The organism is Cryobacterium levicorallinum (genome assembly GCF_004402405.1).
Lineage (GTDB): Bacteria > Actinomycetota > Actinomycetes > Actinomycetales > Microbacteriaceae > Cryobacterium > Cryobacterium levicorallinum.
On record NZ_SOFE01000014.1, the window covers coordinates 1 to 57,181 of the forward strand.

General features: G+C 66.3%; 52 protein-coding genes and 1 pseudogene (1 of these 53 cut by a window edge). 27 read left to right on the plus strand and 26 right to left on the minus strand.

The window, feature by feature from the left end:
* Nucleotides 1-595 precede the first annotated feature (595 nt).
* Both E3O11_RS07300 and E3O11_RS07305 read left to right on the plus strand, forming a co-directional pair.
* Nucleotides 596-1,846: a low temperature requirement protein A gene (locus E3O11_RS07300; RefSeq protein WP_158251567.1), complete on the plus strand. Its 1,251-nt coding sequence runs from the start codon at nucleotides 596-598 to the stop codon at nucleotides 1,844-1,846.
* Nucleotides 1,847-2,001: 155 nt separating this feature from the next.
* Nucleotides 2,002-2,421 (plus strand): DUF7882 family protein, encoded by a 420-nt coding sequence (locus E3O11_RS07305; protein ID WP_338419213.1) that lies wholly within the window; start codon nucleotides 2,002-2,004, stop codon nucleotides 2,419-2,421.
* A 105-nt stretch (nucleotides 2,422-2,526) separates the two neighbouring features.
* Here the strand turns inward: E3O11_RS07305 and paaZ are convergent, their stop codons facing one another.
* The 4 genes from paaZ to E3O11_RS07325 all read right to left on the minus strand — a co-directional run bounded on the left by paaZ (nucleotide 2,527) and on the right by E3O11_RS07325 (nucleotide 9,210).
* Nucleotides 2,527-4,584 (minus strand): phenylacetic acid degradation bifunctional protein PaaZ, encoded by a 2,058-nt coding sequence (gene paaZ / locus E3O11_RS07310; protein WP_092448173.1) that lies wholly within the window; start codon nucleotides 4,582-4,584, stop codon nucleotides 2,527-2,529.
* A 131-nt stretch (nucleotides 4,585-4,715) separates the two neighbouring features.
* Nucleotides 4,716-5,609, minus strand: coding sequence for a 3-hydroxyacyl-CoA dehydrogenase family protein (locus tag E3O11_RS07315; protein WP_092447861.1), 894 nt, complete (start codon nucleotides 5,607-5,609; stop codon nucleotides 4,716-4,718).
* Between the two features lie 46 nt (nucleotides 5,610-5,655).
* Nucleotides 5,656-6,840 carry a thiolase family protein gene (locus E3O11_RS07320; RefSeq protein ID WP_092447862.1) on the minus strand — a complete coding sequence of 395 codons (1,185 nt, stop codon included), beginning with the start codon at nucleotides 6,838-6,840 and terminating at the stop codon, nucleotides 5,656-5,658.
* Nucleotides 6,841-7,023: 183 nt separating this feature from the next.
* Nucleotides 7,024-9,210, minus strand: coding sequence for a DEAD/DEAH box helicase (locus tag E3O11_RS07325; protein ID WP_134495466.1), 2,187 nt, complete (start codon nucleotides 9,208-9,210; stop codon nucleotides 7,024-7,026).
* Nucleotides 9,211-9,470: 260 nt separating this feature from the next.
* Between E3O11_RS07325 and E3O11_RS07330 the strand changes: the two genes are divergently transcribed.
* Nucleotides 9,471-9,932: a GNAT family N-acetyltransferase gene (locus E3O11_RS07330; RefSeq protein ID WP_092447864.1), complete on the plus strand. Its 462-nt coding sequence runs from the start codon at nucleotides 9,471-9,473 to the stop codon at nucleotides 9,930-9,932.
* Nucleotide 9,933: 1 nt separating this feature from the next.
* On the opposite strand, the gene E3O11_RS07335 is transcribed toward E3O11_RS07330, so the two are convergent.
* Nucleotides 9,934-11,010 carry a GTP-binding protein gene (locus E3O11_RS07335; protein ID WP_166787523.1) on the minus strand — a complete coding sequence of 359 codons (1,077 nt, stop codon included), beginning with the start codon at nucleotides 11,008-11,010 and terminating at the stop codon, nucleotides 9,934-9,936.
* Nucleotides 11,011-11,059: 49 nt separating this feature from the next.
* Here E3O11_RS07335 and ykgO point away from each other — a divergent pair, with 49 nt between their 5' ends.
* Nucleotides 11,060-11,182 carry a type B 50S ribosomal protein L36 gene (gene ykgO / locus E3O11_RS07340; protein ID WP_035839829.1) on the plus strand — a complete coding sequence of 41 codons (123 nt, stop codon included), beginning with the start codon at nucleotides 11,060-11,062 and terminating at the stop codon, nucleotides 11,180-11,182.
* 126 nt (nucleotides 11,183-11,308) lie between these two features.
* Here the strand turns inward: ykgO and E3O11_RS07345 are convergent, their stop codons facing one another.
* Nucleotides 11,309-12,082 carry an IclR family transcriptional regulator gene (locus E3O11_RS07345; RefSeq protein WP_092447866.1) on the minus strand — a complete coding sequence of 258 codons (774 nt, stop codon included), beginning with the start codon at nucleotides 12,080-12,082 and terminating at the stop codon, nucleotides 11,309-11,311.
* 155 nt (nucleotides 12,083-12,237) lie between these two features.
* Here E3O11_RS07345 and hutH point away from each other — a divergent pair, with 155 nt between their 5' ends.
* From hutH to E3O11_RS07365, 4 genes are all read left to right on the plus strand, one after another.
* The gene (hutH, locus tag E3O11_RS07350) at nucleotides 12,238-13,842 is read left to right on the plus strand and encodes a histidine ammonia-lyase (RefSeq protein WP_092447867.1); all 1,605 of its coding nucleotides are present in this window, start codon (nucleotides 12,238-12,240) and stop codon (nucleotides 13,840-13,842) included.
* 235 nt (nucleotides 13,843-14,077) lie between these two features.
* On the plus strand, nucleotides 14,078-15,613 hold the full coding sequence (locus E3O11_RS07355) for a M23 family metallopeptidase (protein WP_092447868.1): 1,536 nt from the start codon (nucleotides 14,078-14,080) through the stop codon (nucleotides 15,611-15,613).
* 57 nt (nucleotides 15,614-15,670) lie between these two features.
* The gene (gene yczE / locus E3O11_RS07360) at nucleotides 15,671-16,297 is read left to right on the plus strand and encodes a membrane protein YczE (protein WP_092447869.1); all 627 of its coding nucleotides are present in this window, start codon (nucleotides 15,671-15,673) and stop codon (nucleotides 16,295-16,297) included.
* A 55-nt stretch (nucleotides 16,298-16,352) separates the two neighbouring features.
* Nucleotides 16,353-16,811, plus strand: coding sequence for a pyridoxamine 5-phosphate oxidase (locus tag E3O11_RS07365; RefSeq protein ID WP_092447870.1), 459 nt, complete (start codon nucleotides 16,353-16,355; stop codon nucleotides 16,809-16,811).
* Here the strand turns inward: E3O11_RS07365 and E3O11_RS07370 are convergent.
* Nucleotides 16,798-17,958, minus strand: coding sequence for a M20/M25/M40 family metallo-hydrolase (locus E3O11_RS07370; RefSeq protein ID WP_092447871.1), 1,161 nt, complete (start codon nucleotides 17,956-17,958; stop codon nucleotides 16,798-16,800). The two genes, E3O11_RS07365 and E3O11_RS07370, sit on opposite strands and share 14 nt — an antisense overlap.
* Nucleotides 17,959-18,071: 113 nt before the next feature.
* Between E3O11_RS07370 and E3O11_RS07375 the strand changes: the two genes are divergently transcribed.
* The 5 genes from E3O11_RS07375 (at nucleotide 18,072) to E3O11_RS07395 (ending at nucleotide 23,355) form a co-directional block, all read left to right on the plus strand.
* Nucleotides 18,072-18,866, plus strand: coding sequence for a CPBP family intramembrane glutamic endopeptidase (locus E3O11_RS07375; protein ID WP_092447872.1), 795 nt, complete (start codon nucleotides 18,072-18,074; stop codon nucleotides 18,864-18,866).
* An 83-nt stretch (nucleotides 18,867-18,949) separates the two neighbouring features.
* The gene (locus E3O11_RS07380) at nucleotides 18,950-19,873 is read left to right on the plus strand and encodes a DUF4097 family beta strand repeat-containing protein (protein ID WP_092447873.1); all 924 of its coding nucleotides are present in this window, start codon (nucleotides 18,950-18,952) and stop codon (nucleotides 19,871-19,873) included.
* Nucleotides 19,870-20,553 carry a PadR family transcriptional regulator gene (locus E3O11_RS07385; protein WP_092447874.1) on the plus strand — a complete coding sequence of 228 codons (684 nt, stop codon included), beginning with the start codon at nucleotides 19,870-19,872 and terminating at the stop codon, nucleotides 20,551-20,553. Before E3O11_RS07380 ends, E3O11_RS07385 begins: the two co-directional genes overlap by 4 nt.
* A 134-nt stretch (nucleotides 20,554-20,687) precedes the next feature.
* Complete coding sequence (locus E3O11_RS07390; protein ID WP_092447875.1) at nucleotides 20,688-22,823, plus strand: APC family permease; 2,136 nt, start codon at nucleotides 20,688-20,690, stop codon at nucleotides 22,821-22,823.
* Nucleotides 22,824-23,067: 244 nt separating this feature from the next.
* Nucleotides 23,068-23,355 (plus strand): DUF3073 domain-containing protein, encoded by a 288-nt coding sequence (locus tag E3O11_RS07395; RefSeq protein ID WP_092447876.1) that lies wholly within the window; start codon nucleotides 23,068-23,070, stop codon nucleotides 23,353-23,355.
* 216 nt (nucleotides 23,356-23,571) lie between these two features.
* On the opposite strand, the gene purM is transcribed toward E3O11_RS07395, so the two are convergent.
* The 3 genes from purM to E3O11_RS17830 are packed head-to-tail and all read right to left on the minus strand — an operon-like array spanning nucleotide 23,572 to nucleotide 26,699.
* Complete coding sequence (gene purM, locus E3O11_RS07400) at nucleotides 23,572-24,696, minus strand: phosphoribosylformylglycinamidine cyclo-ligase (protein ID WP_092447877.1); 1,125 nt, start codon at nucleotides 24,694-24,696, stop codon at nucleotides 23,572-23,574.
* Nucleotides 24,693-26,282, minus strand: coding sequence for an amidophosphoribosyltransferase (gene purF, locus E3O11_RS07405; RefSeq protein ID WP_092447878.1), 1,590 nt, complete (start codon nucleotides 26,280-26,282; stop codon nucleotides 24,693-24,695). Before purF ends, purM begins: the two co-directional genes overlap by 4 nt.
* A 12-nt stretch (nucleotides 26,283-26,294) precedes the next feature.
* Entirely contained in the window at nucleotides 26,295-26,699 is a 405-nt protein-coding gene (locus E3O11_RS17830; protein ID WP_174775303.1) for a hypothetical protein, read from the minus strand.
* A 38-nt stretch (nucleotides 26,700-26,737) separates the two neighbouring features.
* Here E3O11_RS17830 and E3O11_RS07415 point away from each other — a divergent pair, with 38 nt between their 5' ends.
* Nucleotides 26,738-27,655, plus strand: a complete 918-nt coding sequence (locus tag E3O11_RS07415; protein ID WP_092447879.1) for a ribokinase — start codon at nucleotides 26,738-26,740, stop codon at nucleotides 27,653-27,655.
* 95 nt (nucleotides 27,656-27,750) lie between these two features.
* Here E3O11_RS07415 and E3O11_RS07420 read toward each other — a convergent pair whose 3' ends face one another.
* A complete protein-coding gene (locus E3O11_RS07420; protein ID WP_092448174.1) occupies nucleotides 27,751-28,119 on the minus strand; it encodes a sterol carrier family protein in 369 nt (122 codons plus the stop codon).
* A gap of 265 nt (nucleotides 28,120-28,384) precedes the next feature.
* Here E3O11_RS07420 and purD point away from each other — a divergent pair, with 265 nt between their 5' ends.
* From purD to E3O11_RS07435, 3 genes are all read left to right on the plus strand, one after another.
* Nucleotides 28,385-29,650, plus strand: coding sequence for a phosphoribosylamine--glycine ligase (gene purD / locus E3O11_RS07425; RefSeq protein ID WP_092447880.1), 1,266 nt, complete (start codon nucleotides 28,385-28,387; stop codon nucleotides 29,648-29,650).
* A 135-nt stretch (nucleotides 29,651-29,785) separates the two neighbouring features.
* Nucleotides 29,786-30,763, plus strand: coding sequence for a phosphoribosylaminoimidazolesuccinocarboxamide synthase (locus E3O11_RS07430; RefSeq protein WP_092447881.1), 978 nt, complete (start codon nucleotides 29,786-29,788; stop codon nucleotides 30,761-30,763).
* A gap of 172 nt (nucleotides 30,764-30,935) precedes the next feature.
* Nucleotides 30,936-31,808 carry a VOC family protein gene (locus tag E3O11_RS07435; RefSeq protein ID WP_092448175.1) on the plus strand — a complete coding sequence of 291 codons (873 nt, stop codon included), beginning with the start codon at nucleotides 30,936-30,938 and terminating at the stop codon, nucleotides 31,806-31,808.
* Between the two features lie 37 nt (nucleotides 31,809-31,845).
* On the opposite strand, the gene E3O11_RS07440 is transcribed toward E3O11_RS07435, so the two are convergent.
* Complete coding sequence (locus tag E3O11_RS07440) at nucleotides 31,846-32,559, minus strand: TetR/AcrR family transcriptional regulator (RefSeq protein WP_092447882.1); 714 nt, start codon at nucleotides 32,557-32,559, stop codon at nucleotides 31,846-31,848.
* Between the two features lie 96 nt (nucleotides 32,560-32,655).
* Here E3O11_RS07440 and kynA point away from each other — a divergent pair, with 96 nt between their 5' ends.
* From kynA to purQ, 5 genes are all read left to right on the plus strand, one after another.
* Nucleotides 32,656-33,510, plus strand: coding sequence for a tryptophan 2,3-dioxygenase (kynA, locus tag E3O11_RS07445; protein WP_092447883.1), 855 nt, complete (start codon nucleotides 32,656-32,658; stop codon nucleotides 33,508-33,510).
* On the plus strand, nucleotides 33,507-34,421 hold the full coding sequence (locus E3O11_RS07450) for an amidohydrolase family protein (protein ID WP_092447884.1): 915 nt from the start codon (nucleotides 33,507-33,509) through the stop codon (nucleotides 34,419-34,421). Before kynA ends, E3O11_RS07450 begins: the two co-directional genes overlap by 4 nt.
* Nucleotides 34,418-35,710, plus strand: coding sequence for a kynureninase (locus tag E3O11_RS07455; protein WP_092447885.1), 1,293 nt, complete (start codon nucleotides 34,418-34,420; stop codon nucleotides 35,708-35,710). The genes E3O11_RS07450 and E3O11_RS07455 overlap by 4 nt, the downstream gene beginning before the upstream one ends.
* An 84-nt stretch (nucleotides 35,711-35,794) precedes the next feature.
* Entirely contained in the window at nucleotides 35,795-36,079 is a 285-nt protein-coding gene (locus E3O11_RS07460; RefSeq protein ID WP_092447886.1) for a phosphoribosylformylglycinamidine synthase subunit PurS, read from the plus strand.
* Complete coding sequence (gene purQ, locus E3O11_RS07465) at nucleotides 36,079-36,774, plus strand: phosphoribosylformylglycinamidine synthase subunit PurQ (protein ID WP_092447887.1); 696 nt, start codon at nucleotides 36,079-36,081, stop codon at nucleotides 36,772-36,774. Before E3O11_RS07460 ends, purQ begins: the two co-directional genes overlap by 1 nt.
* Nucleotides 36,775-36,876: 102 nt before the next feature.
* Here the strand turns inward: purQ and E3O11_RS07470 are convergent, their stop codons facing one another.
* The gene (locus E3O11_RS07470; RefSeq protein ID WP_104131800.1) at nucleotides 36,877-37,731 is read right to left on the minus strand and encodes a DMT family transporter; all 855 of its coding nucleotides are present in this window, start codon (nucleotides 37,729-37,731) and stop codon (nucleotides 36,877-36,879) included.
* A 313-nt stretch (nucleotides 37,732-38,044) separates the two neighbouring features.
* On the opposite strand from E3O11_RS07470, the gene E3O11_RS07475 reads away from it, so the two are divergent.
* Entirely contained in the window at nucleotides 38,045-38,506 is a 462-nt protein-coding gene (locus E3O11_RS07475; RefSeq protein ID WP_092447890.1) for a DUF3817 domain-containing protein, read from the plus strand.
* 70 nt (nucleotides 38,507-38,576) lie between these two features.
* Here E3O11_RS07475 and E3O11_RS07480 read toward each other — a convergent pair whose 3' ends face one another.
* From E3O11_RS07480 to E3O11_RS18095, 3 genes are read right to left on the minus strand one after another with little or no spacing between them, the layout of a single operon-like run.
* Nucleotides 38,577-39,815: an alcohol dehydrogenase catalytic domain-containing protein gene (locus tag E3O11_RS07480; RefSeq protein WP_233194994.1), complete on the minus strand. Its 1,239-nt coding sequence runs from the start codon at nucleotides 39,813-39,815 to the stop codon at nucleotides 38,577-38,579.
* A 2-nt stretch (nucleotides 39,816-39,817) separates the two neighbouring features.
* On the minus strand, nucleotides 39,818-40,354 hold the full coding sequence (locus tag E3O11_RS07485) for an HAD family hydrolase (RefSeq protein ID WP_241994670.1): 537 nt from the start codon (nucleotides 40,352-40,354) through the stop codon (nucleotides 39,818-39,820).
* A complete protein-coding gene (locus E3O11_RS18095; protein ID WP_241994671.1) occupies nucleotides 40,318-40,581 on the minus strand; it encodes a hypothetical protein in 264 nt (87 codons plus the stop codon). The genes E3O11_RS07485 and E3O11_RS18095 overlap by 37 nt, the downstream gene beginning before the upstream one ends.
* Nucleotides 40,582-40,912: 331 nt before the next feature.
* Here E3O11_RS18095 and E3O11_RS07490 point away from each other — a divergent pair, with 331 nt between their 5' ends.
* A complete protein-coding gene (locus E3O11_RS07490; protein ID WP_198415571.1) occupies nucleotides 40,913-42,499 on the plus strand; it encodes an AMP-binding protein in 1,587 nt (528 codons plus the stop codon).
* A gap of 122 nt (nucleotides 42,500-42,621) precedes the next feature.
* Here E3O11_RS07490 and E3O11_RS07495 read toward each other — a convergent pair whose 3' ends face one another.
* Nucleotides 42,622-43,989 carry an NAD-dependent succinate-semialdehyde dehydrogenase gene (locus E3O11_RS07495; RefSeq protein ID WP_092447892.1) on the minus strand — a complete coding sequence of 456 codons (1,368 nt, stop codon included), beginning with the start codon at nucleotides 43,987-43,989 and terminating at the stop codon, nucleotides 42,622-42,624.
* A gap of 748 nt (nucleotides 43,990-44,737) precedes the next feature.
* Here E3O11_RS07495 and purL point away from each other — a divergent pair.
* Entirely contained in the window at nucleotides 44,738-47,044 is a 2,307-nt protein-coding gene (gene purL / locus E3O11_RS07500) for a phosphoribosylformylglycinamidine synthase subunit PurL (RefSeq protein ID WP_092447893.1), read from the plus strand.
* Between the two features lie 134 nt (nucleotides 47,045-47,178).
* On the plus strand, nucleotides 47,179-48,090 hold the full coding sequence (locus tag E3O11_RS07505) for a hypothetical protein (RefSeq protein WP_134495468.1): 912 nt from the start codon (nucleotides 47,179-47,181) through the stop codon (nucleotides 48,088-48,090).
* 75 nt (nucleotides 48,091-48,165) lie between these two features.
* On the opposite strand, the gene E3O11_RS07510 is transcribed toward E3O11_RS07505, so the two are convergent.
* The 9 genes and pseudogenes from E3O11_RS07510 to E3O11_RS07550 form a co-directional block, all read right to left on the minus strand.
* Nucleotides 48,166-49,176: an aldo/keto reductase gene (locus tag E3O11_RS07510; RefSeq protein WP_092447895.1), complete on the minus strand. Its 1,011-nt coding sequence runs from the start codon at nucleotides 49,174-49,176 to the stop codon at nucleotides 48,166-48,168.
* Between the two features lie 116 nt (nucleotides 49,177-49,292).
* Nucleotides 49,293-50,228, minus strand: a complete 936-nt coding sequence (locus tag E3O11_RS07515; protein WP_241994672.1) for an SDR family NAD(P)-dependent oxidoreductase — start codon at nucleotides 50,226-50,228, stop codon at nucleotides 49,293-49,295.
* Nucleotides 50,229-50,403: 175 nt separating this feature from the next.
* Nucleotides 50,404-50,721, minus strand: a pseudogene (locus E3O11_RS07520) (chorismate mutase); the annotation flags it as partial.
* A gap of 28 nt (nucleotides 50,722-50,749) precedes the next feature.
* Nucleotides 50,750-51,709 carry a DMT family transporter gene (locus tag E3O11_RS07525; RefSeq protein WP_307725674.1) on the minus strand — a complete coding sequence of 320 codons (960 nt, stop codon included), beginning with the start codon at nucleotides 51,707-51,709 and terminating at the stop codon, nucleotides 50,750-50,752.
* A gap of 335 nt (nucleotides 51,710-52,044) precedes the next feature.
* Complete coding sequence (locus E3O11_RS07530) at nucleotides 52,045-52,860, minus strand: GNAT family N-acetyltransferase (RefSeq protein ID WP_092447897.1); 816 nt, start codon at nucleotides 52,858-52,860, stop codon at nucleotides 52,045-52,047.
* Nucleotides 52,861-52,901: 41 nt separating this feature from the next.
* A complete protein-coding gene (locus E3O11_RS07535; protein WP_092447898.1) occupies nucleotides 52,902-54,188 on the minus strand; it encodes an adenylosuccinate synthase in 1,287 nt (428 codons plus the stop codon).
* Nucleotides 54,189-54,674 (minus strand): DUF3151 domain-containing protein, encoded by a 486-nt coding sequence (locus E3O11_RS07540; RefSeq protein WP_092447899.1) that lies wholly within the window; start codon nucleotides 54,672-54,674, stop codon nucleotides 54,189-54,191.
* Nucleotides 54,675-54,833: 159 nt separating this feature from the next.
* Nucleotides 54,834-55,202, minus strand: coding sequence for a nuclear transport factor 2 family protein (locus tag E3O11_RS07545; RefSeq protein ID WP_092447900.1), 369 nt, complete (start codon nucleotides 55,200-55,202; stop codon nucleotides 54,834-54,836).
* Nucleotides 55,203-55,244: 42 nt separating this feature from the next.
* Nucleotides 55,245-55,892, minus strand: coding sequence for a TrmH family RNA methyltransferase (locus tag E3O11_RS07550; protein WP_092448179.1), 648 nt, complete (start codon nucleotides 55,890-55,892; stop codon nucleotides 55,245-55,247).
* 77 nt (nucleotides 55,893-55,969) lie between these two features.
* Between E3O11_RS07550 and E3O11_RS07555 the strand changes: the two genes are divergently transcribed.
* Nucleotides 55,970-57,181 carry the 5' portion of an Nramp family divalent metal transporter gene (locus E3O11_RS07555; RefSeq protein ID WP_092447901.1) on the plus strand. The gene runs 60 nt beyond the window's last position, so the window shows 1,212 of its 1,272 coding nt (coding positions 1-1,212); the start codon lies at nucleotides 55,970-55,972; the stop codon falls past the right edge of the window.

Genomic DNA, 57,181 nt, shown 5'->3' on the forward strand with positions numbered 1-57,181 from the left:
CTTGTCTAACTTAGACCCTCTAACCAGTCCCTGTCAAATCGAGGAAACACCCAGTTTCAGGCGCAAAACAGCGACCAAAACCACGCGACTCAACCAACCAGAAACAGCAGAAGGACTTACAATCCTAGCCCAACAACCGAGAACGTGAAACACGAACCGTGAAGTTAATGTGGCTAGAAGATGGTCCCACATGAGGCCGAAAAGCACTGCGGCTTTCCGCACCTTTGGGGTACGTATAGATACATTACGGCCAGACCACCCACCCGTCAAAACGCCCCCCACCCGGGCGTGTCGCAACCCCGACACCCCCTCCCCCACCCAGCCGCAGGGCCAGCAACGCAGACCAGCTCACGCCGGTCGTATGGCAATCTCGACAAGCTCGATCAACGAAAAAGAGCGCGTTCCGCAGATCGCCCCGCGATGGCCGGGCAGCCGCGCAGCCGGGCCCACCGTATGAACGTGGACTCAGTTTCTAGACCGGGCCCCGTGCAGAAGTGACGGCGGGGCCGGGCAGGTGGGGACGCTTACAGGAGGACTGAAGCATGGGAGCGGAATTGGAACTGCGGATGTCGGGGGCTTGCGGGAGACTGGGGACGTGAGCCGATCATCGAAGACGACGCAGCAGCATCCGCTTGAGCATCGCGCCTGGATTCTGCGTCTCGGGTTTCGGCGAAGCCTGCTGCGGCCGGAGGACACCGAGCGCAGCGAGCGCGTCACCTACATCGAGTTGTTTTTCGACCTCATTTTCGTCTTTGCTCTAACTCAGCTCTCGCGCTATTTGTATGCCAACCAGTCCTGGGTGGGTGCACTGGAGTCGATCATTCTCGTGCTCGCCCTGTGGTGGCTGTGGGTGTATACGACCTGGGTTACCAACTGGCTCGATCCGGCCAGGCTGCCGGTGCGCGGTGTCGTCATCGGCCTCTCCCTCGTGGGTCTCGTGATCAGTACCTCGATCTACGATTCCTTCGGTGACCAGGGGCTGATCTTCGCCATCGCGTATGTGGCCTTGCAACTCGGGCGCTCGGTGTTCATGGTGCTGGCCCTCGCCCGGCACGATCCGGCCCTGCACGCGACATTTTTGCGCATTCTGCTTTGGCTGTCGGCAGCCGGCGCCTTCTGGATCGTCGGGGCGCTGCTGCCGCTGACCTATCGCCTGCCGGCCTGGCTCATCGCCCTCGCCATCGAGTACGGGTCCGCGAGCCTCGGGTTTCGCGTTCCCGGGCTGAAAGCACCCGGTGTCGACGACTGGGATGTCTCCGGCCCGCATATTGCCGAGCGCAGCGCCCTGTTCGTGATCATCGCGATCGGCGAGTCCTTTTTGGTGACCGGGTTTGCATTTGTCGACCAGGAGGTATCCGCTTTGGGGATTGCCGGTCTGTTTCTCGCCTTTGTGAATGGCGTGGCCATGTGGTGGCTCTATTTCGATCACGGGGAGCGTGCCGGGAGCAAGGCAATCGCCGCGTCGAGCGAGCCGGGCCGCATCGCTCGACTCGCCTATACCTACGTGCACGCGATCGTCATCGCCGGAATCGTGCTGACCTCGGTCGCGGACAAATCAGTGCTCGAGCATCCGGAGGATGTGATGACGCTTCCGGTGGCCGTCACCCTGGTCGGTGGGCCGCTGTTCTACCTCGTCGGGCTGCTGCTGTTTCGCTGGATCGTCGCGCGCACCGTGCTCATGTCGCACGTCGTCGGAATTGCCGTGCTCGCCGTGGCCGGTGCGGCCGCCGCCCTCGTGACTCCGCTCGGGCTGGGCGTCGCGACCTCGGTCATTCTGGTTGCCGTGGCGGCGTGGGAGACGATCGCGCGCGTTCGCGCCGGCACCACAGACGACGACGCCGGTTGAATCACGCTAGTGCTGAGCGGATGCCGGGCCCACCTTACGAACGCGGGCCCAGTTTGTAATCTGGGCTCAGGTTCCGGCCCCAGGCCCCGGACGAACTGGGGGGCAGGTGGGGCCGTTGGCCTCTAGTGCTCTCCTGGCGCGGCCGAGATACTGAGATGAGCGGCATTGCTGAATTTGACTGGAAGGCACTCATGGGCTCTCTTACGTATGACCGAGTCATCGTGGAGATCGACGACCGCACCCTGGCACACCTGCAAATGGTGATCGTTCAGAAGCTGCGCCGCGGCGAGAGCTTTCTGCTGTCCTGGCGCGATTCCGCCGAGGTGGGGTCCGGGCGCAGTTCGATCTGGCTCAATCCCGCTATTCCGCTCTACTTCAAGTTCGTGGGAGGTCGGGCGGCCACCCTCAACCGCCAGTGGATCGAAGACCTGAGCCGTTCGGCCAACAGCGCCCAGGGACTGGTCGTAGTGAGCGAGGACGACTCCATGCCGGCCACTCCTCTGTCGCCGCGACCCAGGACCACCGTCACCGCCCGTGCGTCCACGCGCGGAACCACCGTGCCCCTGCCCGTGTAGCGAGCGGGCTCAATCACGACCGAGGGGCGCGCCCGACCGCGGACCGAGCTCACGACTGCGGGCCCGCGCTCGATGCGCGGGCCCGCCCGAATTCCCTGTTGGAAGTTAGTGCTTGGCAACCAGGGTGAGCACGTCGTAGGACGCGACCAGCTCGTCGTTCTGGTTGGTCAGCACGGCATCCCAGCGCACCTCGCCGTACTCGTCGGTCTCGCGCGGGGTGATCTGCTTCGCGGTGAGCGCGACGCGGATACTGTCACCGGGCGAGACCGGCGTGACGAAACGCAGGTTCTCGAGGCCGGAGTTCGCGAGTACCGGTCCGGGGGCCGGATCGACAAACAGGCCAGCGGCCCAGGAGACGAGCAGGTAGCCGTGGGCCACCCGGCCAGGGAAGAATGGGTTGGCTGCGGCGGCCGCTTCGTCCATGTGGGCGTAGAATGTGTCCCCGGTGAACTGGGCGAAGGTTTCGATGTCCTTGAGGGTCACCGTGCGCGAGTCCGAGACGATCTGATCGCCGATTACGAGCTCGGCCAGGCTCTTTCTGAACGGATGCGTGGAGCCGGCTCGCGCAGTCGCGCCCTGGTGCCAGATTCCGGTGATCGCCGTGAGCATCTCGGGTGAGCCCTGAATGGCGGTGCGCTGCATGTGGTGCAGCACCGCGCGGATGCCGCCGAGCTCTTCGCCGCCGCCGGCCCGGCCTGGGCCGCCGTGCACGAGCTGCGGCACCGGCGAACCGTGCCCGGTCGAGGTGCGGGCGTCGTCACGGTCGAGCACGAGTACCCGACCGTTGAAGGCCGAGATGCCGGTCATCAAGGCGACGGCCACTGACGGGTCGTGCGTGGCGATGCTGGTCACGAGCGATCCGCCGCCGCGCCGAACGAGGGCGATGGCCTCATCGATGGAGTCGTAGCCGAGCACGCTCGAGACCGGGCCAAAGGCCTCGACCTCGTGCACGGCGGCGGCCGACGCATCGTCGAAGCGCAGCAGCAGCGGCTCGACGAAAGCGCCGTCGGGAGCAAACCCGGTCGTGCCGTCCGCGTGCAGAACGGCGGGGGCATCCGTTTGGCCGACGACCAGCTTGCCGCCGGCCTCCTGCAGGCGAGCGACCTGCTTGAGCACCTCGAGGCGCTGGGCAGTGGAGGCGAGCGGTCCCATGGTCACGCCCTGGGCGCGCGGGTCTCCGAGCACGATGCGCTCGCTGATCCGTGCGTGCACGGCCGCGACCACGTCGTCCATCGCCGCGCGAGGCACGATGACCCTGCGGATCGCGGTGCACTTCTGGCCGGCCTTGACCGTCATTTCGGTGACGACCTGCTTGACGAACGCGTCGAATTCGGGGGTGCCCTTGGCCGCATCCGTTCCGAGGACGGAGGCGTTGATCGAGTCGGTCTCGTTGGTGAAGCGCACTCCCCCGGTCTGCACGGCGTCGCTCGCGCGCAGCTTCTCGGCGGTCGAGGCCGATCCGGTGAAAGCGACGAGGTCGCCGAGGCGCACGTCGTCGAACAGGGTCGGCACGCTGCCGGAGACGAGCTGCAGCGAGCCTTCCGGCAGCAGGCCGGATTCGGCGAGGATGCGCACGAAGGCCTCGGCAAGGTAACCGGAGGGGGTCGCGGGCTTGACCAGGGTCGGCACGCCGGCCAGGAACGCCGGCGCGAACTTCTCCAGGGCACCCCAGACCGGAAAGTTGAAGGCGTTGATCTGCACGGCCACGCCGGGCAGGCGCGAGTAAATATGGCGGGCGATGAAGGAGCCGTCCTTGGAGAGCGGCTCGACCGGTCCGTCGACGTAGACACGGGCGTTGGGCAGTTCACGGCGGCCCTTGGAGGAGTAGCTGAACAGCACGCCGATTCCGCCGTCGATGTCGACCCAGGAGTCGACCTTGGTGGCGCCGGTCCGGCTGGAGAGCGCGTAGAGCTCTTGCTTGCGCTCGGTCAGCAGCAGCGCCATCTGCTTGAGCAGCACGGCACGCTGGTGAAACGTGAGCTCCCCGAGCGATTTTTGGCCGACCGTGCGCGCGTAGTGGAGCGCGGCCGCCAGATCGAGGCCGTGGGTGCTGACGCGGGTGACGACCTCGCCGGTCGAGGCGTCACAGACGTCGGTACCGATCGAGACATCGGTCGGGGTCCACCAGGCGCCCTGAACGTAGCTGGGCAGAATGGTCGTCATGGGCGCCTCCTTGGCGATGGGATGGGGTGCGTTTTCGAGGATGGGTCGCGTTGTCGGAATGGCGGTCTCGACAGGCTCGACCAACGGATTGGGTGCGTTTTCGAGAGTGCCTCGCGTGGTCGGGGCGGGCATCAGGCCTCGTCCCAGTGGTAGAAGCCCTGGCCGGACTTGCGGCCGAGCTTGCCCTCGGCTACAAGTTTGCGCAGCAGCGCCGGCGGTTCGAAGCGGGCGCCGAGCTGTTTGTGCAGGTATTCGGCGATTCCGAGCCGCACGTCGAGCCCGACCAGGTCGGTCAGTTTCAACGGTCCAACCGGATGCTTGTAGCCGAGCATCATGGCGGCGTCGATATCCGAGGCGCTCGCGACTCCCTCTTCGAGCATGCGGATGGCCTCGAGTCCGAGGGCCACTCCGAGCCGGGAGGAGGCGAATCCGGGGGCATCGCTGACGGTGATCGGAGTCTTGCCGAGGGCGGAGACCCAGCTTTGGGCATCCGCTACCAATTCAGCCGAGGTCGCGCTGCCGGTGACCAGTTCGACCAAGTTCGAGGCGGGAACCGGGTTGAAGAAATGCAGGCCGAGAAAGCGGGCCGGCCGTTTCAGCTCATAGGCGAGGTCGTCGATCGAGATCGATGAGGTGTTGCTGGCGAGCGCGGCGTCATCGGGAAGCTCTGCTTCGACCCTTTGCAGGGCGTCGACCTTCAGCGCGCGTATCTCGGGGACGGCCTCCACGACAAGTTCCCGGTCGCTGAACAGACCGAAGTCGGCGCCGACGGCGAGGCGGGCCTCGAGTTCGAGACGGGTTTCGCCGGTGGCCCCGCGGGCAATGCTCGCGTCGACGGCGCGCAGCACGCGCGCGCGCGCGGCATCTGCTTCGATGTCGTTGCGTTCAACCAGTACCACGCGGGCACCGGCCAGCAGGAAGGCGTGGGCAATGCCAGCGCCCATGCGCCCGCCGCCGAGCACGCCAACCCGGTCGGGCACGCCGTTTTCGCCGCGATCACCGAGTTCCAGTTCAGAAACAGACATCAGACATCCTCCACAGTGACGATTACGACGGCCGTGCCTTTCGACACTAGACCCGCTCCAGAATGAGGGCCGAGCCCTGGCCGACGCCGATGCACATCGTGGCGAGGCCATGCCCGGCATTTTCCCGTTCCATGCGGGCCAGCAGGGTCACGACCAGGCGCGCTCCGCTCGATCCCAGCGGATGCCCGAGCGCGATCGCCCCGCCATCCCGGTTGACGATCTCCTCATCGAAGCCGAGGCGACGGATGCAGGCGATGGACTGGGTGGCGAAGGCTTCGTTGAGCTCGATCGCCCCGAGGTCAGCGATGTCGAGGCCGCTGCGCTCGAGGGCACGCTGGGTGGCGACGACCGGGCCGAGGCCCATGATCTCGGGGGCCAGGCCGACGCTCGCGCCGACGACGACGCGGGCGCGCGGAGTCAGGCCGTACTTTTTCACGGCCTCACCGCTCGCGACCAGAATCGCCGAGGAGCCGTCGTTGAGCGAGCTCGCGTTGCCGGCTGTGACGACGGAGCCGCCCGCGACGATGGGGCGCAGGGCGGCGAGGCCCTCGAGGGTGGTGTCCCGGCGCAGGCCCTCATCGACGAGTACCTCGCCCTTTTTGGTGGGCACGCCGACGATTTCGTCAACGAAGTGGCCAGCATCGATCGCGGCAGCGGCGCGCTGATGGCTGCGGAGGGCGAAGGCATCCGCTTCTAAGCGGGTAATGCCGTCGAGTCGGGCGACCTCCTCGGCCGTCTCCGACATGGAGAAGGTGGCCTTGTCTCGGGCGGCGAGTTTGGGGTTGACGAACCGCCAGCCGATGGAGGTGTCGAACTGGGCGCCGGGCTTGGCCCAGGGGCGCTCGGGTTTGGCCTGCACCCAAGGTGCGCGGGTCATGGATTCGACTCCGCCGGCGATCATGAGGTCGGCGTCGCCGGCGCGGATCGCCTGGGCGGCCATCGTGATGGCGGACATTCCGGAGGCGCAGAGCCGGTTGACGGTAATTCCGGGCACGTGGTCGGGCAGCCCGGCGAGCAGCCCTGCCATGCGGGCGACGTTGCGGTTATCTTCGCCGGCCTGGGTGGCGGCGCCGAAGATGATCTCCTCGATCAGGCCGGGGTCGATTTCGGCGCGGCGTACGACCTCGCCGACGACGAGCGCGGCGAGGTCGTCGGGACGAACCGTGGCCAACGCTCCGCCGTAGCGGCCTACGGGGGTGCGTGCTCCTCCAACGAGGTAGGCCTCGGCCATATTCTCTCCTGACGACGGTGTCTGCGTGTGGCTGTAGGTGGCTGCGGGAACGATTGCCAACTTACCGATCGTTCGGAAAGTAATTCTGGCAGACGCGGCCGGGTTCGCACAACCCGCTGGGCGCCGGGCGCGAAAAAGGGGCACCCGCCGGTTGGCGAGTGCCCCTTTTAGTTCAAACGGATGCTAGATGTTGGCGAGTTCGCGTACAGCCGCGTCACCGGGGGTGGCGGAGGTGTAGCTCGCGTCAATCTCGGCACGGTCGAGCAGCTCGTCCATGCGGCGCTTGCGCTGCTTGGGGATGAGCGTCACGACGGTTCCGGTCTTGCCCGCGCGGCCGGTCCGGCCGGCACGGTGCAGGTACGTCTTGTACTCGTCGGGGGCGTCGGCCTGGATGACCAGGTCGATGTCGTCAACGTGGATTCCGCGAGCAGCGACATCCGTTGCTACGAGCACGTTGACCCGGCCACTCGTGAGCATCTGCAGGTTACGGGTACGACGGGCCTGGTTGAGGTCACCGTGCAGGCTGGTGGCCTTGACTCCGGCGTCTTCGAGCTGGTCGGCGAGCTGCTCAGCGTAGGCCCGGGTGCGGCTAAAGATGAGCGTCTTGCCCTCACGGTTGACGAGCTCTTCGATGATGCGGCTCTTGTCGCGGTGTTCGATGACGAGCACGCGGTGGTCGATCGTGGAGGACGCCTGGTCTTCGCCGGCAACCTCGTGCACGGCCGGGTTGGTCAGGAATTCCTTGACCAGCGAGGCAACACCCTTGTCGAGGGTGGCGGAGAAGAGCAACTTCTGGCCGCCGGTCTTGGTCTGACGCAGGATGCGCTGCACGGGCTCGAGGAATCCGAGGTCACACATGTAGTCGGCCTCGTCGAGCACGGTGATAACGACTTCGCTCAGGTCAAGGCGACCCTGGTCGATGAGGTCTTCGATGCGTCCGGCGGTGCCAACGATGATGTCGACGCCGCGCTGGAGGGCGCTCACCTGACGGTACTGCGGAACTCCGCCGTAGATCTGGGTGGTGAAGAGGCCGACGCTGCGGGCGATGGGCTGCACGGTGCGGTCAATCTGCAGCGCGAGCTCACGGGTCGGGGCCAGGATGAGCGCGCGCGGCTTACGTGCGTGCTTGCGGTCCTTGGCGCCGTTGTTCTCCATGAGCTTTTCAACCAAGGGAGCAGCGAAGGCGATGGTCTTGCCGGATCCGGTCTTACCACGGCCGAGCACATCGCGACCGGCGAGAACGTCGGGGATGGTCGCGGCCTGGATCGGGAACGGGGCCGGAGCGCCGAGGGTGGCGAGCTCGCGAACGATGTTCTCGCCGAGGCCGAGGTCGCCGAAGGTTACGCCGACAACGTCGGACGCGGTCGTTGCAATGGCTTCGAGACGCTCGAGGACGACGTCTTCGCCACCGGCGAAGGTGGGCTTGACCCCCTCTTCGCTGCGCTTCGGGTAGAACTTGCTGTCGCCGTCGCTGGGACGGTCGTTGCCGAAGTCGCGACGGGGCGGGCGGTCATCGTTGGAGCGGCGCGGGGCGCGGTCTTCGAAGCTGCGCGGGGCGCGGTCTCCATACGAGGGGCGCTCGGTACGAGCCGGACGGTCATTGTTGTAGGCCGGACGATCGGTTCGCGGAGCACGGTCACCATAGGACGGACGCTCGGTACGGGGAGCGCTGTTGCGGTCACCATAGGAGGGACGTTCGGTACGAGCCGGACGGTCGTTGTTGTAAGCCGGACGATCGGTTCGCGGAGCACGGTCACCATAGGACGGGCGGTCGTTGTTGTAGGCCGGACGCTCGGTACGCGGAGCACGGTCACCGTAGGAGGGACGGTCGTTGTTGTAGGCCGGACGCTCGGTGCGCGGAGCACGGTCACCGTAGGACGGTCGGTCGTTGTTGTAGGCCGGACGCTCGGTACGCGGAGCACGGTCACCATAGGACGGACGCTCCGTACGGGGAGCGCTGTTGCGGTCACCATACGACGGACGGTCGTTGTTGTAGGCCGGACGGTCGGTACGCGGAGGACGGTCACCATAGGAGGGACGCTCGGTGCGAGCCGGACGGTCGTTATTGTAGGTCGGGCGCTCGTTGCGCTCGGTGTTGGTGCGGCCGCCGTTTTCGGGGCGAACGGAACGCGAGCCGTAGGCCGGACGTTCGCTCGAGGGACGCTCGTTCGAGCGCGCGGCACGCTCGTCTGCATTCCAGCGCTGCTTCTTGGGGGCACCCTCGTCAGCGCGGTATCCGCGGTGTCCGGGGCTCTTGCTTCCCGCGTTGTTGGAACCGCCGTGGCCCGATCCGCCCTTGGAGGCGTACTTGGGATCGAAGTTCTTACCGCCACGACCGACGGTGGAGTTGTGCGAATTGCCTTGAGGCATAAAGATATCTCTGGGTTGTGTTCAGTACATGGCAGAACAACATCGCACACGCGACGTAACTGAGAACCCGAGCAATCTGTGGTCGGGGCCGTTCACATACAGTGATTTTTCACCAGCGGATTACTGGGAAACCGGCCCAACTTGACTTACAAACCCATCCGCGCACAGCGCGGTGTCAAGAGCCGACCTATTGACATTACCCTATGCCTCCTGAAAAGTCACGCAGATAGGTATACATTGCCTCGCTCTATTCTGAGGACATGACCATTTCGATCAGTATCGAGCCGCCGCGGCAGGCCGACGTTGAGGCACTGTTGACCGCCGGCACCGTCTTCGCGCACTCCCTCTACCCGGAGGAGAGCAGCTTTCTGCTCAGCACCGACCAGCTCGAACGCCCGGGCGTTGCCGTCTACGTGGCCAGGAACGAAGACGGCGCAGCCTGCGGCATGGCCGCCCTGGTTCCACTCGGCGCCGAGCTGACTGCCGAGCTGAAGCGACTGTTCGTTTACGACGAAGTTCGGGGGCGCGGCATAGCCGGCCGCCTGCTCGACCGCATCGAAGCGGATGCCGCTGGCCGCGGTATCCGCTCTCTCGCATTGGAAACCGGCCCACTGCAACACGCGGCTATGGCGCTGTACCGCGGTCGCGGCTACGAACAGATCGACTTGTTCGGCCAGTACGTCGGCGAAGAGTTCAGCGTCTGCTTCGCCAAGAGCCTGTAACTCAGGCGGCGCTTTCGAGCGCCCAGGCGGGGAACGGGTCGGCCAGGGTGTTCCAGAACATGGGTCCGGCGAGAAATTCAGCGTCGGTGAGCAGGCAGGCATCGAGGTTGGCGCTGAGTAGACGGGCGTTGAGGTCACGTCCGAAGAAGGCGATCTCCTGGCCTAGCGGTGAATCCGGGTCATGGCTCTGCATGCCGGTCGGTTCGAAGGTGATCGTGGGGCCGGCACTGCTCCACGAGCCGACCGTCGACGGCCGAGTGGCGAGGCGAAACAGGCCACGGGAACGCAGGATCTCACCCGACTCCTCGGCGCGGTCACGAAAGAATTCGGCCAGGCGCAGCGGATGGAACGGGCGCACGTCACGGTAGACGACACAGATCAGCCCCTGCGGACTGCGTGAGAGCAGGGCGTCACCGTTGAGCTGGCGTACCCAGCCGGGACTGCATTGCAGCCAGGCGAACATGTCCCGGCGTGGCACCGGCCAACCCTCGGCACTGCCGCGGCCGTGTTCGGCAAACACGACGTGACTGGCCGGGTTGAGCAGGCGCACGAAGTCCCGAATATCGGCAGCGTCGCGGGCGTGCACGAGGTCGGTCTTATTGATCACGACGATGCTGGCCCACTCGACCTGCTCGATCAATATGTCGCCGACGGTGCGGTCGGGATCGTCGTGGGTATCGGAGAAGTTGACGTCGTGTTCTTCCGGGACCGGCGCGGGGGCTTCGCTGCGCAGGTCGGCCCAGAATCGCTCGGCATCGAGCACGGTGATGAGGTCACCGAGCCGCACCGCATGCCCATTCGCCAGCCGCTCCGGCGAGTCGCCGGTCTCAACGAGGGAACTGGCAATTTCCAGCGGGCCCACCGCGGTTGGCGCTTCGACGAAGACATCAATGGCGCACGCCTCCCCCCGGCCGACCGGCACCGCGTCGGCAACCTCGGTGAGCACCGTGCGCAGGGCATCGGACACGGAGGTGGCCAGGGCGAATGGCTGCCGCCCGAGGGTCAGGGCCACCGAGGATTTACCGGCGCCGGCCAGGCCGCTCACCACATTCACCCGAAGATACGTTTCTATCTGCATGCCTGTTAGTCTAATTGACATTCGTTCTCAATAAGCAATGGAGAAATAAATGAAGGTACGCAATTCCCTCAAGGCGCTCAAGAAGGTTCCGGGATCGCAAATCGTGCGGCGCCGCGGTCGCACCTTTGTGATCAACAAGCTCAACCCCCGCGCGAAGGCCCGCCAGGGCTAGCCCGTCGCAGCCCCTGCAGGCGGAACCGGGCTCGTGGCACTCGTTGTAGACCGAGGCACCAAATGGAACGAGTGTCCGCATCTCTAAAAAGTGCCGCGAGGCTCGGCGTGAGGCGCGGCGCGGGCGTTAGCGCGGGCGGCCACCGATGCGGCGGGACAGCTCGGCGGCCGTCGCCGCCACGGTTGCAGCGAGCGCCGGCCAGTAGTCGTCCGGGATGCGGTCGTGCGCAAAGGTCACCGCGATCGCGGCAGCGGGCCACCCCGCATGATCGCGTACGGCGAGCGCGACCGAGGCGATGCCCGGCGTGATTTCGCCATTTTCGGTGGCGTAGGTATCGGTTCGCACTCGATCGAGTACCGCCCGCAACTCAAGCCGGGAGCGCGGGCCCCGGCCGTCGCGCTGCTCGAGCACGGCCTGGCTGGGGTACAGCGCGCGCAATTGGGCCGCCGGAAGCGCCGCCAGCAGGGCGCGACCGCTCGCCGTGAGGTGCGCTGGCAGCCGCACGCCGACGTCGGAAACGAGCGAGGGGCGGTGCGCGGCGCGCTCTTCGACCAGGTAGATCACGTCGCGGCCGTGCAGCACCACGAGGTGCGCACTCTCCCCCAGCCGGTCGACAAGCTGGGCAATCAACGGGCGACCGAGCCGGGAGAGTGGCTCCTGGCGGCTGAATCCCGTGCTCAGCTCGAAGGCGGCGATGCCGAGTCCGTAGCGGTGTTCCTCGGGCAGGTGCACGACGAACCCCTGCCCCACGAGCACATCGAGCAGCTGGTAGACGGTCGAGCGCGGCAAGCCAAGAGCGCTGGCCACGGCGGCCGCCGGTGTCGGTCCGCGCTGCGCAGCGAGGTGAGTCAGCACGCGCAGCGTGCTTTCGGCGGCCGGAACCTTCGATGCGGTCGCCATGGCGTTCCTCTCACGTTCTCGCCGAGCGGCTGCCACTTCGAGTCGAAGAAAATGCTGCCGCGTTCGTTCAGGGCGATTGCTTTGTGTCCGGTATCCCGGACACGAAGCAGCATAGCGCCCTATCGCCTGGGGCCCTGGGGGTGTCGAATCGAACCATGACCCTCACGACCACGCCTCAGACTTCCGCATCCGCGCACGACCAGAGCGGGGCATCCGTAATCGCAGCCACCGTTGTCGTCGGAACCGGCGCCCTTTCCTTCGCCGACGTGATCGCCGTCGCGAGGCACAATGCGCGCGTCAGCCTCGATCCGACCAGCCTCCAGCAAGTGGCAGCGACCCGCACCATCATCGATGCCCTCGCGGCTGACACCGAACCGCACTACGGGATCTCGACCGGTTTCGGCGCCCTCGCGACGACGTTCATCACCTCCGACCGGCGCGCGCAGCTGCAGGCGAGCCTGGTGCGCTCGCACGCCGCCGGCAGCGGCCCCGAAGTGGAACGCGAGGTCGTACGCGCCCTCATGCTGCTGCGGCTTTCGACGCTGATGACCGGGCGAACCGGCGTGCGCCCGGCCACCGCCGAGACCTACGCGGCCGTGCTCAACGCGCAAATAACCCCGGTCGTGCACGAATACGGCTCGCTCGGCTGCTCCGGCGACCTCGCGCCGCTCGCCCACTGCGCGCTCGTCGTGATGGGCGAGGGGCAGGCGCGCGATGCCAGCGGCGCCCTGCTCGGCGGCGGTGACGCCCTCGCCACAGCCGGCATCAGGCCGGTCGTGCTCGCCGAAAAAGAAGGCCTCGCCCTGATCAACGGCACCGACGGCATGCTCGGCATGCTCGTGCTCGCCCTCGACGACCTGGCCCGCCTGCTCGTGACTGCCGACATCGCCGCGGCGATGAGTGTCGAGGCTCTGCTCGGAACGGATGCTGTCTTCGCGGCGGATCTGCAGCAACTGCGGCCCCAGCTCGGCCAGGCCGACAGCGCCGCCAACCTGCGCCGACTGCTGCAGGGCTCCCCGCTCGTCGCGAGCCACGCCGGCCCCGAGGATCCCTCGGTGCAAGACGCCTACTCGTTGCGTTGCGCCCCGCAGGTGCACGGCGCCGCACGCGACACCGCCACCCACGCCGCCCTCGTGGCCGGCCGCGAGCTGGACAGCGCCATCGACAACCCGGTTGTCACGGTCGACGGCCGAGTTCTGTCGAACGGCAACTTTCACGGCGCCCCGCTCGGCTACGTGCTCGATTTTCTCGCCATTGCCGCAGCGGATGTCGCGAGCATGAGTGAGCGACGCACCGACCGTCACCTCGATGGGAGCCGCAGCAAGGGCCTGCCGCGGTTCCTCGCGCACGAGGTAGGCGTGGACTCCGGGCTCATGATCGCCCAATACACAGCGGCCGGGATCGTGTCGGAGCTCAAACGGCTGGCGGTGCCGGCATCCGTTGATTCGATTCCCTCGTCGGCGATGCAGGAAGACCACGTCTCGATGGGTTGGCATGCGGCCCGCAAGCTGCGCCGTTCGCTCGACGGGCTCGGCCGGGTGCTCGCGATCGAGATCATGACAGCGGCGCGCTCGCTCGATCTGCGGGCACCGCTTGAGCCGGGCGCCGCGACCGGAGCGGTACGCGACCTCGTGCGCACCGTGGCCGCCGGTCCCGGCCACGATCGCTTTCTCTCCCCCGAAATTGAGGGCGTCGTGGCGCTCGTCGCTTCGGGGGCAGTGCGCGCGGCCGCGGAATGCGAAGCGCCCGAGTTGGTCTAGTGCGAACCGCACCTTATAGGCACCTTGGACCGCTCGTTTGACCCGTTGTGAGCGTGGGGCTGGCGTGCCATACTGTCGCCACGCCAGCCCGCCCGCCCGCGTTAGTCCATACCCGAATGGATCAGGTTTGCCGATGTTCTTAGCCCCAAGTCACGGTCCCGCTACGCTTCTCCTGCGAGCACGGCAGCGGGCCGCGACACATCGCAGGCCAGGCGGCCCGCTGGCGATCATTATCGTGACCACGCTGCTCCTCTTCGGCGCCCCGGTCGCGGCGAGCGCCGGTGAACTTCCAGCCGGTTCGACCGGCACGTCCACGCCGACCGTGAGCGCGAACCCGGAACCGAGCGCTGAAGAGACCGCTGAACCAACCGCCGAACCAACCAGCAGCCCGACGCCCACGCCGACGGCAGAACCGACCGCGGAGCCCACTCCCGCGCCCACGACCGAAGCGACCCCGGAACCGACGCCGACGCCGGAACCCACGGCTGAGCCCACCGCCGAACCCACCCCGGAACCGACCGTCGAACCGACCCCGGAACCGAACAACGAACCAGTTCCCGAGCCGACAGACGGACCGATCCCGCCAGTTGTCGATCTCCCCGATCCACCCAAGGTAGCGCCGACTCCCAGTGACACTGGCATCGAGGCGCAGGCGGCAGCCCAGGCAGCGGCCGCAGTCGTTCGCGCGACAGCCGCAACCGCCCTCGCCGAGAGTCAGGCGGCCGCCGCGCTGGCGGCCGCGCAGCGCGCATCCGCTCAACAAGACTCGACACAAAGAGCCGCAGCGTTGGCCCTGGCGCTCACCCGGTCACAGTCAACGGAGGCGGTGCGGGCCACCGCCCAGCGTACGCTCGAGTCGACGCAGGCGAGTCAGACGCTCGCGCGCGGTCGCTCCGCACTGGTGCACCGGCTCGCCGTGGAGGCCACGCAGCAAGCCGCCGACTCCAAACGAAGCTTTGCCGTGCTCGCGCGCAAACTGGCGCAGCAGCAATCCGGCGCTGTCGTGACCGAGGTCTTCCTCGGCGGTAATTCCCTCGGCAACGTGCTCGACCAGCTCAGCACACTCGACCAGCTGGATCATGTCACCGACAATATCGAGACGATTCAGGCCCGCGCCGAGGCCGACGAAGCCCGAGCGCAGCGGCTGAACGAGCAAGATACCGAGACCCGTGCTGCCGCGAGCGGCCTATCGGTCGACGCGAGCCGGGCCGCGCTCGACGCTGCCCAAAACGACGTCGAAGCTGCCGGCCTGGCTCTGGTAAACGCCGCAGCTCAGGCCGCGAGTGCCGCTGCCGGCCTGTCCGGACTGGACCTGCGTCCGATCACTCCAACCGACTACGGCCAGCTGAGCGATCAGGGCTGGGCAAATCCAGCTAGCGGCCCCACAACGGATGTCTACGGGCCCAGGCCGGTCCGCCCCCTCCCCGGGGTGGGCGCGTTCCACTACGGCACCGATATTGGAGCGGGTTGCCTGGCACCGGTCTTCGCGGCCACCTCCGGCATTGTGCGCGCCGCCGGAGCGGTCGGCAGCTACGGCAACTGGATCCTGATCGACCACGGCGAAGGAGTGCAGACCGGCTACGCCCATTTGGCCGACGATGAGACCCTGGTCGATGTCGGCGATCGGGTCGGCGCCGGCCAACAGATCGGACGGGTCGGCAGCACCGGCCTGTCCACCGGCTGCCACACCCACGTCGAGGTTCGGGTTGACGGCGTAAGGATCGACCCCCAGCCGTTCTTCCTCAACCGCGGAATCATCCTCGGCGGTTGAGCCACGCAGGGACCGGTGGCCGACGTGGGCACCGAGCGGCATTTAGACTGAATTCTCGTGACTCGTCGTGTGATTCAACTGCTGATTGGCCTGTTCCTCTACGGAATCGGCATCGCGTTGATCGTGCGCGCCGCCATCGGCGTCGCCCCATGGGACGTTCTCGCCCAGGGCATCGATAACCACACGCACCTCGGGTTCGGGCTGATCACGATTCTGCTGAGCGGTGTCGTACTCCTGCTCTGGATCCCCATCCGCCAGAAGCCCGGTGCCGGCACTCTGCTCAACGCGCTGCTCGTTGGCCCGTCAGCTGATGTTGGCCTGTGGCTCATTCCGGCCGACCTCGACCTCTGGGCCCGCATCCTCCTGTTCGCCGCGGGACTCCTGCTGATCGCCGTCGCCACCGGCCTCTATATCGGGGCACACTTCGGCCCCGGCCCGCGCGACGGCCTGATGACCGGGCTGCACCAGCGCACCGGCTGGAAGATCTGGATCGTGCGCACCGGCATCGAGGTGATCGTGCTCGGCATCGGCTGGGTGCTCGGCGGCAACGTGGGAATCGGCACCGTGCTGTTCGCCGTCTTGATCGGCCCCCTCTGCCAGCGCACGATCCCCTTCTTCGCAGTCCGCCGCCCCGCGGCCGTCTCGCCGGCGCCCGATCCCGATGCCGAGCGCGTTGCCGGGTAGCTACTGCGCGGTGCGTTAAGCCCTCGTGTCGGTGCCGAGAGGTAGCGTTCAACGCATGGCAACATGGCGAGAAATTGAAGCGGATGCTCCGCAGTTCGCAGCGCGGGTACGCTCACGATTCGACGCGGGCACCAACAAGACAATGGCCTCCCTGCGCCGGAATGGTGCCCCGCGGATCAGCGGCACCGAACTCGTGATCAACAACGGGCGCATCACTTTGGGCATGATGCCCCATTCGCTCAAGCTGCACGATGTGCTGCGGGACCCGCGGGTGGCCATCCACTCGCCAACCCTCGAGCCGCCAGTCGGGCAGCCGTCGGAGTGGGCCGGCGACGCGAAACTGGCCGGGGTACTGGTGGTGACCGAGCCGGAACCGACCGATCCGCCGGATACATCCAGTTTCGAGCTGCACGTACACGAGGTCGTGCTCACCTACATAGACTCCGACAACACGCATCTGGTCATCGAATCGTGGCACGAGGGCCGGGGGTGGGAGCGAATCAGCCGACTGTAGGCCCGCAAAACTCGGTGATCGTGCCCTCAAGAATCTCGGCGAGCGCGCGCACCGACTGCGCGTCGACCCATTCCGTGTCGGCGTGCAGGCCTTCACCGTCGGCACCGAACACCACACACGGAATACCGGCTTCGAGAATAAGCCCGGCGTCGGTCCAGAAAGGTTCGCCGCGCGTTTTCGCCGGGGCGCCGAGCACCCGCTCGGCATTGCCACTAAGCGCGCGCAGGATCGGCCAGTGCGGCTCGGCCTCAAAGGCAGCCCGCGCCACCAGCCGGGTCAGCTCAAACCGAAACTGCGGCTCCGTGCGCGCCAGCTCGGTGAACAGTGCCCGCAGCTCGGAGTCGACGCGCTCCGGGGACTCGCCGGGCAGCATCCGTCGTTCCAGGGTGAGCACGCAGCGGGCCGCGACCGTGGCGGCATCGTCACCACCGACAATCTTCGACACCCGCACGGCACCGTGGCCGAGTGTGGCATGCGCCGGGACCGAGTTCAGCTGCTGCCGCAGCTCGTCGAGGGCACGCAGCGCGAGCCCGGCATGCCAGATGGCATCCACGCCGAGCTCCGGCTGCGATCCGTGCGCGGCCAGGCCGGTCAGGCAGAGCTCGAACCAGGCGAATCCGCGGTGCGCTGTGGTCAGTTCCAGGCTGCTCGGCTCGATCACGAGGGCGGCATCGGCGCTCAATGTGCGCAGCACCTCTTCCGTTCCGATGCTGCCGAATTCTTCGTCGGCGACCAGCGTCACGATCACATCCCCGGCCAGCCCGACAGCGGATGCCCGCGCTGCCGCCACGAGGATGGCCGCGAGCCCGCTCTTGGTGTCGACGGCCCCACGCCCGTACACCCGGCCGGCGCGAAGGTCGCCGCTGAACGGATCGCCCGCGTAGGTGGCGACGCCGACCGTGTCGAGGTGAGCGTTGAGCATGAGCGAGCGTCCACCGCCGGTGCCGCGTTTGATGCCGACGACCGAGGGCCGTCCGGGAACCTGCTCGAGCAGGGTGACCTGAAACCCCTGCCCGAGCAGCCATTCACTGCACCAGATTGCGATCTGGGCTTCACCCGCCGCTCCGGGAACCAGGTCAGGATTGACCGAATCGATGCGCACGAGGTGCTGCAAGATCGCGACCGGGTCGCTGGGAAAACGCTTCATCCCTCGAATCTAGGCCCTCCCCGCGAGAGCGGGAAAATCGCTGCCTCCGGGGTGCCGAAGCAGCACTTTTTCCGCTCTCGTTAAATTGAGAGGTGCTCTGGGTAGGGTGCAGCATGGGTACTAGATCGCGGTGGGGGCTGATTCCGGCGGCGCTGGTGAGCGCATCCGCTGTGCTGCTGTTTGCGCTGCGGATGCCGGTGGCCGGCTATGGCGTGCTGGCGGCGGCCCTGGCGCTCGCGCTCCTGATCAATCGGGCGCTGTTTCGCGATCTGTTGCTGATTGCCGTTGGGCTGGGGATCATCAGCACCATCTCGGTTGAGGCGAACATCAGCTACCCGAATATCGCCCTGATGGGCACGGTGCTCAGCCTGTCGGTGCTCGTGCCGTATCTGCTCTCGCGGTACTACTTCAAGGACCACGCGATCCGGTTTCCGATTCGCACCGGGCAACGCTGGACCCGGCTCGAACGCGCCTACCTGCCACTCGTAGTGCTGCTCGGGTACCTGATTCTGCCGAGCTACTTCATCGGAAGCGGCGCGTACCAGAATTGGCCAGCGGTGACCGCTCCCGATGAGATTGCCCGGCTGTTCGTGGGTGTGGGCTTCGTGGGGATCTGGGACGAACTGTTCTTCATCTGCGTCGCCTTCACCCTGCTGCGGCGGCACTTTGCCGATTGGCAGGCCAATATTTTGCAGGCCGTGATCTTCTCGTCGTTCCTCTGGGAGCTCGGCTACCAGGCCTGGGGGCCGCTGCTGACCGTGCCGTTCGCTCTGCTGCAGGGCTACACCTTTGCCCGCACTCGCTCGCTCACCTACGTGGTCTGCGTGCACCTGCTGTTCGACGTCGTGGTGTTCGCCGTGCTGGTACACGCCCACAATCGCCAGTGGCTGGATATTTTTCTGTACTGATTGCAACTTTCAGGAACGCGATATATCGTGTCTTTCAACACACGCGATATAACGCGAGTTCATGCTCCTGAAAGGACAACCCAGTGTCATTGGAAAAATGGCTGGTCACCCCCGGGCAGACCAAAATCATCGATGTCGAATTGGTGCGCAAGCTCAAGGTCAGTCTGATCGGCGGCACGGTCGACATCATCGGCCACGACGAACCCGGCGCCCGCATTGAAGTGCACGGCGTCACCGGCAAAGACCTGAAGATCTCGATGGACGGCGACCGCCTCGAAATCGACCATCCCCAGTTGCGCTGGGATAACTTTCTCGAGGTGTTCACCGCGTTCCGCGGCACCGCCCGCGCCGAGGTGAGCGTACTGGTCCCGCGCGACGTCGCCCTGCGCTTCGGTGTCGTCTCGGCGGATGCCCTCGTGTCCGGACTGCGCAATGACGCCAAACTCAGCACCGTCTCCGGCGATGTCGTAATCGATGACGTCGAGGGTGACCTCGAACTCAACGCGGTTAACGGCGAAATCTCGGTGCGCAACCATGTCGGAGCACTGGCCGTGCACACCGTATCGGGCGATATCACGGCGAGCGGCAGCATCCGTCGTTTCACGCTCGACGGGGTCGCGAGCAACGTGTTTCTCGACCTGGCGGGCACACCAGACCAGATCGTGACGAACTCGGTCAGCGGCAACCTCACGGTGCGGCTCGAGCCGGGCGTCGCCGCGCGGTACCACCTCAACACCCTCTCCGGAACGCTGCAGCTCGACGACCAGACCGTGCGCACCGCGTTCGGCAAGGGCTACGAAGGCTCCACCGGCACGCTCGACGGCAGCTGGCTCGACCTGCGTGGTAATTCGGTGTCCGGCGATATCTCGGTCGTGCGGCGGGAGAGCGGTGGCAGCGCGCCGGGCGGTGCAGCGTCGATGAGTGCAGCATCATCTCAGGCACCATCCAGTCAAGCGGATGCCGCAGCGCCCGCCGCGGCCGACATCACCCAGGCAGACCCAGCATGAGCGCCATGTTCGCCCACGGAAGCCTGCGCCTCTACCTGCTGAGCCTGCTCGCCGAGCGGCCCCGACACGGCTACGAGCTGATTCAGGCGCTCAGCGACCGATTCGGCGGAACCTACAGCCCCAGCGCCGGAACGATCTACCCGCGCTTGGCCAAACTCGAGGAAGAGGGCCTGGTCACCAAGCAGGCCGACGGCCGCAAGACCGTCTACGAGATCACGGATGCCGGTCGCGCCGAGTTGCTCGCCCGTGACGGAGAACTCGGCGCGATCGAAGACGAGGTGACCGACTCGGTGCGGCGCCTCGCCGACCAGGTGCGCAGCCGCGTCAACTCCGCCATGAAGTCCCTGCGCGCCGACCTGGCCTCCGCGGCCCGGCAGGCCCGCGACGCAGGGTCGCCGGCTTCGCGCGGCTACGACGGCACGCCCGAGTCCTGGGATGCCCCGGATGCACCAACGGCGGCCGAGGCGCCATCGTCGACCAGCGACGAGACCTCCGCTCGCCTGGATTCACGTCTCGCCCTGCGCGAAGCCGACATGGTACTCAACGAGTTCCGGCAGCAGCTGCGCACAGACCTGCGCACGCAAGCGGCCCGCTCGGTTGTTCCGCCCGACACGGTGCCCACGCTGCGACGCCAGCTCGCCGACGTTCGCGCGAACATCCTCGCCACGCTGCACCCGTAGGCTTTTCGAGACCGCCAGCGCGAGTCGGTGGTGGTCTCGAAAAGCTCGACCAGCGGATGATTGTGCCGCCCAGGCCACCCACCTGCATCCGCTTAAAAAAGCGACCCGATTTGACAGGGGCCAGCTTAGGTGTAATGTCGTCCCTCGTGACACCCGAGGCGAACGCCCCAGTACCGGAAAGCCGATCACCCAAGCGGTGGATCATCGGCGATCCGCTCCCCACCGAGCAGTTGGACGGCCAGCTGCTACCCAAGCACCTCGCTCTTCCTATTTTTGCCAGCGACCCACTGTCGAGCGTGGCCTACGCGCCGCAAGAACTCCTGATGATTCTGACCCTCGGCGGGCTCGCCTTTTTGAGCTTCGCGCCGTGGGTCGCTGCAGTCGTCGTCATGCTTCTCATCGTTGTCGTGGCGTCGTATCGCCAGCTGATCAAGGCCTACCCATCTGGCGGCGGCGACTACGAGGTCGCCCACAAGAATCTGGGCGAAAAGGCTGGCCTGGTCGTCGCATCCGCTTTGCTCGTGGACTATGTGATGACCGTGGTCGTCTCGGTGGCCAGCGGCGTGGACAACATCATCTCCGCCATTCCCGCTCTCGCCCCGCTCCGCGTGGAGCTCGCGGTGATCTTCATCATTCTGCTCGCGGCGGTGAACCTCCGCGGCGTGCGCGAGTCGAGCAATGCCTTCGCTATTCCGACCTACCTCTTCATCGGCAGCGTGCTGCTCATGATCGTCGTCGGCCTCGGTCGGGCGCTGATGGGCGACGCCCCCGTCGCCGAGTCCGCCGGTTACGACGTGCAGGGCGAGAACCTCGCGCAGGCCGCGTTCATTCTGCTGCTGCTGCGCTCCTTCGCAAGCGGATGCTCCGCCCTCACCGGCGTCGAAGCGATCGCCAACGGGGTACCGGCGTTCAAACACCCCAAGGTCAAGAACGCCCAGCGCACCCTGACGCTCATGGGTGGCATTGCCATCGTGTTGTTCGTAGGATTGACCGCCCTCGCGCTGATCTCCAAGGTGCACTACGCCGAGGCTCCCTGCGACCTAATCGGCTGGGCCGAGTGCGCCACTGCGCCCCAGCGCAGCCTCATCGCGCAGGTCGCCGCTGCCACGTTCGGCAACTTCTCGATCATGTTCTTCGTGCTGCAGGCAGCGACAGCAGCGGTGCTGTTGCTGGCCGCCAACACCGCGTTTAATGGCTTTCCGCTGCTCGGCTCCGTGCTCGCGCGCGACAAGTACGCACCGAAGTCGCTCAGCACCCGCGGCGACCGCCTGATCTACTCCAACGGTGTCGTGCTCCTGGCCCTGGCCGCCTGCGTGATCATGGTGGTTTACCGGGCCAACCTGACCGTGCTGATTCAGCTCTACATCATCGGCGTCTTCGTGTCATTTACGCTCGGCCAAACCGGCATGGTGCGGCACTGGCTGAAACTGCTCAAGAAGAATCCGCCGAACCGCGGGTCGATCATTCTGAGCCTGTCGATCAACGGTTTCGGCGCCGCGCTGACCGGTGTCGTGCTCATCGTTGTCACCATCACCAAGTTCACCCACGGCGCCTGGCTCGTGTTCGTGATGATGCCGGTGCTGTTCTTTCTCATGATGGGCGTCAACCGGTATTACCGAGACGTGGCCAAGGAGATCGAGGTCGACCCCGTCACCACGTTCGGTTCGCAGGGCGATCATGCCATCGTGCTGGTCGGCAAGATGCAGAAACCGGTGCTCAAGGCACTCGACTACGCGATCGCCGCCCGCCACGTGAGCCTCGAAGCCGTGCACGTCTCGATCGACACAGCCGAGACCAAAGAGCTCAAACGCGCCTGGGTGAAACAGAACATCCAGGTTCCGCTGCGCATCGTCGCCTCACCGTATCGCGACATCAGCTGGCCGCTGATCAGCTACATTCGGGGTCGCCGCGACGATCACGGCTCCGAGGTCATCACCGTGTACACGCCCATCTACATCGTCGGCCACTGGTGGGAGAACCTGCTGCACAACCACAAGGCCCGCCGACTGCGTCAGAAGCTGATGATGGTGCACGGCGTCACGATCGCCCTCGTGCCCTGGCTGCTCGACTCGTCTGAGCTCATCTATGGTCGCCGCTCGCGGCCGATCCCCGGCCAGGATCGACGCGGTGAGCCGGTGCGATCCCGCCCGGTGTCGCGCCGTCCGCTCGCACCGCCCACCGGAGCCCCCGACACGGCAACGAAGTCGAGCCCGGTCGTTGTGCCGTCGCAGTCTCGGCCGACGGCATCGCGTCGCCGGAAGCGCAAGTAGCGTCGGGCCGGCGCCCGGGACCAGCCAGCAGCATCGGCTCGCCATGATTTGCGCGACCAGGCCGGGCCGGAGAACCGATCCACTATCCATTCTTACGGTCTGACCGGCCCGTTTGATCTTTGAGCAGCGTCAGTGGGCGGGTAGGCCCGTCATGCTAAACTAAGCTCTAGTTTTTACACATTCCGTTCGGCAAATCCCGAGTGTCTCGCGACTCGCTCGGCCTGGCATCGTAAGGGGGTCACGCATGGGGCGCGGCCGTCAAAAAGCAAAGCACACCAAGGTAGCTCGGGAGCTGAAGTACTTTAGCCCGGATACCAACTACAACGCGCTCGAACGCGAGTTGACCGGGCATCCGTCCGATCCTCGGCTCGACGAAGACCTCGCCAAGTGGCCGGAGTATGAAGCGGACAAGGCCAAGAAGGCCACCGGTGGTGACACCGTTGATTCCGCTGACGATGACGACGACGATCCGGATGACGACGACCGTTACGTCGACCACTACGCCACCGAAGACGAGAAGAAGCGCGCCTAACGCCGCCAGCGGCCTCAGTCGCGATGCCTGGTGTATCCCGCGCTGCATGGGGTGCACGCCGGGTCGTGGTGCCATTTGTGGCCCGCGCGCTCGGCGCGCCACGCGCGCGATCACCACGAGGCAGCCCGTGCAGCAACCGGCCACGCCGCTGCCGCCCCGCGAGTCACCGGGGCCCGGGCAACAAGCGACCGGGTGAGTGCCCCTGAGGCGGGAACCCTAGTTCGCGTAGGCGCCGACGAGACGCACGGCGCCGCCGTTGACGCCCTTGGCGCCCTGTTCGAACCCGGTCAGGTCGTGCTCGGCGCGCGAGACGCGGCCGGTGACCCAGGCGGGAATTTTGCTCAGAGCCAGCCGCGCGATGACCGATGAAGCGGATGCCGCATCCACGACCGCGAACATGCCGACTCCGAGGTTCCAGGTTCCTTCAGCGCTTTCGAGCGTTGACCCGGCCATGTCGCCGAGCACCCGGAACACGGGGGCGGGCGACCAGGTGGACCGGTCAACCTCGACCCAGGAGCCAACAGGCAGCACACGGGCGAGGTTGGCGGCGATGCCACCGCCGGTGACGTGGCTGAGTGAGTGGATGGCGCCGGCCAGCTCTGGGTCGCCGAGCACATCGAGCAGCGGGCCGGTGTACAGTCGGGTCGGTTCGAGCAGAACTTCGCCGACCACGCCGCCGAGTTCGGCGGAGGTATCGGTGTAGCCGATGCCGCGCTGGGCCAGAATATGGCGCACGAGCGAGTAGCCGTTGGAGTGCAGGCCGCTCGAGGCCATGGCGATGACGACGTCACCGGAGAGAACCTTGTCGGCGCCAAGCACCTGGTCGGCTTCGACGACGCCGGTGGCCGCTCCGGCCACGTCATAGTCGTCGGGGCCGAGCAGGCCGGGGTGTTCGGCGGTTTCGCCGCCGACGAGGGCCGTTCCGGTCTCGGAGCAGGCGCGGGCGATTCCGGCCACGATCGAGGCGATGCGCTCGGGCACGACCTTGCCGCAGGCGATGTAGTCGGTCATGAACAGCGGGCGGGCGCCGACCACGATGATGTCATCAACGACCATGCCGACGAGGTCCTGGCCGATGGTGTCGTGCTTGTCGATGGCCTGCGCGATGGCGACCTTGGTGCCGACGCCATCCGTTGAGGTGGCCAGCAGCGGCTGCCGAAACTTGGTGAGGAAAGACACGTCGAACAGTCCGGCGAAACCGCCGACCCCGCCCCAGACCTCGGGGCCGTGGGTCTTCGAGACGGCGGACTTCATGAGCTCGACCGCGAGGTCACCGGCTTGGGTATCGACTCCGGCCGCTGCATAAGACGCGTTGGAGATACTGGACGAGTTGTTGCTCATTCTGGTCTTCCCGGATCACCGAACGGTACCTGGCCCAGACGGGCGAGGGCTTCTTCTTGTCGTGCGGCGGGTGCCAGCACGGCTTCCAGATCAGAATCGGGACCCGGGTCGCATCCGTTTGATGTGGCCGGCCGCTCGAGCAGGTTCTTGCCGAGGTGTTGCGATTCGGGCAGCGCGATCGGGTACACGCCGGTGAAGCAGGCGGTGCAGAGACGCTCCCGCGGCTGCTCGGTGGCTTCGATCATGCCGTCTTCGGAGAGATAGCCGAGCGAGTCGGCGCCGATCGACTGGCGCACCTCGTCGACCTCGAGGCCGGTCGCGATGAGCTCGGCACGACTGGCAAAGTCGATGCCGTAGAAGCACGGCCAGGTGATCGGCGGGCTTGAGATGCGCACGTGTACCTCGGCGGCGCCGGCCTCCCGCAGCATGCTCACGAGCGCGCGCTGGGTGTTGCCGCGCACGATTGAGTCGTCGACCACGATGAGGCGCTTGCCCTTGATCACGTTCTTGAGCGGGTTCAACTTCAAACGGATGCCGCGCTGCCGGATGGTCTGCGACGGCGCGATGAAGGTGCGCCCGACGTAGGAATTCTTCACGAGACCCTGACCGAACGGAATGCCGGACGCCTGCGCGTAGCCGATGGCTGCCGGAGTGCCGGATTCCGGCGTGGGGATCACGAGATCGGCCTCGACCGGGTACTCCGCCGCGAGCTTGCGACCCATTTCGACCCGCGCCTCGTGCACACCACGACCAGCGATCGTGGTGTCGGGGCGGGCGAGGTAGACGTACTCGAAGACGCAGCCCTTGGGGTCGGCCTTGGCGAACCGCTGGGTGCGGAGCCCGTTCTCGTCGATCGTGATGAGCTCGCCGGGCTCGACTTCGCGCACGAAGCTCGCGCCGACAATGTCGAGGGCTGCGGTTTCGGAGGCGACGACCCAGCCGCGTTCGAGGCGGCCGAGCACGAGCGGGCGAACGCCCTGAGGATCGCGAGCGGCGTAGAGGGTGGTTTCGTCCATGAACACGAGGCAGTAGGCCCCACGCAGCCGCGGCAGCACCTCGAGCGCCGTGGCCTCGAGGGAGTGATCGAGGTCGCCGGTGAGCAGGGCGGTGATCACTGCGGTGTCGGTGGTGTTGCCCCTGGCCAGCTCACCGTCGACCTTGGGGTAGCGTTCACGCACGAGTTCGAGTAGCTCAGCCGTGTTGGTGAGGTTGCCGTTGTGGCCGAGGGCCACCGTTCCGCTCGAGGTGCGGCCGAGGGTTGGCTGGGCGTTCTGCCAGCTCGAGGACCCGGTCGTGGAATAGCGGGTGTGCCCGACGGCGATGTGCCCGAGCAGGGTACTCAGCGAGGCTTCGTTGAAGACCTGCGAGACCAATCCCATGTCTTTGTAGATGAGGATCTTACTGCCGTCACTCGTGGCGATTCCGGCCGATTCCTGGCCGCGGTGCTGCAGGGCGTAGAGGCCGAAGTAGCTGAGTTTGGCCACCTCTTCGCCGGGAGCCCAGACTCCGAAGACCCCACAAGCGTCTTGTGGGCCCTTCTCGTTGGGAAGAAGATCGTGATTTAACAGTCCGTCGCCACCGGGCAAGCCGCAGCCTCTTTACTTCTCGTTGAACGTGGGGAATTCGTCATCGGGGGTGCCGGAGCCAGGCTCAGCGGCACGCAATTCGCTTGTGGTACTGACACCGTTCGTGTCCAGTCTATCCGCGACGACCGACATCTTGGAGCGGCCGATGATTCGGTCGATCACGAGGGCCACCACCGCGCCGAGCGCAGTGCCGATGGCGACGCCGCCGAGCAGCAGAAAGCCGAAGATTTGCATCCGTTCGTACTCCGCGGTCTCCGGGAAGGAGACGGTGAGAATGAGCGAGAGCAGCACCCCCACGATGGCGCCGAGCAACATGAAATTGCGGTACCGCGGGGCTCGGTGCAGGGTCACGGTCGCCTCGGCGCGCACGATCTCGTTCTCGGCCGACGGGTTCTGGGGCTGCTCAGAAGAACTCACGCTCCTATTGTCCCATGAGCGGATGCGAGACTGACTCTATGAACTCGATTGCGGTACTCGGAAGCGCCAACATGGACCTCGTCGTGCGGCAGTCGCGCCTGCCCCGACCAGGCGAGACGATTTTCGGGGCTGGCTTCAGCACGGTTCCCGGTGGGAAAGGACTCAACCAGGCGGTCGCCGCGGCCCGGTTGGGCGAGGCCGTGAACTTTCTAGGAGCGGTGGGAGCGGATGCCTACGGGAGCGAGCTGCGCGCGCTGATGCTGGCCGAGGGTATCCGTTCTGACGGCCTCGCGATAGCGGATGCCCCCACCGGCACCGCCCACATCTCCGTCGTGGACAGTGGCGAGAACTCGATCGTGGTGGTGTCGGGCGCGAACGCCGCGGTCACGACGCTGAGCGAGGCGCAGCGGGCGGCGATCACGGAGTCGGCGTTTCTGGTGATGCAGTGCGAGCTGCCGATCTCGGTACTGGTCGAGGGGATCGCCGCGGCCCACGCCGCCGGAGTGTTCACCGTGCTGACCCCGGCGCCGGTCATGCCGCTGCCCGAGGGGTTTCTCGCCTCGGTCGACCTCGTGGTTCCGAACCAGATTGAGGCCGCCGAACTCACCGGGGAAAGCGACCCGGTACGAGCCGCCGAGGTACTCAGCGCTGACCAGACCTGGGCGATCGTGACGCTGGGTTCGGAAGGTTCGGTCGTCGCCTATGACGGCGAGGTCCTCGGACTCGCACCGGCCCGGCCTGTGACGGCCGTCGATACGACCGCGGCCGGCGACACCTTCGTCGGGGCGCTTGTGGCGCGCCTGGCGGCGGGATACGTCCGTGGCACGGCCGTATCGCCGGACGAGATGATCGAGGCCGTGCGTTTCGCGACCGTCGCGTCGTCGATCGCGGTGACCAGAGCGGGGGCGACCTCGTCGATGCCTACCCGCGACGAAGTAGAGGCAATCCTCGTCTAGCACGTTCGCAAAAGCGCACAAACGCCCATTTGACAACGAGACCTGAACCTCGCCAAGGGACCGAAGATGGCATCTCGCGCCATCAAGGCGCGCCGCTAGTGCAGGAGCAGCACGGGCACGTGGCCGGTCAGGTCGGCGCGGGCCCCGGAGGCGTGGATGGCCCCCGACGTGACACCATCGGCGAAGGCGAGGGTGCCGGTGGCGAGGCCAAGCCAGGTGGCGACATCCATTTCGACCACATTGGGCGGCGTGCCACGGGTGTGCCGGGGGCCCTCGATGCACTGCGTGGCGCCAAATGGCGGCACGCGCACCTCGAGGGTGTTTCCTTCGGCCTGTTCGGCCAGCAGTTGCAGGGTGTAGCGCACCGCTTGGGCGCGGATATCCCGGCTCGCGGCGCAGCCGCCCTCGAGCGCTGCCCCCACGGCCGCCCGGCCGGCTCCGTCGTCGATGCGCGCTCGTGCCATGGCTCCAGTCTGCCGGATCAGGCGGCGGGCGTGTACTCCACGACGGCGAGAACGATGTTCGGCAAACCTGGCGGACATCCAATTTGTGCTCTGGGTGAGCGCGATGATGCGCGCGTCCGCGTATGGAATCAGCGCGCGGTGCAACGCCTCGATGGCGGCTTCCAACCGGTAGCCGGGGACGCTGACGGTAACGAGAGTCCGGGATTAGGGGCATGCCCATATCCCAGTGCCGTGGCGGGCCCGAGGCATCGGGTAGCCTGAAACGGTGAAAATTCTGGTCCTTGGTTCCGGTGCCCGCGAGCACGCCATCATCACCGCGCTGCTCCGTGAGGAGCCGCGGCCCAGCGTCGAGTGCGCCCCCGGCAACGCCGGAATCGCGGCCCAGGTGCCGGTTGTCGCTCTCGATCCGAACGACCCGGTCACCGTGACCGACTATGCGGTGCTGCACAGCATCGAGCTCGTCGTGATCGGTCCGGAGGCTCCGCTCGTGGCCGGTGTCGCCGACGCCCTGCGCGCCCGCGGCATCGCCGTGTTTGGGCCGGACAAAGCCGCCGCAGCCCTCGAAGGCAGCAAAACCTTCGCCAAACGCATCATGGATGCGGCCGGCGTTCCCACCGGCCGTGCCGTGCGTGCCGGTACCCTGGCCGAGGCCGAAACCGCCCTCGACGAGTTCGGCGCCCCCTATGTGGTGAAGGCGGATGGCCTCGCCGCGGGCAAGGGCGTGCTGGTCACCACTGACCGCGACGCCGCGATCAGTCACGCGACCTTCTGGCTCGAACACGGCAGCGTTTTGATCGAAGAATTTCTCGATGGCCAGGAGATTTCGCTCTTTCTGCTCAGCGACGGCGAGAACGTGCTGCCGCTCTCCCCCGCTCAGGACTACAAGCGCGCCCTGGACAACGATGCCGGCCCCAACACCGGAGGCATGGGCGCGTACTCCCCGCTGCCCTGGCTCGACGCCCAGTTCGGCAGCGAGAACGCGTTCGTCGACGAGATCATCGAAACCGTCGCGCTGCCGACCGTGCGCCAGCTCTCGTCCGAGGGCACCCCGTTCGTCGGCCTGCTCTACTGCGGCCTTATTTTGACGGATGCCGGCATTCGCGTCATCGAATTCAACGCGCGTTTCGGGGATCCAGAGACTCAGGTCGTGCTGCCGCGCCTGGTCACGCCGCTCTCCGGGCTGCTGTTCGCCGCGGCGACCGGCCTGCTCGGCGGGCTGCCCCGGCCGGTTTTTTCGGCCGACGTGGCCGTCACCGTCGTTCTCGCGAGCGAAAATTACCCCCAAGAGCCGCTCGTCGAGCGCGAAATCACCGGGCTCGACGCCGCCCTGGCCGTGGACGGCGTCACGATCGCGCACGCTGCGACCCGGCTCGTTGACGGCGCGCTCGTGTCGACCGGCGGCCGGGTGCTCAGCGTTGTCGCTGTCGGGGCTTCCTTCGCCGAGGCTCGCGCCGTCGCCTACGAGGCTCTCGGGCACGTGTCCCTGGCCGGCGCGCACTTTCGCACGGATATCGCTGCCCGGGTCGCCTGAGTCCCCGCGCCGGCGCCGTCCCCACTCGTGCCGTGCATAACTGCTGCAATTTGCTGACGGTCGCCAGAACTTCCCCGTCTTTGCGGGAGCGCCGCCCGCCGAGCAGATTTTCTGCAGGAGTTGTGTGCACTGGAGATGCGGGAGAATGAACGGGTGAGCCAATCTGAGCACGAGTCCCCCGCATCCGCTGCCGCCGTCCTCGACGGGTGGACGCTCGTCTACTCGGGCAAGGTGCGCGACCTCTACGTTGAATCAAGCGGTATCGAGACAGCGGATGCCGCCCCCTCCCTCGAGACAGCCTCACGTGTGCTCGTGGTCGCCAGCGACCGGGTGAGCGCCTTCGACCACGTACTCGAGCCCGGCATCCCGGGCAAGGGCGCACTGCTGACCACTCTGAGCCTGTGGTGGTTCGACCGGTTGCGCGACGTTCCCAACCACCTCGTCGCCGACCATGAATTGGTCGGCAACTCGGTGCGCGAGCTGATTCCCGCCGCCGTGGCCGGCCGAGCCATGCTCTGCCGCACCCTCGACATGTACCCGATCGAGTGCGTCGTGCGCGGCTACCTCACCGGCAGCGGCTGGAAGGAATACCGCCAGTCTCAGTCGGTGTGCGGCATTGCGCTTCCGGCCGGCCTGCAGAATGGTGACCGACTGCCCGAACCCATCTACACTCCGGCGTGGAAGGCCCCAATGGGTCAGCACGACGAGAACATCTCCTTCGAGCGCACGGTCGAGCTCGTCGGCGCGCAGGTCGCCGCCGAGCTGCGTGACCTGTCGCTCGCCCTGTTCGCGACCGCCAGCGCGATCGCGGAACAGGCCGGCGTCATTCTCGCCGACACCAAGTTCGAGTTCGGCGCCGACCGGCAGACCGGGGTGACCGTGCTCGCCGACGAGGTCTTCACGAGCGACTCCAGTCGGTACTGGGATGCCGAAGCCTGGAAGACGGGCACCACGCCGGAGACCCGGATGGCGAGCTTCGACAAGCAGATCGTGCGCAACTGGCTCGCCGCGCACTGGGACGGCGCCGGCACCCCGCCGGTACTGCCGAGCGAAATCGTCGAGCAGACCGCGGCCCGCTACCGCGAGTTGCTCGAGCGCCTGTCACGGGCCTGACCCGTCGCGGCGCTGAGGCATCTGTCGGCGCACGACGCCCTGCGCGCCGCAACCGGCGCGGCCCGCAGTCGGGGGAGCATAACTGCGCGGATCGCGGAATAGCCCGGGCGACGCCTAAGTTGTGCCTGCTGTGACCCTAACTGCGAAAGATCTGCTGGCCGCCGACACCGGAATGGGCGCCGTGACCCTGCGCGTGGGCCGCCTCGACGCCATGATCGCGTACTACCGCGACATCGTGACCCTCGACCTCATCAGCCAGGACGGCCCCGTCGCCGTGCTCGGCCGCGGTCCTGTTCCACTCGTCATTTTGCAGCACGCCCCCGAGCTCAGGGCCGCCGAACCGCGCTCGGCCGGGCTGTACCACACGGCCATTCTGTTCGACACGCAGGCCGACCTCGCCGCTGCGGTGTACTCGATCGGCACGAAATCCCCCGAAACGTTCACCGGCAGCGCGGATCACCTGGTCAGCCAGGCCTTCTACTTCACCGACCCGGAGGGCAACGGCATCGAGTTGTACTGGGACCGCGATCGCACACTGTGGAGCTGGACCCACGGCCAGGTCGAAATGGCCTCGCTCTACCTCGATCCGAACGCATTCATTTCGGAGCATATGTCGGAGCGGCCGAGCACGGGACACGCGATCGTCGGCCACGTGCACCTCTCGGTTGGCGATGTTGCCAGTGCCCGCGAGTTCTACGTGAACCGACTCGGCTTCGAGGCGACCGCGAACTTCGGCCCCTCCGCCCTGTTCGTCTCGGCCGGCGGCTACCACCACCACATGGCCATGAACACCTGGGAGAGCTCGGGCAGCGGCAAGCGCCGCCTGGCCCTCGGTCTGGGCGAGGTCAGCATTATCGTGCCAAGCACTGACGACGTGGGTGCCCTCAACGAGCGCCTGGACCACTACAACGTCGACACCCGTCACGACGGGCAGACCCTTCGCTTCGACGACCCCTGGGCCAACCGTATCCGCGTGCGCGCGGCGGATGTCGCTGAAACTCCAGGCGCCACCGCATCCGCCGCGGACCCCGTCGCCATGCCGTAGCTTCCCGGAGAGCAACGAGCGACGCTTCCGGTGACGTTCAGCGGGCGGCGCGGGCCGCCCGCCGGGTGAGGCCGTGCACGGTCGCCCGGTAGTCCTGCACGTTGAGCGGGCGACCGGGCAGCTTCGGTCGGGGCGCATCCGCCGCACGCAGGCCGTCGAGCACGATCGACAGCTGACGCCGCCACTGACCGGCGTAGCCGTCGCCGAGACTGCCGAGCGATCCGACCATCGTGACGAGCACGGCGAGATCGACCGCGTCGACGTCGCGGCGCAGGGTACCGTCCTTCTTCGCACGAGCGACCAGGCTTGCGATGAAGCCGTCGAACTCGGCGGCCGGCCGTGCCGACGGGTCGAGCTGGGCCATGCGCCGCAGTATCGGCGGCAGCGACGGGTCAGCGACCAGCCATTCGGCGACCCGTTCGGTGTAGACGACGAGCGCGTCCCACGGTGTGGGCGCGGCCTCGATCTCACCGCGCACCGCGTGCAGCTCAGCCAAGGCCAGGTCGTAGAGGGTGCGCACCAGATCGTCTCTGGTCGCAAAGTTGCGGTACAGGGTAGCCACGCCGACCTCGGCCTGGCGGGCGATCTCTTCGAGCGATGCGTCGACGCCGTGCTGCGCGATCAGAGCGCGCGCGCTGATGATGAGACGGTCGCGGTTCAGCCGGGCGTCGCGGCGACGCGGCGGCGTGCTTCGCTCGGCAGCCGAGGCAACCGGTAAGCCATCCTGGGGCTTTCGGGTCGGCGAGGTCATGCGGTCCAGTCTAGAACTTCGCCCTGTGCGCTTCGTCCCCGGTGTTGCGCCCGCCGCCGCAACGTGCGCACAATTTGAACAAGCCGAACGGAACCCATGACCCTCAAAAACAACACCCGCGATTTCGACCCCGAGATCGTCACCGATTTTCGAGAGAAGATGAGCTATGGGACCTACCTTGACCTTCCCGTTCTGCTCGCTGCGCAGAATCCGGTCAGCGTTCCGGAACACCACGATGAGCTGTTGTTCATTATTCAGCACCAGACCACCGAACTATGGCTCAAGCTCATGCTGCATGAGCTTCGCGCAGCCATCGAAGCGCTGCGCCAGGATCAACTCGCGCCGGCCCTCAAGGGCATTGCCCGGGTCAAACACATCCAGCGCACACTGACCGAGCAGTGGTCGGTGCTCGCCACCCTCACCCCGACTGAATACGCGCAGTTTCGGCACTTTCTCGGTAATTCGAGCGGGTTTCAGTCGTACCAGTACCGTGCGGTCGAATTCGCCCTGGGCAACAAGAACCGCCGCATGCTGACGGTCTTTGAAGCGGATGCCCCGGCTCACGCCCTGCTGACCGACATGCTCGAGGCACCGAGCCTGTACGACGAATTTCTCCGTTACCTGCACCGCGCGGGCTTCGACATTCCGGCCGCCATCCGGGGCCGCGACGTCACCGAGGCCTGGACGTTTCACCCCGAACTCGTTCATACTTTTCGCGGAATATACGAGAACGCGTCCCAGAATTGGGCCGCCTACGAGGCCTGCGAAGAACTCGTCGACCTTGAAGACAACTTTCAGCTCTGGCGCTTTCGCCACTTGAAGACCGTGCAGCGCATTATCGGTATGAAGCACGGCACCGGCGGTTCGAGCGGCGCGGCCTTTCTGCAAAAGGCCCTCGAGCTCACGTTCTTTCCGGAGCTGTTCGCGGTGCGCACGGAGATCGGAGCGTGACCGGCCAGTCCTTTCATGGGCACTTTCTGCACGGGCGGGGCGCGGTCTATCGAGGGTTTCTCGACGCCCACGTGCACCTGGCCCTGATTGATCCGGGCCAGCTGGTCGACGGCGGCATCGCCCGCGTGATCGACCTCGGCGGCTGGCTGCCGAACGGCAAACGCGAAGACATGCCCGATGTAGCATATGCCTACCAATTCCTCACGGCGCCGGGCGGCTACCCGAGCCAGGCTGGTTGGGCCGAACCCGGTTGGTGCCGGGAGATTGCAACAGCCGCGGATGCTGCGGCGGCAGTCGATTTACAGGCCGCGGCGGGGGCATCCGTTTTGAAGGTCACGCTGAATGCCGTGGCCGGTCCGGTGTTGAATGCCAAGGGACTGACCGCGGCGGTCGATCGGGCCCACGAATGCGGGCTGCCGGTCGTGGCGCACGCCGAGGGCGCCGGGCAGGCCGATCGGGCCTTCGCCGCGGGAGTCGATGCGTTCGCGCACACGCCGTTTTCGGAGCGCCTCGCCGACGATCTGGTGACGGCGATGGCGGCCAGCATGACTTGGATCAGCACCCTGGACATTCACGGCTGGGGCACGCCGACCGAAGCCTTCGATATCGCCAGTGACAACCTGCACCGGTTTCACGCCGCCGGCGGTCGAGTGCTGTACGGCACCGACCTCGGCAACGGGCCGCTCGTGCTCGGCATTAACCGTCGGGAAATCAGCGCCCTGCTCGGCGCCGGGCTGACCCCCGACGACGTGTTGGACGCCCTGTGCCCGCGCGCACCGCTCGGTCTGGCCCTCGCTGACACGCGGGTGACCTTCATTCCCGGCGAGCGACCACGCGATCCAGACGAATTTACCGAGTGGCTCGGCAGCGCCCGCGCCCTCACCCACTCAGAACTCGAGGTACTCGAATGACGCCCACCCTTGCCGGAGCAACCGGCCTGGACGCCCAACTCACCTTTGCGCGCCGAATGGACCGCATCGACGGCCTGGCGCACTACCGCGCCCGTTTTCTCGGCACCGACGCCGACCCCGAGACCGCCAACCCCCGTTCTTATCTCGACGGCAACTCGCTCGGCCGCCCACTGCGGGCGAGCGCCGAACGCATCGCCGACTTTCTGCAGCAGGACTGGGGTACGCGACTCATTCGCGGCTGGGACGAGCAGTGGATGGAGTTGCCCCTGCAGATCGGCGACGACCTCGGCCGGGCCTGCCTCGGCGCGGCCGCCGGGCAGGTGTTCGTCGGCGACTCGACGACCGTACTGCTCTACAAACTTGCCCGCGCCGCGGTGGATTCACGTCCCAACCGCACCGAAATCGTGCTTGACAGCGACAACTTTCCCACCGACCGCTACATTCTCGAGGGCATCGCGCGGGAGCGTGGCCTCACGCTGCGCTGGATCGACTCCGATCCGGAGGGTGGCGTCACGGCCGAACAGGTGCGCCAGGTCGTAGGGTCGCAGACCTCGCTGGTGCTGCTCAGCCACGTCGCCTACCGTTCCGGTTACCTCGCCGACATGAGGGCGATCACCGCCATCGCCCACGAACACGACGCCCTCGTACTCTGGGACCTGAGCCATTCGGTCGGCTCGGTTCCGGTACAGCTCGACCTCTGCGACGTCGACCTCGCGGTCGGCTGCTCCTACAAGTATCTGAGTGGCGGGCCCGGCGCGCCGGCCTTCGGGTACGTCAAGAGTGACCTGCAGGACGTGCTGACCCAGCCAATTCAGGGATGGATGGGAACGCAGGACATCTTTGAAATGGGGCCGGGGTATCGGCCGGCCACCGGCATCCGTCGATTCATGAGCGGAACGCCCGCAGTGCTGGGCATGCTCGCGATGCAGGACACGATTGCCATGCTCGACGAGGCGACGATCGAGTCGGTGCGTGCGAAGTCGGTGGCGCTGACCGAGTTCGCGATCACCCTCGTCGACGAGTGGCTCGCGCCGATGGGCGTCACCGTGGCATCGCCGCGGGAACAGACGCATCGCGGCGGGCACGTGACGATCAACCATCCGCTCATGCGTCAGGTGACCAAGATTCTGTGGGATAACGATGTGATTCCCGACTTTCGCGCCCCAAACGGGCTGCGACTCGGGTTGGCTCCGCTCAGCACGAGCTTCGTCGAGACCTACGACGGCGTGGCCGCCGTACGCGACGTGCTGCGCGGCATTCTGCTCGGCCAAAGCGGGCTGAGCCAGTAGACCGGCGGGCCCGGTCGGGCTCGACCTGTAGAATTGCAGTGATTTGCCACGACTAATAGCCCCAGACTGTATGCGGAGTGCCCTGTGCCAACGATCGTCGTCGAAGTAATGCCCAAGGCTGAGTTGCTTGACCCCCAGGGCAAGGCCGTCGCCGGCGCCCTTGGTCGCCTCGGTCAGACCCAATCAGCGCTGGCCAACGTCACCGGCGTGCGCGTCGGCAAGCGCTTCGAGATTTCCATCGACGGTGAAGCGGATGCCACGACCCTCGCCGCCGTGCGCGAGCTCGCCGACACCGTGCTCTCCAACTCCGTGATCGAGGATGTCGTCGGCATCCACGTGCAGGACGCCCCCTCGTCAGCGGTCGCCTGATGCGGATCGGCGTCGTCACCTTTCCCGGCTCGCTCGACGATCGTGACGCTGCGCGCGCGATTCGTCTTGCCGGCGCCGACGCCGTAGCCCTCTGGCACGGCGACCACGACCTGCACGGCGTCGACGCCATCGTGCTGCCAGGCGGATTCAGCTACGGCGATTACCTGCGGGCCGGCGCCATCGCAAGCCTTTCGCCGATCATGACCGAGGTCATCGACGCGGCCAACAAGGGCATGCCGGTGCTGGGAATCTGTAACGGATTCCAGATGCTCACCGAGGCCCACCTGCTCGACGGCGGACTTATTCGCAATGAGCAGGGCCGCTTCATCTGCCGGGACCAGGGCTTGCGCATCGAGAACAACGCGAGCGACTGGACCAACGGTTTCGAAGCCAACGCCGAAATCGTCATTCCGCTCAAGAACGGCGAGGGCTCGTTCATGGCCCCGACGGAGACCCTCAAAATGCTCGAGGGTGAAGGACGCATCGTGGCTCGCTACCTCGGAAACCCGAACGGGTCGCTGAACGACATTGCCGGCGTGACCAACGCCCGCGGCAACGTCGTCGGCCTCATGCCACACCCCGAGCACGCCGTCGAGGCCGGCTTCGGGCCCGACACCGACGCGGCGATGGCCAGCGGTATTGACGGCCTCACGTTCTTCACCTCGGTCATCGCGCGGACGCTCGTCGGCGCGTAGCCGCGCTGCGTCAGTTCGGCCAGATAGCCGCGCCCGCGCTCGCCTCATCACGTTCGGGCGCGGCATCCGCTTGGCGAGGTATCCGCTTGGCGAGCCGGGCAGCTAGCCGTTGGCGGCGATGGCGGCGACCGCGGCCAGGGCGAGGCCCATGCCGGCGACCTGCCAGCCGCCGACCCGTTCCTTGAGTACGAGCACTGCGAGCAGCACGGTCACGGCCGGGTAGAGCGCCACGAGTACCGACACCAGCGACAGCAGGCCACCCTGCAGCGCGTAGAGCAGCGTGATCGTGGCAATGACGTCGAGCGTCGCCACGAGTACGGCGAGGCCGAGAATCGTCAGCGGCGGCCTGCCCAACTGCCGGGTTCCAGTCGCCACCGCGATGACGATAACGGATGCCACGGTGCGCGCCACGACCAGCGGCCACAGCCCGGTGCCGACCTCAATCTCGTTGGTGAAGATAAAACTCAGGGCGAAGCAGACGCCGGATCCCACCGTGAACCAGGCCACCCGGCGGGTGAACCGCGGAGCATTGGCCCCGGAGACGGTGTGGTCTTCGACCCCCTTCGGCTCGCGGCTCACCATTATCACCGCGACGATCGCCAGCGCAATTCCGGCGTAGGAGATGCCCGAGGGCCGCTCCCCGATCAGCACTCCCACAATGACCGGAATTCCGGCGACGATCACGGCGGTCAGCGGCGACACCACGCTCATCGGCCCCTCGGCGAGGGCGATGTAGAACCACCACATGGCCAGGGCCATCACCACGCCGGACGCCGCGCCGAACAGCATCGACCGCCAGGAAAACTCACCGCCGACGAACGCGGCAGCGACGGCGATAATCAGGGCCGAGATCGGATACGACAGGAGGACGACCCGGAGTGCGGCCACTTGGCGGGACGCGATGCCGCCGAGAAAGTCGCTCATACCATAGGCCGCGGCCGAAACGAGGGCGAGCACGACCCCGATCATTCCGCAGCCGGGCGGTTAGGGCGGGGCGAAAGCGTGCGCATGGGTTCACGGTAGCAGCGGCCGGGTACGGCGATGCGCATCCACTTGTAGCGCCCGAACTTGCTGACCAGCCGGAACCGATCGAGCTGATCAGCAGCGCGGCCATCATCGGGATCGTCAGGAACCCGGCCTCGGTTGCGCAACTGCAAGTTTCTAGTGATGCATGTTTCTTGGCGAACGCTCAGGCGTGCCCGCCGGGGGTTGTTCAGCTGCGGCTGCGACGATGGGGATGCCCCTCCCCTGCCCTGAGTTGAAAGTCGCCATGACCCCGCGCCTCCTGTTTCGTTCCGTCGCCATTGCCGAAGCCATTACCTGGGCACTGCTGCTCACCGGGATGTTCCTGAAATATGTCCTGCAGGTCGGGGAGCTCGGGGTGCAGATCGGCGGGTTCCTGCACGGCCTCGTCTTCATCGCCTTCGGCCTGACGGCCGGGTTCGTCGGCGTCAACCAGCACTGGGGCCCGAAGCTCACCGCGATCGCCATGGTCACCGCGATCGTTCCGTTCGTCACGATCTCCCTCGACCGCGGGCTGGAGAAGAAGGGCCGGCTCGACGGTGATTGGCGCCGTACTCGCACCGATGATCCCCGCGATCATACCGGGGTGAGCGCCCTGCTCCGCTGGGTGCTGGCCCGCCCGGTGCTGCTCGTGACAGCCATGGCGGTCGCCCTGGTGTCGATTATGGCCACGCTGCTCACGCTCGGCCCGCCCGGCGGCGCCAGCTAGCCTCCCCCTCAATACGGATTCAATGGGGACGGGGCCCGTTCAAAGCGATGGAGCGAAACGGCGGCTCAGGTCAGCCGAGAGTAGCGGGCTGCTGCGGGGTGATTCCGACGCGGGGGTAGCGGGTGGTCGCGGCCAGCAAGAGGGCAGAATCCGCTTTCTCGAGGGGAAACGTCGTCCCCACCAGCGCCGAAAACGGATGCCGATGCCAGCCGCCGCTCAGATAGGTCACTGCCTGCTGCAGATCGGCCGGCGTGTAGTTGTGCACACCGCGCAGCGCAATCAGGCGGCGCACCATCGACTCCGGGTCGAGCAGCACGGGCTCCCCCGGCGAAACGCTTCCGACCAGCACGACGACTCCGCCGATGCCGATCAGGTCGATGACGGTTTGCACCGCCGTTTGGGCGCCGCTCACTTCCAGCGCGATCGTCGGCTCGGCCGCACCGGCATCCTGCAGCGCGGCGAGCACGCTCGCCACCCCGGTCGGCGACTCGCCGGGCGCACTCGGGTCCGCAACGGCGGCAGCACCGAAAGCCAGCGCGAGCTGCCGCCGCGCAGCATCCGGGTCGCTCACGACCACGAGGGCACCGGCATCCGTCGCCATAGCGCAGGCCGTCACCCCGAGCATTCCCGCACCGGTTACCAGCACCGTGGCTCCGGCCAGCGGCACCAGAGCGGATGCCGCAGCCAGCGCGGCGACGACCGTCGCGGTCGCGCAGGAGGCCGGCGCGAGCACCGACGCCGGAACCTGCTCGTCGACCACAACGATCGCCGTGCCGGCACACACCTGCACGTGGGTGGCGAAGCCGCCGCTGAGTTCCCAGCCCCGCTGCATCCGTTCGTGGCCGTATTTGGCCAGGTCGAGGCATTTCTGCGGGACTCCGCGGCGGCAACGGGCGCACGTTCCACAGCTCACGGTGACCGACCAGACCACGCGCTGCCCCACCCGCAAAGGCATTCCATTTGCGGCATATGCCGGGTCGCCGGTCGCGACGATGCGACCGACCTGCTCGTGGCCGAGCACGAGCGGCTTCGCGGCCGGGCGGTGACCCAGCGCCGTGTGCACGTCGGATCCGCAGACGGTCGCCAACTCGACTTCGACCAGCACGTCGCCGGGACGCAGCAGCACTCCCGGCACCGCCACGCACTCCAGCGGCAAGCCTGCTCCCAACCAGACCATCGCCTCGGCGGTGCGCGGCAGCACGATCTCGCGGCCGAGCCGGTAGCCGCTCACCGGCAGTACATCCCCGGCAGCGGTCGCCAGCATCCCGTCCGTCGACGGTGGCCTCGAGTGCGGGTCCGATTTCGACATGACTACTCGGTCGTTTCCTCACGCAGGCCGAGCAGCTCGGCGAGGTCGGCCACGCTGTCAATGACCACGTCAGCCCCGGCATCCTCCAGGGTCTCGGTGTCATGGGTACCGGTACGCACACCGACCACGAGTCCAGCGCCTGCACTCAGCCCGGAGAGCATGTCGCTGGCGGTGTCTCCCACGACGACCATCGCCGCGACGCTCGACGTACCGGTGCGTAATAAGGCGGTGAGCGGCAGGTCAGGATAGGGGCGGCCGCGACCGGCTTCGGCCGGGCACAGGCTCACATCGATCAGATCGCTCCAGCCTAGGGCGTCAATCAGCGTGTCCTGGGTCGCGCGGGAGAAACCGGTGACCAGGGCAATTTTCAGGCCGTTGTCGCGCAGCTCCTGAAACAGGTCGGATGTACCATCGATCGCGCTCACCCCGACCCGCTCGACGAGTTCACCGTAGGCGGTTTCAAAGGCTTCCGTGGCCGCCAGGGCATCCCCTTCGGAGTCGGTCAGTTCGCGAAAGACATCCAGCTTGGACTGGCCCATGGTTTCACGCACGTAGGCGACGGCCTCTTCCAACGCGTCGGCGGTGTCGGCGATGCCGCTGCGTTGCGCTGCGCTGCCAGCACAAACGCCCGCTCGACGAGTCCGTTGTCGCTCACGGTGGTGCCGGCCATGTCGAAGACGACGAGTTCAACCTCGACGTCGTCCGGTTCGAAATCATCGAGGTCGAGGTCTGAGTCCAGGTCGGGAGAGAGCGGTGCAGTACTCATGAAATGCCTTTCAGAGAGGTGATCGCAGACAGTAGAAATCACGTGCTCGCCGAGACCGGTCGTCACACCGATTCCGGTCGTGGCCGACGCCCGTGCTGCCAGGACGTTCTGCAACGCTAGGCAGACCACGCCAACAGCCAAGGCGACCCGGGTAACCGGCAGGTGAACGCGCCATGGCAATTGGGCTCCGTGACACTCGGTCACCGCGCCACCTGCCGGTGAACGCGCCAGCTACACCTGGCGCCGAGATCGACACCTTCGTGACATGCACAGTTTCGCGCCAGCCCCGAGCGGTACGGTGAACCGCCGCATCCGATCAAAGGAGATCCCCGTGTTCACGAGCCCCTACGCTCCGGTCGAGATTCCCAACCTGAGCATTTTCGATTTTCTGTTCGGCGATTTGACCGAGGCCGAGCTCGATCGCACCGCGGTGATCGACGGGGCCACGGGCGAGGCACTCAGCTATCGCACCCTGGTCGACCAGATCACCCGAGTGGCTGGCGCTCTCGCCGCCCAGGGCGTCGGCCCCGGCACGGTCATCGGCCTGCTCTGCCCCAACACACCGGAGTTCACCGCCGTCTTCCACGGTGTTCTGCGCGCCGGCGCCACGGTCACCACCATCAATTCGCTCTACACCCCTGACGACATCCAGCGTCAGCTGGTCGACTCCGGCGCGACCTGGCTTGTGACCGTCTCTCATTTGTTGCCCGGCGCCAAGGCTGCAGCGCACGCCGCCGGCATTCCCGACGAGCACGTCGTGGTAATCGACGGCGAGCCGGGGCATCCGTCGCTGGCTGACCTCTTACAAGCGGATGCAGCCCCGCCCGCTCTGAGCATCGACCCGGCCACGCACGTGGCCGTTTTGCCGTACTCTTCGGGCACCACGGCGGCGCCAAAGGGCGTCATGCTCAGCCACCGCAACCTGGTCGCGAATGTGCAGCAAGCGCGGGACCTGATCGGCGTCGTGCTCGAAGACAGGGTGCTCGCACTGCTGCCGTTCTACCACATCTACGGAATGACGGTTCTGCTCAACCTCGCCTTCAAACAGCGGGCTGCCCTCGTCACGATGGCGAAGTTCGACTTCGTCGAATTTCTACGAATGATTCAGGATCACCGCTGCAGCTACGTCTTCATCGCGCCGCCGATTGCGGTCGCCGTGGCGAAGCATCCGCTCGTCGAAAGCTACGACCTGTCGAGCGTGCACACGATTCTCTCTGGCGCTGCACCGCTCGACGGCACCCTCGCCGCGGCCGTCGCCGCCCGGCTGGACTGCCGCATTCTGCAGGGCTACGGCATGACCGAGGTCAGCCCGGTGAGCCACCTGATTCCGATCGACGCGCCGCACCTGTCGCGCGCCTCGGTCGGGGTGACCGTGCCGAACATGGACTGCAAGCTCATTTCGACCGAAACCGGCGAGGAGATCGAGGTGCCCTCAGCGGGGGTGAGCGAGCCTGGCGAGCTGCTCGTGCGCGGCCCCAACGTGATGCTCGGCTACCTGAACAACGAGCAGGCCACCCGCGAGACCATCGACGCCGACGGGTTTCTGCACACCGGCGACATCGCCACGGTGAGCGCCCTCGGCGAGGTGACCATCGTCGACCGCAGCAAGGAGCTGATCAAGTACAAGGGCTACCAGATCGCGCCGGCCGAGCTCGAGGCGCTGCTGCTCACCCATCCGCAGATCGCCGATGCGGCCGTGATCGGGGCAGCGGATGCCGACGGCCAGGAGATTCCCAAGGCCTTCGTCGTGGCATCGTCCGCCGTGACAGCCGAAGAGGTGATGGCCTACGTCACCGAGCGAGTCGCTCCGCACAAGAAGGTGCGGGCGGTCGAGTTCATCGAAGCGATTCCCAAGTCGGCCTCCGGCAAGATTCTGCGTAAGGACCTTCGCACACTGGACCGTGCAGTGACGGTTTAGCCGCCACGCACCGACGAGCGACGGTGGCGGGCTCCAGCCAGCCAGCGGCGTGGTGTCATTGTCGTCCTAAAATCGGCGGCCAAACGGCAATCACCGCGTCGGCCGCCGAGGTCGGCGATGGGTCAGCCGATGCGGATGAGTTTCTTGTTCACGAATTCACTGGCACCGAAGCGTCCGAGTTCGCGCCCGAAGCCGCTTCTTTTCACTCCGCCGAACGGTAGCTCTGCGCTGCCGGCATCGACGAGGTTGACGAAGACCATGCCAGCTTCGATGCGGTCGGCAACTCGCAGTGCCTGCTCGGGATCGGTCGTGAACAGGTAGGAGCCTAGCCCGAAGGGAGTGTCGTTTGCGAGGCTGACGGCATCACCTTCTGAGGCGGCCCGGTAGACGAATGCTATGGGTCCGAAGAACTCCTCGTGGTATGTGTCGTTGTCTCGCGTGACATCGGTGAGCACGCCAGACGGGTAGAAGTTACCAGACCGTTTACCCGTGCTCGCCAGGGTCGCGCCCTGTGCGACTGCGCGCTCGACCTGCTCCGCGAGATGGTCGGCCGCGTCGAGTGACGAGAGGGGTCCGTAGTCTGCCCCGGGGACGGTCGGGTCGCTGGGAGAGCAAGCAAGGATGGCGGCGGTGAATTTCTCCGTGAACTCATCGTAAAGTTCATCGATCACGATAAATCGCTTGGCGGCGTCGCAGGCCTGCCCGCCATTGCGGAGGCGACCGGCAACGGCGGCATCCACTGCGGCGGCCATGTCGTCGGTGCTCAGCAGAATGAACGGGTCTGATCCGCCCAGCTCCAGCACGACCTTCTTGAGGTGACGACCGGCCACCTCGGCAACGGCCGCGCCGGCGCCCTCCGAACCGGTGAGGGAGACGCCCTGCACCCGCGGGTCGGCGATGATCGTGGCGACCTGCTCGCTGTCCGCGTACACATTGGTATAGGCGCCAGCCGGGAAGCCTGCGTCATGAAAGATTTGCTCAATCGCCGCGGACGACTCCGGGCACTGCGACGCATGCTTGAGGATGATCGTGTTGCCCGTCATGAGGTTCGGTGCAGCGAAGCGCGCAACCTGGTAGTACGGAAAATTCCACGGCATGACACCAATAAGCACCCCGAGCGATTTGGAGCGCATGAACGCGGAACCCTCGCCGCTGAGCAGGGTGATTGGTTCGTCCTTCAGAAATTCCTGCGCGTTGTCGGCGTAGTACCGGTAGATGTCGGCGGCATAGTCGACCTCGCCGAGAGCTTGGTCGACAGGCTTGCCCATTTCGCGCACAATCATGGCCGCAAGCTCGTTGCGGCGCTCCTCATGCAAATCGCCGACCCTGCGCAGGAGTGCGGCCCGCTCGTCTGTCGAGGAGTTTCGTGACCAGTTGACGTGCGCCTTATCCGCCGATTCGATGACCTGCTCAAGTTCATCACTTGAAATCTGGGGGTACGTCTTGATGGTCTCGCCTGTGGCGGGGTTGATAACGGCGTGGTGGCTCACGAGCCACCTCCTTTCACGGGGCTACTGTTCCGGAAAAAATCACGTAATACGAGCCAATCATGTCCGCGGGAATTGTCAAGGCTCCGGAGGCCAGTGAAGTTGAGGCGCTAGTTTCACTGGTCCTCTAATGACGGGCAGCTGCAGACATAGCGTTGGCCCTGGGCCTTATTCCGAGCTGCGGCAGAGACTTCTCGAAAGCTGTACGCAATGCAGCCAATCGAAGAGAGCGGATTCCCACAGGTGGGGGCTCCTGTTCCATTCACGTGTGTGCGGAGCCGGGGGTAGCGTGACGAACTCGACCAAACCTGTGTGGGCATCCGCGACAGGGCGATCGAAACGGAGAGGTCGCCAAAACTGTGCAGTACCAGCGTTGGAACGTCGAGGGCAAAGCCGTTGTCGATCCCGTTGAGATCGGAAAGGTGCACCGACTCCTTCAGGCCGGTTGCCACAAGGGGCTTTCGAGTGCATACAGCGCCAACCGAGTCAACTTCCGCCTGCTGACCTGCCCCTGTGAAGTAGACGTCCGCCTGGACTGGATCCCACGGAGTGAAGAAGGGGTGGCCGGTCAGCTGAAGGTCTGCAAGGGGGACGGTGACCAGAACACCCGAACACGCACGGGGCGCCATAGGTGATTCGCAGAGTTTCGAAGCCGTCCCAACTCCCGCCAGTTCGCTGCCTGCGGACGGGGTCGAGGCGACCGGTAGACTGACCGGGTCAAGCATCCGCTATCTCGGGGAGAATTCCACACGTGACCGCTGTTTCCAATACCTCTTCCCGCGGCGTCGCCGACACCGTTTCCAACGCCATTGCGACGCCGGAGAAGGAGCAGCCCTACGGCGCGCTCGGGCTCAAGGCCGATGAGTACGCGAAGATTCGCGAAATTCTGGGCCGCCGCCCCACGTCGGGCGAGCTCGCCATGTACTCGGTGATGTGGAGCGAGCACTGCTCCTATAAAAGCTCGAAGATGTACCTGCGCCAGTTCGGCGACAAGGTCACCCCCGCCATGAAGAAGAACCTCATGGTCGGCATGGGCGAAAACGCCGGTGTGCTCGACGTCGGCGAAGGCTGGGCGGTCACCTTCAAGATCGAATCGCACAACCACCCCTCCTACATCGAACCGTTCCAGGGTGCCGCGACCGGCGTCGGCGGCATCGTGCGCGACATTATCTCGATGGGCGCCCGCCCGGTCGCCGTGATGGACGCCCTCCGCTTTGGCGATATCAACGATGCAGACACCGCCCGCGTCGTGCACGGCGTCGTCAGCGGCATCAGCTTCTACGGCAACTGCCTCGGCCTGCCCAACATCGGCGGCGAAACCGTCTTCGACCGGGTCTACCAGGGCAACCCGCTGGTCAACGCGCTCTCGGTCGGCGTGCTGCGCCACGAAGACCTGCACCTCGCCAACGCCCGCGGCGTCGGCAATCAGGTCGTATTGTTTGGAGCCCGCACCGGCGGCGACGGCATCGGCGGGGCATCCATTCTCGCCTCGGACACGTTCAGCGCCGGCGGACCCACCAAGCGCCCAGCGGTGCAGGTCGGCGACCCGTTCGCCGAGAAGGTACTCATCGAGTGCTGCCTCGAACTGTTCGCGGGCAAGCTCGTCGAGGGTATTCAGGACCTCGGCGCGGCCGGCATCAGCTGCGCCACTTCTGAGCTCGCCTCGAACGGTGACGGCGGCATGTTCATCGAACTCGAGAAGGTGCTGCTGCGCGATCCAACGCTCACCGCCGAAGAGATCCTCATGAGCGAGAGCCAGGAACGCATGATGGCGATCGTCACGCCCGAGAAGCTCGAGGGCTTCCTCGCCGTCACGACAAAGTGGGACGTTGAGACCAGCGTGCTCGGCGAGGTCACCGACACCGGCCGGTTGATCATCAACTGGCACGGCGAGGAGATCGTCAACGTGCTGCCACGCACCGTGGCCGTCGACGGCCCGGTCTACGAGCGCCCGCTCGCCTACCCCACCTGGATCGACGCCCTCCAGGCCGACACCGCCTCCGTGCTGCCCCGTGCACTCGACGGCGAGACCCTGCGCGAGCAGTTCCTCGATCTGCTGGGCTCGCCCAACCTGGCCGACCCGAGCTGGATCACCGACCAGTACGACCACTACGTGCAGGGCAACACGGCGCTATCCTTTCCCGACGATGGCGGTATGATCCGCATCGACGAAGAGTCGGGCCTCGGCTTCGCGATCGCCACCGACGCCAACGGCCGCTACTGCCAGCTCGACCCGTACCGCGGCGCGCAGCTCGCCCTCGCCGAGGCGTACCGCAACGTCGCCGCGACCGGCGCCGTGCCGGCCGGCGTCAGCGACTGCCTCAACTTCGGCTCGCCCGAGAACCCCGAGGTCATGTGGCAGTTCCGTGAGGCCGTCACCGCCCTCGCCGACGGATGCCTCGAGCTGGAGATTCCCGTCACCGGCGGCAACGTCTCGTTCTACAACCAGACCGGCGACCAGCCGATTCACCCCACCCCGGTCGTCGCCGTGCTCGGCGTGATCGACGACGTCGCCCGCCGCATCCCGAGCGGCTGGCAGGACGACGGGCACAACATCTACCTGCTCGGTGAGACCCGCCTCGAACTCGACGGCTCGGCCTGGGCCGGTGTCGTGCACAACCACCTCGGTGGTCGTCCGCCGGTTGTGGATCTCGGCCGGGAGAAGGCCCTCGCCGGTCTGCTGCACGCCGCATCGAAGGAAGCCCTCATCGACAGCGCCCACGACCTCAGCGAGGGCGGGCTTGCCCAGGCCCTCGCCGAAGCCGTGATGCGCTTCGGGGTGGGCGCACGGGTCTGGCTGGGTGACATCTGCGGGCGCGACGGGGTGGACGCATCCACTGCCCTGTTCTCGGAGTCGGCCGGTCGCGTCATCGTCAGCGTGCCGCGCGAAGACGACGTGAAATTCCTCGGACTGTGTGCCGGCCGGTACATTCCAGTGCTGCGCATCGGTGTGACGGACAACACCCTGCACGCCCTGGAGGTGCAAGACGTCTTCGCTGCGACTCTCTCGGAGATGCAGTCGCGTCACCGCACCACCCTCCCCGCCGCCTTCGCCTAGCTAGCTCGCGAGAGCGCAAAAAGTGCCCGATTGAGAGGTTCAATCGGGCACTTTTTGCGCTCTCGCGAACCTTGCCAGGGGCTTGGGGTGTGGATAACTCTTGGGACTCGTTGAAGTTGGGTCACACTGTGGGCATGAATCGGTCTCACAGACTTCCACCGGACTTTGACGGACGTCCATTCAGCACGGCCGAGGGCAGTGGCGCCGGCCTAACCAAGAAGCGGATGCGGGCGTCCGACTTGGCGCGTCCCTATCCGGCAACGCGCACCCCGCGTGGAAAGAACAACTCGGTAAACCTGCTCATCCACACCTACGCCCACCGCATGTCCGAATCAGACTTTTTCAGCCATGTGACTGCTGCTCGCGTGCACGGGCTCCCACTGCCCTACGCCGTCGAACGCACCCAAACCATTCATGTCTCAACCGAAGCACCCGCGCTGCGCGACCGGGTACGCGGGGTTCGCGGCCACCACGTCGCCCCCCAGACAGTCACCGTGGTTGACGTTCAGGGCCTGCACGTCACGAGTGCGGTCGACACCTGGTGCCAGCTATCTACCATGCTTGGACTCGACGACTTGATCCGGATCGGCGACGCACTCATGCGCCGCAAGCATCCGTTCGCAACGACGCGCGACTTGCTCACCGCCGTTCGTCGCTATTCGGGACACCGGGGCGTGAAGCTCCTGCGCGAGGCGCTAATTTGGATTCGACCGGGCGTCGACTCACCCCGCGAGACCGACCTGCGGCTGCTGATCGTGCGGTCCGGCCTGCCAGAGCCCGAGGTCAATGGCCTGATTCTGGGCCGCACCGGCGTGAAACTTGCCACCGGGGACCTGGTCTTTCGCCGGTACCGTGTTCTGCTCGAGTACGACGGCGGGCAGCATCGCACCGACGAGAACCAGTACCACTGGGACGTTGACCGCCTCGACGCGCTCATGGAGGAGACCTGGCGAGTCATCCGCATCAACAAATCCCACCTCCGCAATCCGCCCGAGGTGATCCGCAGGGTGACGGTGGCGCTCATGGCCGGCGGCTGGCGGCCGTAAGCCGAGAGCGCAAAAAGTGCCCGATTGAGAGGTCCAATCGGGCACTTTTTGCGCTCTCGCGAGGAAGGCGAGTCGCTATTCGCGGCCGGCGGAGACCCACTGGGGGTTGAATGACCGGCCGGCGACGACGCGGTCGGCGAGCGCGTCCAGGCGCTCGACGTGCGCAGCATCGAGACGGATGCCCGCGGCCGCCAGGTTCTCGTCCACGCGCTCAATAAACCTTGAGCCGGGGATGGGCGACACGGCAACCCCAAGAGCGCGACCCTTGTCATAAATCCACGCGAGCGCCACCTGAGCCGGCGAAACCCCGGCCTCACGAGCCACCGCCAGCACCTCGTCGAGCATCGGCTGGTTGGCGGCGAGAGCCTCAGGGGCAAACCGGGGAAACTTGTGGCGACCGTCGCCGTCGGTGAGCGAGGCACGGTCGAAGAGTCCGGTGAGCCATTGGCGCCCGAGCGGCGAGTACGGAACGAACCCGACTCCCAGCTCGATCGCCGTCGGAATAACGTGCCGCTCGACGTCCCGGCTGATAATGCTCCACTCAGACTGCACCGCAGCGATCGGGTGCACGGCCACCGCGCGACGCAGCTCATCGCCGGTCGGTTCGGACAAGCCGATGTGGCGAATCTTTCCCGCCTGAACGAGCTCGGCGAGTGCACCGACGGTTTCTTCGATCGGCACTTCGGGGTCGACCCGGTGCTGGTAATAGAGGTCGAGGTGGTCGGTGCCGAGGCGGGCGAGACTCAGGTCGATCTGCTCGAACACGTAGGCACGGTCACCGCGGATGCCGCGCGCTCCGATGCCGCCACCAGAGAGGATGCCGAACTTGCTCGCCAGCTGAACCTCATCGCGCCGGGTGGCGATCAAGCGTGCGATGGTCTGCTCGCTCAACCCGTTGCCGTAGACGTTGGCCGTGTCGATGAAGGTGAGGCCGGAGTCAACAGCATGCGTCACCGTGCGCAGGGCGTCGTCGGGGTCGATGGGTCCGTAGACCGGAGTGAGCGACATGCCTCCGTAGCCCTGCAAGCTGACCGTGAGGCCGTCGCCCAGTGTGACTGCGGTCAGGGTGGCGGGAGTTGTACTCATTTGGTCAGGATAGCGGCGTGGCGACACGATGCCACGCGTATAACGTCACGCGAGAGCGCAAAAAGTGCCCGATTGAACCTCTCAATCGGGCACTTTTTGCGCTTTCGCGAGAGGGATTAGAGGAAGGGCTCGTCGATGAGGGTCTCGGCTCGCTCCCAGAGACGCGCGGCCACGGCTCGGTCGCGGGAGGTGCGGGTGGCGGGCTGGCGCACGGGGCGGCCACGGGTGAGCAGGCGCGGGCCGAAGTAGTCGCCACCGTGGGCATCCGGGTCGATTGCAGCACGCACGGTCGACCAGGCGCCGTGGTGCTTGCCCTGCGCGCCGACCACGGTTTGCGCACCGTCGATCACCCGTTTGATCCGCGAGACGCTATTGACACCGGGAATGGTCGGAGTCAGCCCCGAAATGGAATATCCCGGATGTGCCACCAGGGATTGCACCATGCCGGCGCCGGTCGCCCGTAGCCTCCGGTCGAGTTCGAATCCGAACACCTGCATGGCGATCTTGGATTGCGCGTACGCCTTCCACCCGTTGTACGTGGTGGCGAGCTGCAAATCATCGAGGGACGAATCCATCAGTCGGGAAATCAGCGACCCGAGCGACACCACCCGGCTGCCGGGCGTGCGGCGCAAGGCCGTAAGGGTGCCGGCGGTGAGCGCGAAGTGGCCCAGAAAGTTCGTCGCGAAGATGAGCTCGTTGCCGTCGAGGCTCACCTGCCGGTCGGCAGACGGGTGCACGATTCCGGCGTTCAGAATCAGACCGTCGAGACGCGGCAGAGCACGCAGGGTCTCGCTGACCTCGCGCACCGACTGCAGGTCTGATACATCCAGCTGCAGCACAGAAACGGATGCCCCGGGCGCGCGATCGCGGATGGCCGCCGCGGCGGTATCCGCTTTCAGGGTGTTGCGGCAGGCCAGAATGACGTGCGCGCCAGCCCCAGCGAGTTGCTCACTGGTGAAATAACCAAGGCCCGCGTTGGCGCCGGTGACCACGAAGGTCTTGCCGCTCTGGTCGGGGAGGGAGCGCAGATCCCAGCTCACGTTGCTGACCACACGGTTCCCACAGCGCGGCGCCGAACGATCACGACGCCCGGCTCGGTGCATGCGCGGTCGGCGGGTGCGGCACCGGGTGCGTCGCAGCGCGCACAGCAGTCTTAGCGGGCACAGTCGCCGACCCAGCCGGAAGCCCCGCCGCAGCCCCAGCGGCCCGTCCCACCACGACCGGCTCGCCGCCGGCGATCTTCACGTGGTGGTGGATCACCTCGGCGATGATGAAATTAAGGAACTTCTCGGCGAAGGCCGGGTCGAGGTGCGCTTCTTCGGCGAGCCCGCGCAGGCGATCGATCTGCATGAGCTCACGCGCCGGGTCGGCGGCCGGCAACCCGTGGGCGGCTTTCAGACGCCCGACCTGCTGGGTGAATTTGAACCGTTCGGCCAGCAGATGAATGAGCGCGGCGTCGATATTGTCGATGCTCTCGCGAATGCTGTGCAGCTGGTCGATCGCAGCCGCGGCGGCTTCTGGGGGTAGTTCCTCGTGTACGGCCATGGTTTTACGATAATGCATGCTGCCCGCGTCAAACGGATGCCGCCGCCTCCCGGCCCCGCACCCCGAACCACCCGAGCCGCAACCGTTTCTGCGTGAGCAGGATGCCCACGAGCACCAGCAGCGCCCCGGTCGGTTCGTGCCAGGAGAACGTTTCGGCCAGCACGAGCACCCCTAGAATCACGCCGACGACGGGTGTCACGTAGGTCACCGTGGACGCGTTGGTCGGGCCCCACGCGCGCAGCACGTTGATGTTCCAGATGTAGGTGACTCCGGTGCCGAGGGCACCCAAAGCCAGCAGACACAGCACGATCGGCAGCGTCAATTGCACCGGGCTCCAGGCCAGCACGGGAGTCAGCAGCAACATGATGCCACCGCCGATGCCGATATTGAGAAAGGCGAAGGTGCTGCCGGCGATCGGCCGGCCGCTCAGAAAACGACGCGTGTAGCCATAGGTGAAGCCGTAGCTGACGGCCGCGCCGAGGCAGGCGAGCTGACCCCAGAAGTCGCCGGTGAGCGAGGAGTATTGCCACGGACCGATGATCACGACGACGCCGAAAATGCCGAGCATCACCCCGGCCACCTGGGCGCGCACGAACTTCTCCACCCGAAACGCCAGCGTCGCCAGGAGCGCCGTCATGATCGGAGTGACCGCGTTGTAGATGCTCGCCAGACTCGACGAGACGTACTGTTCGGCCCAGGCGAAGAGCAGGTGCGGAATCACGCATCCGGTGATCGCAATTACCAGAAAGTGCAGCCAGACCACGCCTTCGCGCGGCAGCACCGGCCCGTTGTTCACCCGCGGCCGGTTCACGAGCACGATCAGGCCGAGGGTGAGTCCGCCGAGCACGAGTCTGGACCAAGCGACCTGACCGAAGCTGACCCCGTCGAGCGCGATCTTGATGAACAGAAAGCTGGAGCCCCAGATCAGCCCCATACCGAGAAATTGCAGGGTGACGAGGGTGTTGCTGGCGGCAGGCTGTGGGGGCACGGTCTGAGCCTATAGTGGGCGTCGGCGCACCAGCGCCCCGCCGAGCTCAACGTCTGAAAAGCGCCGAAGAATGGCAGCAGGTGCCGCACCCGGCCGGCGGGAATTCCCGCCAATCGGGGATCAACCGCCGCACAATTTGGCGGTTCGCCTCGCCCTACTCGCAATGGCCGCCAGAACTGCGGAGATTTCGCCAGAATAGGTCCAATTCAGCCCGTATTCAGCGGCTCCAGATGAGAATCTCCGCAGTTATGAACGGCCCCTCCGGTGCCGACGCTCGCCCGTGCGATTTTCAGCGCGCCGAGCACCTCGTGGAGAGCACGAACGCCCCCAGGCCACTACTGCGAGGTATCGGCCCCGGCATTTCGTTCCGCGTCAAAACCGGCCGCCGCACGGGTCGAACCCGGCTCGGCTCCGGGCGCCGCCTCCGGCAGATCCGGCGCGCTCCCGCCGTTCACGCCGCTGCGCACGCCGCTCTGCGGGCCACCGCCACTGATCGTGCCGCCCGGCCCGGCCTTGCGCAGGCTCCGATAGGACACGAACCGGGACTCGAACGCGCCCAGGCGGGCCTCGAGTCCGGCGCGAACGGCCGGCCACTCATCGGCGAGGATCGAATAGACCGCGCTGTCCCGCCAGGTGCCGTCGGCGCGGGGGCGATCCCGGCGGAGGATGCCTTCAAAGGTGGCTCCGATACCGAGGATGGCGGCGCGGGAACGCTCGTTGATGGCATCCGCTTGAATTTTGACCCGGCCGAAACCATTGTCGAAGGCGGTGCCGAGCACGAGCAGCTTGGTTTCCGCGTTGACGGCGGTGCCCCAGACGCGGGGGTCGTAGGCGGTCCAGCCGAGGTGAATCGACTCGTTGACGACATCGATGTCGCCGAGGGTCGTGGTGCCGACGACGTCGCCGTCGTGTGCGCCGCCGAGCAGGCGCACCACGTAGGGCAGACTCTCCCACTGAAAGTAGGTGTCGGCCCATTGGATAAACCCGTCAACGTCCCGGTGCAACGATGCCGGGCCACCGCCGAAGCCGGCGGCGAACACCTCGGGGCGAGCGATGGCGCGGTGCAGGTCGGGAAGCACCGCGCTGCCGAGCGGTTGCAGCTGCACAAAACGACCTGTCAGGGTCAGGGAATGGGGTCTCAGGGCGGTCACCCGCCCAGTGTGGCAGGTCAACCCCGAAACGGGTAGCGGCTTTAGTCGATCAGGTCGTGCCGCACCACGATGGCTTCACGGCCCGGGCCGACGCCGATCGCCGACATGCGCGATCCGCTCATGGCTTCGAGCGCGAGCACGTAGTTCTGCGCGGCCTGCGGCAGCTCCTCGAACGTGCGCACACCGGTGATGTCCTCGGTCCAACCGGGTAAGTTCTCGTAGATCGGCACGGCGTGGTGAAAGTCGCTCTGCGAGACGGGCACCTCGTCGACGCGCACGCCGTCGACCGAGTAAGCCACGCAGACCGGAATCTCGGCCAGGCCGGTGAGCACGTCGAGCTTGGTGAGCACGAAGTCGGTGACACCGTTGATGCGGGCGGTGTACCGGGCGATCGGGGCGTCGTACCAGCCGCAGCGACGCGGACGGCCGGTCGTGGTGCCGAACTCGAAACCGTTGGCGCGCAGGTACTCGCCGGACTCGTCGAACAGCTCGGTCGGGAACGGCCCGCTGCCGACGCGGGTCGTGTACGCCTTGACCACGGCGATGACGCGGTCGATGCGGTTGGGTGCGATACCGGAACCGGTCACCGCGCCGCCCGAGGTGGCGTTCGACGACGTAACAAAGGGGTAGGTGCCGTGGTCGACGTCGAGCATGGTGGCCTGGCCCCCCTCGAACAAGACGTTCTTGCCGGCCATCAGTGCCTGGTGCAGCAGCAACGCGGTGTCGGTGACCATCGGGCGCAGGCGTTCGGCGTAACTGAGCAGCTCGGTGACGATCTCCTCGGCCTCGATGGCACGACGGTTGTACACCTTGACCAGCATGTGGTTCTTCTGGTCCAGGGCGCCCTCGACCTTCTGGCGCAAAATGTTCTCGTCGAACAGGTCCTGCACGCGGATGCCGACGCGGTTGATCTTGTCGGCGTACGCCGGGCCGATGCCGCGCCCGGTGGTGCCGATCTGGCGTTTTCCGAGAAAACGCTCGGTGACCTTGTCGAGGGTGCGGTGGTACGCCGTGATGACGTGCGCGTTCAGGCTGACCTTGAGCCGGGAGACGTCGACACCGCGCTCCATCAGCGCGTCGAGCTCTTCAAACAGCACCTCGACGTCGACGACCACGCCGTTCGCGATGACCGGGGTCACTCCGGGGCTCAGGATGCCCGACGGCAGCAGGTGCAGCGCATACTTCTCATCACCGATGACAACGGTGTGTCCGGCGTTGTTGCCGCCGTTGAACTTGACGACATAGTCGACCCGGCTACCGAGCAGGTCGGTGGCCTTGCCCTTGCCCTCGTCGCCCCACTGGGCTCCGATGAGTACGATCGCGGGCATTTAGTCTTCTCCTCGAATAACAAAGGCTTCGGTCGGCGGCGCCGGGTCGAAGCCGGGGCTGCCGGTGTAACGGGCTCCGATGATGTCAATGGCGCTCGCATCGGCATCCGTCAAAAAAGCGGTGAGACGGATGACCTCGTCGGCCTCACCGATCTCTTCGGCACCGCGGCGCAGCGCGAACAGGGCGCGAAGCACCCCGCGGTTGGGTTCGTGGCGCCACGGAATGGGGCCGTGGCCGCGCCAGCCGGCCTTGCGCAGGGCGTCGAGTCCGCGGTGATAACCGACCCGAGCATAGGCGTACGACTCGAGCACACGGCCCTCGGAATGGGTGGCATCGGCCAGCTCAGCCCAGGCCAGCGGCGACGTCGGGTGCACCTGCACCACAGCGGCGATCTCGCTCCACGCGGTTCGGCGAAGGGCCTCGAGCACCTCCGGTTCCGCGGGAAGAAGGGTCTCGGGCTCTGAAATCAAATTGTCGCCGGTCACACTGAATCCTACCAAGACCGCAGGCCGCCGCTTTCGGTGCGCTGCCGCCCCTGTCTCGTGACCGCGCCCGATATCGGTGGGCGCTACGTTCGGTTACCGTAGCGAGCACCCACATCGGGCGCGCTCATGCACGCCAGACTGCTGAACGGATGGGCCAGGCTACGCTGGGCACTGCTGCCGGGCCGCGACGCGCCAGCCACCATTGACGAACAGATAGGTGGTCGACATGTTCAGTTCGGCCACCACCTCACCGCGCCGGGCAATTGCTTTGTAGACGACGACACCGGCGTGCTCGCCGAGGCGAATGATGGCGGGTTCGTGAATGCCGTAGCTCTCCCACGGCGCCGCCTGATCAAAGTAGGCGGTGACTTGGTCGCGCGTGATGACAGCGCCCGGCACGATCATCAACCCGTCGTCGGTCATTTCGCGCTGGTAGTAGGCGCCGCCCGTACCGCCCAGAATGGCCTCCCATCCGGCGTTTTCTTCGTGCAGCAGGCGGGCGGGTAGATCATCAGTGATCGCAGTCATACCGTCACGCTAGCCCCAAACCGTCACCGAATGAAGGAAAAATCAGAACCGGTGCTGAACCACCCAGGAATGCATGGTGACGGCCGCGGCGGCCGAGGCGTTGATCGAGCGGGTCGACCCGAACTGGCTGATTTCGACGATGGATTCCGCGGCGGCGATGGCCTGCTCCGACAGTCCGGGGCCCTCCTGGCCGAACAGAAGCACGCAGCGCTCTGGGAAGCTGAAGGTCTCGATGATGACGCTTCCTGGCACGTTGTCGATCGCGATCACCGGCAGCGCCTCTGCGGCACACCATTGCACGAACGCGGCGACATCCGTGTGGTGCAGCACATGCTGGTAGCGGTCGGTAACCATGGCACCGCGCTTGTTCCAGCGTTTGCGCCCGATAATGTGCACGGTGTCGGCGCCGAACGCGTTGGCGCTGCGCACGATCGAACCGATGTTCATGTCATGCTGCCAGTTTTCAATCGCCACGTGAAACGGATGCCGGTGCTCATCCAGGTCAGCCACAATCGCGGCCATATTCCAGTAGCGATACCGGTCGATCACGTTGCGGGTGTCGCCGTGCTCGAGCAGCTCGGCGTCGTACCGGTCTTCGCTCGGCCACTCCCCCGGCCACGGACCGACCCCGTAGGTGGAGCGTTCGGAGGAAGAGCTGTCGACGGCGAAGGTGGGGGCGGCTGGTTCGATCACTGCTTAACCGTAACCCGCCGGCCGAACCCAGATTCGGGCTTTCGGTCTGCCTAAATTTCGGCTAGGGTTTCGGCATGTCTAAAACGGATGCCCCCGCTCCCGATCGCGTGCTCGCCCAGGCTCCCACCACGGTCGCCTCCAGCCGCCTGCTGTGGCTGCTCGGACCGGCCCTCGTCGCCGGGGTCGCCTATCTCGACCCGGGCAATGTCGCGAGCAATATGACCGCCGGAGCCCGTTACGGCTATCTGCTGGTCTGGGTGGTCGTGGCTGGCAACGTGATGGCCTGGCTCATTCAGTACCTCTCGGCCAAGCTTGGGATCGTCACCGGGCAGAGCCTCCCCGAGATTCTCGGGGTGCGCATGAAACGGCCCACCGCGCGGCGGCTCTATTGGATTCAGGCCGAACTCGTCGCCATGGCCACCGACCTCGCCGAGATCATCGGCGGCGCCGTCGCCCTCAACTTGCTGTTCAACCTGCCGCTGATCTGGGGCGGCGTGATCACCGGAACCATCTCGATGATCGTGCTCATGGTGCACTCGCGGCGGGGACCGCGCATTTTCGAACGCGTCATCATCATGCTCATGCTCATTATCACCATCGGTTTCACGGCCGGCGTCTTCGTCTCCCCGCCCGATGCCGGCGGCGTTCTCGACGGTCTGGTTCCGCGCTTCGAGGGCAGCAACTCGGTGCTGCTCGCCGCGTCCATTCTCGGCGCGACGATCATGCCGCACGCCATCTATGCGCACTCCTCGCTCACCCGCGACCGATTCCCGGAATGGCAGGGCGTGGTCGCGACCCGCCGCCTGCTCTGGGCCACGAAATGGGACGTCACGATCGCGATGGCCATCGCCGGAACAGTGAATCTGGCGATTCTGCTGCTCGCAGCATCCGCTTTGCAGGGTGTGGACGGAACCGACACGCTCGAGGGAGCCTATGCGGCGCTCAAGGACACGCTTGGACCGATCGTCGCGACGCTGTTTGCGGTGGGACTGCTCGCGTCGGGGCTCGCCTCAACCTCGGTCGGCGCCTATGCCGGGGCCGAGATTATGCACGGCCTGCTGCACGTGCGCATTCCGCTCCTGCTTCGACGGCTGGTCACGCTGATTCCGGCTCTGCTCATTCTGGGCGTCGGGTTCGACCCCACCCAGGCGCTCGTGCTCAGCCAGGTGGTGCTCTCGTTCGGCATTCCGTTCGCGCTGATTCCGCTGGTCTGGCTGACCGCGCAGCGCGGCCTGCTCGGCACGTTCACCAACCGCTGGTTCACGACCGCCGCCGGTGTGGTGTGC

Excerpts from the sequence above, each read along its gene's own strand:
- E3O11_RS07315 (WP_092447861.1), bottom strand. The coding sequence starts at position 5,609 with ATGTCTGTTTCTGAACTGGAACTCGGTGATCGCGGCGAAAACGGCGTG.
- E3O11_RS07435 (WP_092448175.1), top strand. The coding sequence starts at position 30,936 with ATGGGCGCCGTGACCCTGCGCGTGGGCCGCCTCGACGCCATGATCGCG.
- E3O11_RS07430 (WP_092447881.1), top strand. The coding sequence starts at position 29,786 with ATGCGGGAGAATGAACGGGTGAGCCAATCTGAGCACGAGTCCCCCGCA.
- E3O11_RS07325 (WP_134495466.1), bottom strand. The coding sequence starts at position 9,210 with ATGCCTCAAGGCAATTCGCACAACTCCACCGTCGGTCGTGGCGGTAAG.
- E3O11_RS07305 (WP_338419213.1), top strand. The coding sequence starts at position 2,002 with ATGAGCGGCATTGCTGAATTTGACTGGAAGGCACTCATGGGCTCTCTT.
- paaZ (WP_092448173.1), bottom strand. The coding sequence starts at position 4,584 with ATGACGACCATTCTGCCCAGCTACGTTCAGGGCGCCTGGTGGACCCCG.
- ykgO (WP_035839829.1), top strand. The coding sequence starts at position 11,060 with ATGAAGGTACGCAATTCCCTCAAGGCGCTCAAGAAGGTTCCGGGATCG.
- E3O11_RS07330 (WP_092447864.1), top strand. The coding sequence starts at position 9,471 with ATGACCATTTCGATCAGTATCGAGCCGCCGCGGCAGGCCGACGTTGAG.
- E3O11_RS07510 (WP_092447895.1), bottom strand. The coding sequence starts at position 49,176 with ATGAGTACAACTCCCGCCACCCTGACCGCAGTCACACTGGGCGACGGC.
- E3O11_RS07395 (WP_092447876.1), top strand. The coding sequence starts at position 23,068 with ATGGGGCGCGGCCGTCAAAAAGCAAAGCACACCAAGGTAGCTCGGGAG.
- E3O11_RS07420 (WP_092448174.1), bottom strand. The coding sequence starts at position 28,119 with ATGGCACGAGCGCGCATCGACGACGGAGCCGGCCGGGCGGCCGTGGGG.
- E3O11_RS07480 (WP_233194994.1), bottom strand. The coding sequence starts at position 39,815 with ATGTCGAAATCGGACCCGCACTCGAGGCCACCGTCGACGGACGGGATG.
- E3O11_RS07365 (WP_092447870.1), top strand. The coding sequence starts at position 16,353 with ATGGCAACATGGCGAGAAATTGAAGCGGATGCTCCGCAGTTCGCAGCG.
- E3O11_RS07485 (WP_241994670.1), bottom strand. The coding sequence starts at position 40,354 with ATGGGCCAGTCCAAGCTGGATGTCTTTCGCGAACTGACCGACTCCGAA.
- E3O11_RS07545 (WP_092447900.1), bottom strand. The coding sequence starts at position 55,202 with ATGACTGCGATCACTGATGATCTACCCGCCCGCCTGCTGCACGAAGAA.
- E3O11_RS07320 (WP_092447862.1), bottom strand. The coding sequence starts at position 6,840 with ATGGCCGAGGCCTACCTCGTTGGAGGAGCACGCACCCCCGTAGGCCGC.
- E3O11_RS07440 (WP_092447882.1), bottom strand. The coding sequence starts at position 32,559 with ATGACCTCGCCGACCCGAAAGCCCCAGGATGGCTTACCGGTTGCCTCG.
- E3O11_RS07370 (WP_092447871.1), bottom strand. The coding sequence starts at position 17,958 with ATGAAGCGTTTTCCCAGCGACCCGGTCGCGATCTTGCAGCACCTCGTG.
- E3O11_RS07505 (WP_134495468.1), top strand. The coding sequence starts at position 47,179 with ATGAATCGGTCTCACAGACTTCCACCGGACTTTGACGGACGTCCATTC.
- E3O11_RS07345 (WP_092447866.1), bottom strand. The coding sequence starts at position 12,082 with ATGGCGACCGCATCGAAGGTTCCGGCCGCCGAAAGCACGCTGCGCGTG.
- E3O11_RS07415 (WP_092447879.1), top strand. The coding sequence starts at position 26,738 with ATGAACTCGATTGCGGTACTCGGAAGCGCCAACATGGACCTCGTCGTG.
- E3O11_RS07390 (WP_092447875.1), top strand. The coding sequence starts at position 20,688 with ATGTCGTCCCTCGTGACACCCGAGGCGAACGCCCCAGTACCGGAAAGC.
- purM (WP_092447877.1), bottom strand. The coding sequence starts at position 24,696 with ATGAGCAACAACTCGTCCAGTATCTCCAACGCGTCTTATGCAGCGGCC.
- hutH (WP_092447867.1), top strand. The coding sequence starts at position 12,238 with ATGACCCTCACGACCACGCCTCAGACTTCCGCATCCGCGCACGACCAG.
- purQ (WP_092447887.1), top strand. The coding sequence starts at position 36,079 with ATGCGGATCGGCGTCGTCACCTTTCCCGGCTCGCTCGACGATCGTGAC.
- E3O11_RS07535 (WP_092447898.1), bottom strand. The coding sequence starts at position 54,188 with ATGCCCGCGATCGTACTCATCGGAGCCCAGTGGGGCGACGAGGGCAAG.
- E3O11_RS07385 (WP_092447874.1), top strand. The coding sequence starts at position 19,870 with ATGAGCGCCATGTTCGCCCACGGAAGCCTGCGCCTCTACCTGCTGAGC.
- E3O11_RS07455 (WP_092447885.1), top strand. The coding sequence starts at position 34,418 with ATGACGCCCACCCTTGCCGGAGCAACCGGCCTGGACGCCCAACTCACC.
- E3O11_RS07475 (WP_092447890.1), top strand. The coding sequence starts at position 38,045 with ATGACCCCGCGCCTCCTGTTTCGTTCCGTCGCCATTGCCGAAGCCATT.
- E3O11_RS07335 (WP_166787523.1), bottom strand. The coding sequence starts at position 11,010 with ATGCAGATAGAAACGTATCTTCGGGTGAATGTGGTGAGCGGCCTGGCC.
- E3O11_RS07375 (WP_092447872.1), top strand. The coding sequence starts at position 18,072 with ATGGGTACTAGATCGCGGTGGGGGCTGATTCCGGCGGCGCTGGTGAGC.
- kynA (WP_092447883.1), top strand. The coding sequence starts at position 32,656 with ATGACCCTCAAAAACAACACCCGCGATTTCGACCCCGAGATCGTCACC.
- E3O11_RS18095 (WP_241994671.1), bottom strand. The coding sequence starts at position 40,581 with ATGAGTACTGCACCGCTCTCTCCCGACCTGGACTCAGACCTCGACCTC.